Origin of the sequence: Faecalibacterium langellae, assembly GCF_002549775.1 — a bacterium.
Classification (GTDB): domain Bacteria; phylum Bacillota; class Clostridia; order Oscillospirales; family Ruminococcaceae; genus Faecalibacterium; species Faecalibacterium langellae.
The window spans coordinates 171,350-227,787 of the sequence record NZ_NMTR01000021.1 but is presented as its reverse complement, the minus strand read 5'-3'; the positions used below and the strand labels follow the sequence as shown (position 1 = coordinate 227,787).

Below are 56,438 nucleotides of genomic sequence, written 5' to 3'. Positions count from 1 at the left end.
TCCCCCATTCGTTTCAGAATGCTCTCAGCATACCGCAGGGGGACCAAAAATGCGCGCGAAAAAGCGCCGACCGCTTTGTTTTATTGATCCAGTTTCACGTCCTCGCTCAGCACCTGGCCGATGGGCTTTGCGATGCACAGGTCGGCTTCGGCGTCGGCACCGGTGGGCTGCATGTTGATGACCACCAGATGGTCGCCCCGGAAGTAGCGGATGAGCCCCGCCGCCGGGTACACCACCAGGCTGGTGCCGCCGATGATGAGGGTGTCCGCATGGCGGATGGCATTCACCGCGCCGGAGAGCACCTCCTCGTCCAGCCCTTCCTCATAGAGCACCACGTCGGGCTTCACGATGCCGCCGCACTCGGTGCAGCGGGGCACGCCGGTAGAATTCGCGATAAAATCGACATCATAAAACTTGCCGCAGCGGGTGCAGTAGTTGCGCAGGGTGCTGCCGTGCAGCTCGTACACGGTCTTGCTGCCTGCGGCCTGGTGCAGCCCGTCGATGTTCTGGGTGACCACCGCTTTCAGTTTGCCCTCGCGCTCCAGCTTTGCCAGCCGCAAATGTGCCGCGTTGGGCTTTGCGCCCTTCACGATGAGCTTATCGCGGTAAAAGCGGTAGAACTCCTCCGGGTGTTCCTCCCAGAAGGTGTGGCTCAGGATCGTTTCCGGGGGGTAGGCGTACTTCTGGTGGTAAAGCCCGTCCACACTGCGGAAGTCCGGGATGCCGCTCTCGGTGGAGACGCCTGCCCCGCCAAAGAACACGATGCTGCTGCTTTTTGCAAGGATATCTTCCAATGCCTGTACCATAAACAAAACCGCCCCTTTCGCTGTGCGTGTGTTTGTGTTAAGATAATTCCAGTATAGCACAAACCCACAGGAAAGGAAGCGGAAACTTTTGAACGTCTGGTATGTGAACAGCCTTCTGGGCACCTTCCGGCTGGAGGAGGACAACGATGCCATCTGCGGGCTGACCCTCTGCCCGGACGGCGTGCCGGAGCTGGAGCCTTTGCCCCGCAAGGTGTGTGAGACGCCCCTGCTGCAGGAGGCCGAGCAGCAGCTGAACGAATACTTTGCCGGTGCCCGGAAGGAGTTCGACCTGCCCCTTGCCCCGAAGGGCACGGCTTTCCAGCAGGCCGTCTGGGCCGAGATGAACAAGATCCCCTACGGGCAGACCCGCACCTACGGCCAGCTGGCCGCCGCCATCGGCCGACCCAAGGCGGCCCGCGCCGTGGGCGGGGCGTGCCACTGCAACCCCATCGCCATCATCCAGCCCTGCCACCGTGTAGTGGGCAGCAGCGGCAAGCTCACCGGCTACGCCTATGGCGTGGAGATGAAGGAGTATCTGCTGGAGCTGGAACAGCAGGACGACAGATCGTTTCTCCTTGCAACTCAGCCTTGACAATATGGCAGATATGCCATATAATAAAATCGAGAAATCAAAATGGATCAGTTTACCGTTGAATTTTATGAAACAGCAGCCGGTGAGCGGCCTGCCGAAGAATTTCTGGATTCACTGGACGTCAAAATGCGCGGAAAACTTGTCATGACCTTGAAAGTTCTGCAGGAGCAGGGCAACCGTCTGCGGGAGCCCTACAGCAAGCATCTGGAAGACGGCATCTTTGAGGTGCGCGGCAAGGTCGGCTCGGATATTTCCCGTGTGCTCTATTTCTTTTACTATGGCGGGCGCATTATCCTGACCAACGGCTTTATCAAAAAGACGCAGAAAACGCCCCGCAATGAGCTTGAAAAGGCAAAGCTCTGCCGCAAAGACTTTATGGAAAGGTTTGGTGAATGAGATGAAAACACTGGATATGTACCTGAACGAACAGCTGCAGGACGATGCTTTCCGTCAGGAATGGGAAGAAAATCAGCCTGAAATGGATATCATCCGCGCCATGGCCGACGCACGCATTGCGCAGAACCTGACCCAGAAAGAGCTTGCCGAGCGCACCGGCATCGATCAGGCCGACATCAGCAAGCTGGAAAACGGCACGCGCAACCCTTCCCTGAAGCTGCTGAAGCGTCTGGCCGACGGCATGGGAATGGACCTGAAGCTCGTCTTCACGCCCAAAAAGAACGGTCATCTTCCCACCGCACAATAATGAAAAACTACACAGAAAACGGCGGGTGCATCACTGCGATGCACCCGCCGTTCTTTTGCTCCTATTTTATTTACTGTGCGCTGTACGCACTGCCCATGGTCCAGGAGTTATCAGCGCTGTACTTTGCGTGGTTGCGCAAGTAGGTCACCCATGCGCCGTAACCGTTGCCGGCCGAGAGGTGCACACCATCCGGTGCGGCAAGCATCTCTTTCAGGTTTCCTTCGCCGTCGGCGAGAGCTTCCCACAGGTCGAGGTAGACGCAGCCCTTGCTGGCGGCCAGCTGGGCCAGCTGCTCGTTGACGCCGCGCAGCACATCGCTGGCAAGGCCCGGCTTTTTGGCAACTGCCGAGGGGCGCACCGGCGGGATGGACTGCACATAGATCACGCAGTCGTCGCCCAGCGCTTCCCGCAGCATGTCCAGCATCTGGCCATAGTAAGCCAGGAAGCGATCCGATGCGCCCAGCGTGGTGAGGGTGTTGGTGCCCAGCAGGATATACAGCTTTTTCGGCTGGGCGGCGGCCAGCACATCCAGCGCCACCTCCTGCCCGCGGGTGGGGCTCTTGACCGCACTGCGGTTCACGATGGCGTCCGGGCCCACGCCGGTGTAGCCGCAGATGAGCGCCCCGCCCAGGTTGATCTGATAATCCGAGAAGCCCACGGTCAGGCTGTCGCCCAGGAAGGCCGCATCCGAGAAGTAATTCAGGTCCACCTGGCCGCAGCTGGGCTGGCGGATGACGCTGGCGTCGTAGGCTTTGACGGTATAGGCCCCGGCGCTCTGCTTTGCCGGGCCAAAGGTCTCCAGCGTGGCGGCCTGCGCACCGGCAGTGCCGTCCGTGGCGGCGCTGTCGGAAGCCGCTTCGCCCTGCATGGGCAGCGGGGCCAGAATGTTGGCCGCAATGCCGCTGGCGTTGGTGGCCGGGGTCTCGTCGGCACCCGCCGCACCGTGTTCCAGAATGGCGGTGATGGCGTAGGCCAGCAGCAGAATGGCAATAAACGCGCCCAGCAGCCGCAGCTTTCCGCTGACGCTGCCATGCTTTGCCCGGCGCGGCGCGGAATGATATTCGTGTGAAATGCCCATGGTATTTCCAGCTTTCTCCATTTTTCTCGCACGGTAAAAGGGTTTTACAGGCCCGGTGCCGTGCGCCTTTTCATTTTATCATAATTTTTTTGCCTGCGCAACCAATTGGGTCTTGCATACAACAGGCAAAACGGGTACAATAAGGATGTGGCAATTTTGCACATTTTACAAAAAGCGTGTGCACATGCCGCAAACTTTTTTGTATCACTTGCAACGTCCGGTTTGTTTGCCGCCGGTCTGCGGGCAGTGCAGGGCCCAAAGATCTCTCTCCTACGCACAGCGGCGCAGAGGCCGGAGACGTGCAGCGATGTACAAATGATAAGAACTGAATTTGTAAAAGGAGGTACTCATGGCCAAGAACGTCATCATTGGTCAGAGCGGCGGCCCCACCGCCGTGATCAACTCCAGCCTGGCAGGCGTGTACAAAGCCGCCTGCAGTCTGGGTGCAGACAAGGTGTACGGCATGAAGTACGGCATCGAAGGTCTGCTGAAGGAAGAACTGCTGGAACTGAACGTCCTGCTGGACGACCGCATGAGCATCGAGCTGCTCAAGCGCACCCCGTCCAGCTACCTGGGCAGCTGCCGTTTCAAGCTGCCGGACCCGGACGTGGATTCCACGCCCTTCGTCAAGCTGTTCACCCTGTTTGACAAGTACGATATCTGCGCGGTGTTCTACATCGGCGGCAACGACTCCATGGACACCATCGCAAAACTTTCCCGCTACGGCACACAGGTGGGCAGCAGCGTGCGGTTCATCGGCGTGCCGAAGACCATCGACAACGACCTTTGCCTCACCGACCACACCCCCGGTTACGGCTCGGCAGCAAAGTACATCGCCACCATCCTGAAGGAAGTCATCCGCGATTCTTCCGTGTATGACATCCGCAGCGTGACCGTGGCCGAGATCATGGGCCGCCACGCAGGCTGGCTTGCCGGTGCGGCCTGCCTTGCCGGCGGCGACGACTGCGAGGGCCCGGACCTGATCCTGCTGCCCGAAGTGCCTTTTGACGAGGAAAAATTCCTGACGAAGGTGGACCAGCTGCAGCGGGTGAAGCCCAACGTCATCATCGCAGCCAGCGAGGGCGTCAAGACCGCCGACGGCACCTATCTGTGCGATCTGGTGTCCACCGCCGGGCAGCTGGACGCCTTCGGCCACAAGGCCGTGCTCAGCGGCACCAGCCGCTACCTCTCGGAGCTCATCCACGACAAGCTGAACTGCAAGAGCCGTGCCATCGAGTTCTCCACCCTGCAGCGCTGCGCCAGCCACTTGGCCAGCCGCACCGACGTGAACGAGGCCTACGCGGTGGGCGGTGCGGCCGCAGCCGCAGCCTTTGCAGGCGAGACCGGCCGCATGATCGCGCTGGAGCGCATCTCCAGCTATCCCTACCAGTGCATCGCAAAGTCGGTGGACGTGCAGCAGGTGGCAAACCTTGAGAAAAAGGTGCCGCTGGACTGGATCACCCCCGACGGCATGCAGGTGACGGCGGCCTTTGAGGAGTACGCCCGCCCGCTGATCCTGGACGAAGTGACCCCCGTGTACGTCAACGGCACCCCGCGCCACATCCGCCTGTAAGTCCCCTTCCCCGCGTCTGTTTTTGTGCACCTGCACATTTGATAAATGCCAAAACAGAAAAACAAAAAAGGAGAAATCATCATGGGTAAAAATGCAATCGTTGGTCAGTCTGGCGGTCCTACTTCCGTCATCAATGCGAGCCTTGCGGGCGTCTTTGAAAGCTGCAAGAGCCGCGGTGCCGACATCGTCTACGGCATGTGCAACGGCGTCGCCGGTCTGCTGGAGGAGCGTGTGGTGGACCTTTCCACCGTGCTGACCGACGACCTGGACATTGAGCTGCTCAAGCGCACGCCGTCCAGCTTCCTGGGCAGCTGCCGCTACAAGCTGCCCGACTGGCACGAGGACGAAGCCGTGTACAAAAAGCTGTTTGCCATTCTGGAAAAGCTGAACATCGGCTACTTCTTCTACATCGGCGGCAACGACTCCATGGACACCATCGGCAAGCTGGCCGACTACGGTGCCCGCATCGACAGCGACATCCGCTTCATGGGCGTACCCAAGACCATCGACAACGACCTGATGGTCACCGACCACACCCCCGGTTACGGCTCTGCGGCCAAGTACATCGGCGTGGTGATGAAGGAGATCATCCGTGACGCCACCGTGTACGGCACCAAGTACGTCACCGTGGTGGAGATCATGGGCCGCAACGCTGGCTGGCTGACCGCCGCTGCTGCTCTGGCCAAGAGCGACGACTGCGAGGGCGTGGACATGATCTGCCTGCCCGAAGTGCCCTTCAACGTGGATCACTTTGTGGAGAAGGTGCGCGTGATGCAGGAGAAGAAGCCCAGCATCGTCATCGCCGTGTCCGAGGGCGTCAAGCTGGAGGATGGCCGCTACGTCTGTGAGCTGGCCGATGACGTGCACGCTGTGGACGCTTTCGGCCACAAGGCCCTGACCGGTACGGCCCGCTTCCTGGCCAACGTGGTGGCCCGCAATCTGGACACCAAGACACGCTGCATCGAGCTTTCCACCCTGCAGCGCTGCGCCGGCCATCTGACCAGCCGCACCGACATCACCGAGGCCTATCAGGTGGGCGGTGCTGCCGCCAAGGCTGCCTTTGAGGGCGTGACCGGCCAGATGGTGGCCCTGAAGCGCATCTCCAACAGCCCGTACCAGTGCACCACTGAGCTGCACCCCATCAGCGAGGTGGCAAACCTTGAGAAGAAGGTGCCGCTGAGCTGGATGAACGAAAACCACACCCAGATGACCGAGGAGTTCCTGGAGTACGCCCGCCCGCTGATCCAGGCTGAGCTGACCCCGCTGTACATCGCCGGTCTGCCCCACCACATCTACCTGAAGAAGCAGAAGTGATGGTTTCCCCTTTTGAACTGTTCTAAGGCATAAAAACCGCCCGCCCGGATGCATTTCCGGGCGGGCGGTTTGTTTATCTTATGGTTATACGGTCGCACCGACCTTCGGGGCACCGCCTGCGATTTCCTCGGCGGTCAGGGGCTTTGCCTCGGCCGGGGCGTTCAGCCGCTCCTTGGCCACTGCCAGCATCAGCTTGATGCGGTTTTCCTGGTTGACCTTGGTGGCACTGGGGTCGTAGTCGATGGGGGTGATATTGGCGCTGGGGTACAGCGCACGGATCTTGTTCACCATGCCTTTGCCCACGATGTGGTTGGGCAGGCAGCCGAAGGGCTGGGCACACACGATGTTGCCGTAGCCGCCCTGCACCAGCTCGATCATCTCGGCGGTCAGCAGCCAGCCCTCGCCCATCTTGGCACCCAGCGAAATGATGCCCTTGGGCTTTTCCACCAGTTCCTTGAAGGGGCCGGGGGCGTAGAACCCGGCGTCGGCTTCGGCCTTGAGCATGGCGCGCTCGATGCTGTCCAGCCAGTTCAGGAACTGGTCGATGCCGATCTTCACGGCCAGCTTGCCGCCGTACAGGATGTGGTCCTCGCCCATGTTGAAGGCGCAGTACTGCACAAAGCCCATCAGCCCCGGGAAGTTCACCTCACAGTCCTGACTTTCGAGGAACTTCTGCAGGTCGTTGTTGCCCAGCGGGCTGTACTTGACGTAAATTTCGCCCACGACGCCCACCTTCACCTTGGGCACCCGGGTGATGGGGATGTTTGCAAAGTCCGCTGCAATGAGCGGGAAGGTATGCTTCATCTCCTTGGAAGTGTAGCCCTTGCCTGCCAGCAGCACACGGCCCAGACGGGTGACCCACAGGTCTACCATCTTGTCGGCGGCGCCCTTCTCATTTTCATACGGTGCCACCTGATTGCGCAGAGCGCACAGCATATCGCCGTAGAAGATGCAGGCCAGCGCGCGGCGGGCCAGCGGCAGGGTCATCTGGAAGCCGCTGTCTTTTTCCAGGCCCGAGAAGTTCAGGCTGGCGACAGGAATTTGCGGGTAACCGGCCTTCACCAGTGCTTTGCGCAGCAGGTGGATGTAGTTGGACGCACGGCAGCCGCCGCCGGTCTGGGTGATAAGCAGCGCAGTGTGGTCGAGATCATACTTGCCGCTGTTCAGTGCGTCCAGGAACTGGCCGATGACCAGCAGGGCCGGATAGCAGGTGTCGTTGTGGACATATTTCAGGCCCAGCTGTGCCACAGCACTGCCGCAGTTGCCCAGAATTTCGCACTTGTAGCCGTCGTAGCGCAGGGCGTACTCCAGCAGGCGGAACTGGGTAATGGCCATGTTGGGGATGAGGATGGTGTGGGTCTTCTTCATCTCCGGGGTAAATTTGGGGTAATTGTATTCCATAGGTTCCTCCTATGTTCTCAGGCTTCTGCCTTGGCGGCGGCCTTTTCCTCGGCCACCTCGTCGCGCTCATCCAGCGCGGCAAACAGACTGCGCAGGCGGATGTTCACCGCACCCAGGTTGGTGATCTCGTCGATCTTGAGCTGGGTGTACAGCTTGCCGCCTGCCTGCAGGATCTCGCGGGTCTCGTCGGTGGTAATGGCATCCACGCCGCAGCCGAAGGACACCAGCTGCACCAGATCCATATCCTTCTGGGTGGTGCAGTATTTGGCGGCGGCATACAGGCGGCTGTGGTAGGTCCACTGGTTCAGCACACTGGTGGGGAACTTCTGCACCCGATTGGAAATGCTGTCCTCGGTGACAACGGCGGCCCCGTGGCGGGTAATCAGGCGGTCGATGCCGTGGTTGACCTCCGGGTCCACATGGTACGGGCGGCCTGCCAGCACGATGATGCGCTTGCCCTGACGGCGTGCCTCGTCGATGATGGCGCTGCCCTTCACGCGGATCTTTGCCATGTGGGCTTCGTACTCGGCGTAGGCGGCGTCGGCTGCAGCCTGCACTTCCTTCTCGGAGATGCCGCCGAAGTACTTGGGCAGGATGTTCTTTGCCATCTTGTGCACAAAGTCCTTCGGACGGTGGATGCCCACATAGTCATAGATGAACTTGGTGCCTTCCAGCTCCGGGCAGTTGCCGGCCAGAACCTCGGGGTAATAGGCCACCACCGGGCAGTTATAGTGGTTGTCGCCCAGGCCCTCGTCCACATTGTAGGTCAGGCAGGGGTAGAAGATGGCGTCCAGCTGCATCTGGCTCAAGGCCTTGATGTGGCCGTGGCTCAGCTTTGCCGGGAAGCAGGCGGTGTCGCTGGGGATGGTGGCCTGACCAGCCAGATACAGCCCGCGGCTGGACACCGGGCTGGTGTGCACCGCAAAGCCCAGCTTCGTCCAGAATGCCCACCAGAAGGGCAGCAGTTCGTAGAAGCCCAGGCACAGCGGGATGCCGATGGAGCCGCGCTTACCGGCCACCGGCTTATACTCAGCCAGCAGCTGCTGCTTGTAGGCGTACAGGTTCAGGCTGTCGTCGGCGCTCTTGCCGGTGACGGGCTTATCGCAGCGGTTGCCGGAGATGTACTTGCGGCCATCCGCAAAGGTGTTGACGGTGAGCTGGCAGTGGTTGCCGCAACCGCCGCACTTGACGCTGACCACCTTCTGCTCGAACTTTTCCAGTTCTTCCTCGCTCATCATGGCCGAGGTGGTGCTGTGGGCCTTCTGGCTCTGGCGCAGGCCGAACAATGCCGCGCCGTAAGCGCCCATCAGACCGGCGATGTCCGGGCGGATGACCTCCACGCCCATCTCCTTTTCAAAGGCGCGGAGCACGGCTTCGTTGTAGAAGGTGCCGCCCTGCACCACGATCTTGCGGCCCAGTTCTTCGGGGCTGGACGCGCGGATGACCTTGTACAGTGCGTTCTTGACCACGCTGATGGACAGGCCGGCCGAGATGTTCTCGATGCTGGCACCGTCCTTCTGGGCCTGCTTCACCGAGCTGTTCATGAACACGGTGCAGCGGCTGCCCAGGTCCACCGGGCGGTCTGCGAACAGACCCAGCGCGGCAAACTCCTTGACGTCATAGCCCAGGGCCTGCGCAAAGGTCTGCAAAAAGCTGCCGCAGCCGGAGGAGCAGGCTTCGTTCAGGAAGATGTTGCTGATGGCACCATCCTCGATCTTGAAGCACTTCATATCCTGACCGCCGATGTCGATGATGAAGTCCACATCCGGCATGAAATATTTGGCTGCGGTAAAGTGAGCAACCGTTTCCACCAGACCGTAATCGCAGCGGAAGGCGTTCTTCACCAGTTCTTCGCCGTAGCCGGTGGTGGTCACGCTGGCCACCTGCAGGCCCGGGTGCTCTTTATAAATTTTCAGCAGCTGCTCCCGGATGAGGGGCAGCGGGTTGCCGAGGTTCGGCTGGTAGTTGGTGTAGAGGATCTGGCTCTTTTCGTCCACGACCACCAGCTTGACGGTGGTGGAACCGGAGTCGATGCCGATGTGTACCGGGCCGCACTGAGCGCTGAAGGGCACGCGGGGCACACTGTGGGACATGTGGCGTGCGTGGAAGGCCTCGTATTCTTCCTTGCTGGCGAACAGCGGCGGCTCGCTGGCATAGGTGGCGGTGGCGGCGTACTGGTCCAGCGCGTCGGCCACTTCGCTCAGCACGAAGGCCTTGTCGGCATAGAGGGCAGCGCCCAGCGCCACATACAGCAGGCTGTTTTCCGGGCAGGTGCCGGTGACGTTCAAAGCTTCGTCAAAGCTCTTGCGCAGCACGGTGCTGAAGGTGAGCGGACCACCCAGATACAGGATGTTGCCCTTGATGGGGCGGCCCTGTGCCAGGCCTGCAATGGTCTGGTTGACCACAGCCTTGTAGATGCTGGCAGCGATGTCCTCGGTGCGGGCACCCTGGTTGATCAGCGGCTGCACGTCACTTTTTGCGAACACGCCGCAGCGGGACGCGATGGTGTAGGTACGCTGGGCATTCTCAGCGGCCTTGTTCATCTCGTCGGCACTCATCTTCAGCAGAGTGGCCATCTGGTCGATGAAGGCACCGGTGCCGCCGGCACAGCTGCCGTTCATGCGCACTTCGGTGCCGTTGGTCAGGAACAGAATTTTGGCATCCTCGCCGCCCAGCTCAATGACGCAGTCGGTCTCCGGCACGAAGCGCTTGACCGCCACGCGGGTGGAGAACACCTCCTGCACAAAGGGCACGCCGCAGCTGTCGGCCAGGCCCATGCCGGCAGAGCCGGAGATGCTCAGCAGCGCCTTCTCGCCATGCAGCTGCTCGGCATCAATGCGGCGCAAAAGCTCCTGCGCCTTTTCCAGGATATGACTATAATGTCGTTCGTATGTAGAATACAGCAGTTCATCATGCTCGCCCAGCACCACACACTTGATGGTAGTGCTGCCGATGTCAAGACCTACTCTCACGTTGTTTTTCCTCCTAAGGACAAATGCCGGAGGCCAGGCCCCCGGTAAACGGCAAAAACTCTCTGCCAGAAATTGTTCGTTAGCGAATCATCTCGTCCGTTCGCATACAGGTGTATTATAATCCAATTTTGCGGCACAATCAATGTGCTGGTCTTATTTTACACGGAAAAAATAGTATTTTCCGCTCGAAAAGTTAAACATTTTGTGAACTTGCCTGCTTTTGGGGCACTGTTTTTCCGCGCAGCAAAGTTTCTTTGCCACATCGCGCAAAAAAGGGCCGCTGCACGGATGGGGTGTTCCCACCGCACAGCGGCCCTGCTGCTTTTCTTCTTATAATGTGTCAGAGATCGTCGGGGTCGCCGCGCTCCGGCATGGTGCGCAGCTCCTTCACCAGCATGGTGCGCAGCTGATACCGCTTTTGCATCTGCGTGAACCCGCTGTCCGCGTGCAGCTCCACCGTCTGCCCAACACTGCGGTCGCTGCTGAGCGGGATGGTCACCACTGCCTGCGTGCCGCATTCCGGCGCTTTTTCCACCCGCAGGCCCCAGCCCATGCGGCGGCAGCACTCGCGGCAGAGCAGCAGGCCCAGCCTTGCCCCGCCCAAAAAGCACTGCCGGTTCCTCAGCCAGGCGTCCTCCCCGCTGTCCGGCAGGCCGCAGCCGTTGTCCAGCAGCGTCAGCTGCCAGAAGCTCTCGCTGCGCCGCAGCACGATCTGCACTTTGCCGCCCTCGCTGCAGGCGCGCAGCGCATTGGACAGCAGATGCAGCAAAAGCAGCTCGGCATCGCTGCGCTCGGCCAGCACATGGCAGGTGGTCCAGCCGCCGTAGTCCAGCGTCAGCTCCACCTTGAGCTGCTCCTGGATCATATCCGCCTGTGCCGCGATCTGCTGCAGAAGATCGCACAGGTCCATGGGGTAAAGACGGGGCAGTTCTTCTGCGCGAAGATACTCCAGCAGAGTCATCACCTCGTTCACGGTGCGGTCCAGCTGGGCGCTTGCCGCGCTGATGTCCGTCACCGCCTGCCGGGACTCCTGGTCGGCCCCGGTGCGGGCAAGGTGCTGGTCCAGGTATTCGCAGTTGCGGCTGATGAGGGTCAGCGCATGAAAGCACGCCTGCTCCACAGCCTTCTGCGGCACGGCCTGGACCGACAGCTCGGTGGGTTCATTCTGCAGCATCTGCTCCATTCTGTTGCTCCTCTCAGGCTGCCGGTCACGGCTCTTTCTGCCGCCGCAGCTGGTTCTTGACCGCGTAGATCAGCTTGCCCGTGGTCAGTTTATCCCCGGCAAAGCCGTTTTCCTGTTTGAAGGTGCTCCACGCCTCGTTGGGGGCGGCTTCCAGCTGGTCGATCATCCGCCGGATGCCGCTGTCCACCGCCGAGACCGAGACATTGTACTGCTGGCCCACGGCCTGCAAAATCTCCTTGCGGATGGCCATCTTCTGCGAGTTGCCGAACACCACGCCCACCGCGCAGGTCAGGTAGCCGCAGTTCACATCCGGCTGCTGCAGGCCCCAGCTGTCGTAAAGCGCGTGGCACTGGCGCTCCAGTTTCTGGCCCTGCTGGCCCGGCATCCGGTACAGCTCCCGCAGCAGGCTTTTCAGGTCTGCCTGCTCGACGCAGAAGATCCCTTCCTCCGTTTCCATGCACAGGGCCGATTCGTTGTTGCGCCGGGCCTCGTTGAACAGCAGCAGCACCGGCCGCTGCTCCAGCGCACGGATGTGCTCCATGAACTCCAGCCCGGTCATATCCTCCATCTCGTTGCACAGGATAGCCACGTCGAACGAGTGGTCCTGCTGCAAGCACCGGAACAGGCGTTCCCCGCTCAGAAAGCAGGTGCAGCTGATGGGAGCCCCTTCCTCCTCCAGATAATGCTTCTGGACACGCAGCTCTTTGCGGTCGTAGCTTGCAAGGGCGATCTTCAGTGGTTTGAACATGCGGTCATTGTCCACGCAGCGCCCCGCCTTTCTGCTCAAGCCGATCTGCCGTGGTCAGTTCCTCCATCACATCCTGCCAGATCTCCGGCTGCACGCCATTTTCACACAGATATTGCAGGATGCGGTAGCAGGATTCCGGCGCGGCAGCCAGATACAGGCTCTCCATGCGCGGCCCGCTGCCGGTGCGGCAAAGTGTCAGCCGACAGCCGTTTTCATCTTCGGCATCCAGTGAATATACCAGCGTATACGCCTTCTGCAGACCGTCGATCGCAGAAAACTGACGAATCATGGGTGAAAATGTACGTTCCATATGAGTTCCTCCTTGCTACAAGGCTTTCCAACGCTTTTCGGCGCCCCTTGTTTTTTCTTTTTCTATTTTAAAGAGCAAAGCGGGAACCGTACAATCCTTAAAAAGTGTCTAAAAACGTCATTTTCATTTTTGCGCTGTTTTTGTGTCGTTTTTCCGTTTTCTGCGACGAATCAGCGCGCGATCATACGTTTTATCGTGTTTTATTTGTGTCGTTTTTCCGACACATTTTTGGCCTCGGCGTGCCGTTTCAGCCCCGGCACGCATCACCTCTTTTAAAATAGCACGAATCCGGCGCAAATTCAACCGTCTGGGAATTCTTTCCCGCTTTTTTACCGGGAAAAGTCTGTTTTCTGCCCAAAATCATCGCAGGTGCAAATTTTCTCAGTGTATTATACATAGTTTCTTCACATTCTTCTGATAGAATAAAATGGTTTATTGTCAAACTGCGAGAAAAGTCTGTTTTATAATAGGTACAACGAACGGCGCTTTTGCGGAAAAGCAGCCGGAAAGGCACGGCACATGCTTCAACTCAACCACATCCGAAAAGAATACCGCACGGGCGACCTTGTCCAGAAAGCGCTGGACGATGTCAGCCTGAACCTGCGCGACAACGAATTTGTCGCCATCCTCGGCCCGAGCGGCTCCGGCAAGACGACGCTGCTGAACATCATCGGCGGCCTGGACCGCTACGACAGCGGCGACCTTGTCATCAACGGCGTCTCCACCCGGAAGTACACCGACCGCGACTGGGACTCCTACCGCAACCACACCATCGGCTTTGTGTTCCAGAGCTACAACCTCATCCCGCACCAGACGGTGCTGGCCAATGTGGAGCTGGCCCTGACCATCTCCGGCATCTCCAAGGCCGAGCGCCGCCGCCGGGCGGCCAAAGCGCTGGAAGATGTGGGCCTGGGCAGCCAGCTGCACAAGCACCCCAGCGAGATGTCCGGCGGCCAGATGCAGCGCGTGGCCATCGCCCGCGCCCTGGTGAACAACCCCGACATCCTGCTGGCGGACGAGCCCACCGGTGCGCTGGACAGCGAGACCAGCATCCAGGTGATGGAACTGCTGAAGGACGTGGCCCGGGACCGGCTGGTGGTCATGGTCACCCACAACCCCGAGCTGGCCGAGCAGTACGCCACCCGCATCGTCCGGCTGAAGGACGGCGTCATCCGTGCGGATTCCGACCCCTTTACGCCGGACACCGCCGCGCTGACGCCGCCGGTGCACAAAAACCTGGGCCATTCGTCCATGTCCCCCCTCACGGCCCTCTCGCTGAGCTTCAACAACCTGCTCACCAAAAAGGCCCGCACCCTGCTCACCGCCTTTGCAGGCTCCATCGGCATCATCGGCATCGCGCTGATCCTTTCGCTCTCCAACGGCGTCAGCAACTATATCAGCGATATGGAGCGCTCCACCCTTTCGGAATATCCCATCCAGATCACCTCCAACGGGGTGGACCTGGCCTCCCTGCTGGACCCGGAAAGCTATGCTTCCGCCGTCAGCGGCGAGACTTCGGCCAGCTCCGACTCCTCGCTGGAAGGCATGGTCACCGTGCGCCGCCTGCTCTCGCAGCTGACCGAGAACACCACCAACGTCAACGACCTGAGCGCCCTGCGGGACTATCTGGAAAGTGACGCTTCTTCCGTAAAGGAGAACGCGGCCTCGGTGGAATACGCCTACGGCGTTGCGCCCCAGCTCTACCGCCAGAATGCGGATGGCACCGTGCGCCGGGTCTTCCCGGACAACACCCTCTCGAGCCTGAACAACACCACCACGGCGGCCGGCATCGTCTCCTCCATGAGCAACCAGAACGTGTTCTGCGAAATGGCCGAGGAGCCCTCCCTTTACGAGGACCAGTACGACGTGAAGGCAGGCCGCTGGCCGGACCGCTACGACGAAGCCGTGCTGGTGCTGAACGCCGACGGCAGCGTTTCGGACTACGCGCTCTACCTGCTGGGCCTGCTGGACGACGCCGAGCTGGACAACTTCATCCGCGAATATACCAAGAACCACAACATCGACCTGCCCGAGGACTACGGCACCTACAACTACGAAGACTTCCTCGGCCTTTCCTATAAGATCATCACCACGTCCGACCTGTATGCCTACGACGAGGACCTCGGATTCTGGCGCAGCCACGCCGACGACGAGGATTATCTGGAGCAGCTGGCCGCCGAGAGCCCGGCTTTGACCATCGTGGGCGTGGTACAGCCCAAAGCCGACGCCTCCTCCACCATCCTGCCCACCGGTGTGGCCTACACCCACGCGCTGACCTACTACACGATGGACCACGCGGCGGAAAGCGAGATCGTCAAGCAGCAGCTGGAAAACCCGGATGTGAACGTGCTGACCGGTGAGCCCTTTGAGGCCGACGAAGATTCCGACGGCTTCGACATCACCTCGCTGTTCTCGGTGGACACCGACGCGCTGCAGAGCGCCTTCCAGTTCGACTCCAGCAAGCTGCAGTTCGACCTGAGCGGTGCCTTTACACTGAACGGCAGCTCGGTCGATCTTTCCAGCCTGCTGGACCCCGCGGATTTCTCGCTGGACCTGGACCTGAGCGACATCGACATGAGCGATGTGGAGCTGCCCACCATGGAGGATATGGACCTGAGCAGCCTGTTCGAGGACATGGACCTGTCCGTCTCGCAGGATGCGCTGCAGCAGCTGATGAAAGACATCATGAACGGCTACAAGCGCTATATCATCGGCAACGGCATCCTGAACCTGGACAAGATCGGCTTCTCCTCCTATATGGAGAGCGACCTGTTCAAGCAGATCCTGTCTGACTCCATGGGCGATCTGCTGGACACCTCTGGCCTGCAGGAGCAGTTTGCCGCTTCCCTGCAGCAGAACCTGCAGACCGTGATGACCAGCTATCTGGAATGTTACTCCGAACAGCTGGGCCAGAAGCTGGGCGAAGCGCTGCAGGCGAAGCTCACCGCCGCCATCCAGACCCAGATGAGCACGGTGATGCAGCAGCTGATGAGCCAGCTGGCCGGCCAGTTCAGCCAGCAGATCCAGACCGCCATCCAGACGAACATCGCCGCACTGGGCAGCCAGATGGAAGACGCCCTGCAGATCGACGCAGAGACCTTCCAGAGCGCCATCCAGCTCAACATGTCCAACGACGAGCTGGTGAACCTGGTGAAAAACACCCTGCAGTCCACCTCCACCACCAGCACCAGCGTGCTGGCTTCGCTGGGCTACGTGGATTACTCCACGCCGGGCTCCATCTGGATCTACCCAAAGAGCTTTGAGTCCAAGAACCAGATCGTGGACGAGCTGAACGCCTACAACGACGCCATGCGCGCCCAGGGCGAAGACGACAAGGTGATCGTGTTCTCGGATACGGTGGGCACCCTGATGAGCGCCGTGACCAAGATCGTGGATATGGTCAGCAATGTGCTGGTGGCCTTTGTGGCCATCTCGCTGGTGGTGTCCTCCATCATGATCGGCGTCATCACCTATATCAGCGTGCTGGAGCGCCGCAAGGAGATCGGCATCCTGCGTGCCATCGGTGCTTCCAAGCGCAACGTCTCGGAGGTGTTCAACGCCGAGACCTTCATCATCGGCCTGTGCTCCGGCGTCATGGGCGTGGGCCTGAGCCTGCTGCTGCTCATCCCGGGCAACATGCTCATCCACTCCATCTCCGGTTCCAGTGATGTGACCGCCTCGCTGCCGCTCTCTGCGGCGCTGATCCTCATTGCGCTGGCCACCCTGCTGACCATCCTGGGCGGCCTGATCCCCGCCCGCAGTGCGGCCAAGAGCAACCCGGTCATCGCCCTGCGCTCGGAGTAAGCGCTCCCTCAAATACCCGCATAAAACAGAACACCGCCGCGGCTTCTCCCCTGCTTTTTGCAGGAAGAACGCCCACGGCGGTGTTTTTTGTTTGTTATGGGGATCGGCGGCCAGTTACAGGTAAGCCACGGTCTCGCTCAGCGGCTTGCGCGAATCGTGGTTCGGCAGCGGCTTCACGCCTTCGGCAGCGTAGCCGAGGTCCAGGAGCATCAAGATTTCCTCGTTCTCCGGCAGGCCCAGGGCTTTTGCCAGCTGGTCCGGGTCGAAGAAGTTGACCCAGCAGCTATCCACGCCCTCGTTGGCGGCGGCCAGGATCATGTGAGTGGCCACGATGGTGGCATCCTCCACGCCGGAGGTGCGCTTGCCACCGGGGTAAGTGAACATGTTGTTGCGGTCGAACGCCGCCACTACGCAGGTGGGTGCGCTGTAGCGGCAGGGCGTAGCCTGGTCGATCTTCGCCAGCCCCTCTGCCGACTGGACGACATAGATGCGCTGCTCCTGGAAGTTTTTCGCCGTCGGTGCCAGCCGCCCGGCCTCCAGGATCGCGCGGAGCTTCGCGTCTTCCACCTTGCGCTGCCCGAAGTTCTTGCAGGAATAGCGTTTTTCAATGACCTGAGTAAATTCCATTTTGTTTCCCTCCTGTCGTTTGGAACGGTCCTTCTTTGTGTATTGTACCACGCCCTGCCAGAAAATTCCACTGCTGTCTTGTGCAGCGACGCGGCTGTGTGCAGGAGGGCGCAAAGCTGGCCCGTGAAAACCATGTAGACCTGATCCTTGCCGTGGGCGGCGGTTCCGTGTCCGACTGCTGCAAGGTGGTGTCGGCGCAGGCAAAGGCGGACTTTGCCTTCCTCGACCCGACCTATTCCCTGTCGGTTCCGTTCAAGCAGGTTATTTCCGGCGCATTCGATACCCTGAGCCACGCCATGGAAACCTACTTCGGCATCCCGGCAGACACCGACCTCAAGGCTGTGGCCGATTCCACCGTGCTCACCGGCGGCTGCTGCAAGAAGCTGAGCCGCGAAGAACTGCTGGACATCCTCAACGAGTGCAGGTAATATACAGGCCCTTGAGAGAGATGGCTCACATGGGAGTTCAAAGGAGGCCAGATCATGAGCATTAAGTACACTACTCCTGCCCAACACAAAAGCGACCTCCGCAATGTGTGCGGCACCTTCGCCATTGAAGGCATGACCATCAGCAAAGATACGCGCAGCAACCTTGACCGTCTTTTGTGAAGGTGATGAGTTACGGGATGGAGCACAGCTTTCTCCGCAATGATCTCGATTGAAAATCACTGCACATATAAAGCAAAAAAGGAAGATTCCTACTTGTCAATCTGCTGTAGAAAATCACCTAATTTTGAGTAAAATTGACAAAGTGAAAAAGAAATCCGTTTTCATCTTGACACTCCACAAAGAATATGGTATTGTAATTAAGTATAAAATAAATTGTTCTTCAAGTGCTTAATTTGTTCGTGCCTTACAAAAAAGAAAATTGTATGTGAGCAGCGTCGTTGGATTGTTACCGTTTGGCGGGCTAGACCAACTCTGCATAGCACAAGCCGAAAGCGTGTTTCAGCCTTCGGTATGTTTGCTGTGTCGAGGATGGTCTTTTTTTATTGCCTTTTTCAACTTGAGGAGGAGAAACAATGCAATATACCGTCAAAAAGCCGATCAACAACAACATTCTGCGCGTGGTGGACCCCACGGGCTGTGAGCTGATCGTCACCGGGCGCGGCCTGGGCTTTGGTGTTAAGCCGGGCTATAAAATCGAGGCTGAAACCGTGGAGCACAGCTACCGCATGACCAGCCCTGCCGTGCAGCAGAAGTTGGTGGAACTTCTGGAACAGATCCCGTATGAGCATCTGCTGCTCACCGACGAGCTGGTGGCAATGATCCGCAGCCGGGTGAACTACCCGCTGAACGAAAGCCTGCTCATCACGCTGGCAGACCACATCAGTTTTGCCATCCAGCGCAGCGAGCAGGGGATTCGCTTTTCCAACCCGCTGATGGCTCCTATTCGGGAATTCTACCCGGAAGAGTATCGCCTTGGCATGGAGTGCCTTGCCGCCATCCGCCAGCGCTGCCATGCAGACCTTTCGGACGACGAGGGCGGCTTCATTGCGCTGCACATCGTCAACGCAGAGCTCAACACCACCATGAGCGTGGTGAACGATGTCACCCGCTTTGTGGATGGCTGCGTGCAGGTAGTGGAATGCTTTTACAACTGCCACTTTGACCGGGATGCGCTGAATTTCAGCCGCTTTACAGTACATTTACGCTTTTTTGCGCAGCGCGTATTTCAAGGAAAACAGGAGCAGGAAAACGATACCCACGACGAAGTGTTCCGCGCCCTGATTGCCCGCAATTGCAGCGAACACTACAAATGCGCCTGCTGCATTGCGGAGTATGTCCGCAACACCTGGCACAAGGAGCTTTCGGACGAGGAACTGGTGTTCCTTACGATCCATCTGAAACGGATTCGGATGGGGAAGTAAGCTTTCTTGATTCACCTTCGATTCTCCACAGGGTCTTTCCTGTGTGGATATATATGCTGGATACGAACTTGAGAAAAGGAGAACTGAAGATGAAAGACAAGATCTTTGGCGTGCTGCAGCGCGTGGGACGCAGCTTTATGCTGCCCATTGCACTGCTGCCTGTGGCGGGCCTGCTGCTGGGTATCGGCAGCTCGTTCACCAACGAAACCATGCTGGCGGCCTATGGCCTGAACAGCGTCATCCACCCCGGTACCTTGATCTACACCATTCTGGACGTGATGAGCCAGACCGGCAGCGCTGTGTTCAACAATCTGGCACTGCTGTTCGCCATGGGCGTGGCCATCGGCATGGCCCGCAAGGAAAAAGAGGTGGCGGCACTGTCCGGCGCGGTGGCCTATATCATTATGAATACAGCCATTCAGGCCATGATCAATGCGGCAGGCGGCGTGGACGCAATGCCTGCCAATTCCACCACCACCATGCTGGGCATCACAACCCTGCAGATGGGTGTGTTCGGCGGCATCGTGGTCGGTCTGGGCGTGGCGGCGCTGCACAACAAGTTCTATAAGATCGAGCTGCCGCAGGTGCTGGCCTTCTTTGGCGGTACACGCTTTGTGCCCATCGTCAGTTCGATTGTGTATCTGGTGGTCGGCATTGCCATGTTCTATATCTGGCCGGTGGTGCAGAGTGGTATTGCTGCACTGGGCGCACTGGTGCTGGCTTCCGGCTACGCAGGCACCTTTATTTACGGCCTGCTGGAGCGTGCGCTGATCCCCTTTGGACTGCATCATGTGTTCTATATGCCGTTCTGGCAGACCGCTGTGGGCGGCACCGCCATCATTGACGGCGTCACCGTGACCGGCGCACAGAACATCTTCTTTGCTGAGCTGGCTTCCAAGTCCACCACGGTGTTCTCGGTCAGCGCTACCCGCTTCATGGCCGGTAAGTTCCCCTTTATGATGTTCGGTCTGCCCGGCGCGGCGTTGGCGATGTACCAGTGCGCCAAGCCGGAAAAGAAAAAGGCGGCAGGCGGCCTGCTGCTGTCTGCGGCGTTGACGGCATTCCTCACCGGCATCACTGAGCCGCTGGAATTTACCTTTATCTTTGTGGCACTGCCCATGTACGCGGTGCACTGCGTGCTGGCGGGCCTGTCCTTCATGCTGATGCATATCCTGAATGTGGACGTGGGCATGACCTTCTCCGGCGGTCTCATCGACCTGGTGCTGTTCGGTGTGATGCAGGGCAACGCCAAGACCCACTGGGTATGGGTGATCGTAGTCGGTGCGGTGTACTTTGTACTGTACTACATCATTTTCCGCTTTATGATCTCCAAGTTTGACTACAAGACCCCGGGCCGCGATGATGCCGAGGAAGTCAAGCTGTACACCCGTGCGGACGTGAACGCCCGCAGCGCCGCTTCCGGCAGCACCGCCCCCGCAGGGGATGATCCGGTCAGCGCCCTGATCGTAGAAGGTCTGGGCGGTGCTGCTAATCTGTCCGACGTGGACTGCTGCGCAACCCGCCTGCGCTGCACTGTCAAGGACGCGGCGCTGGTCCGGCAGGATGTGCTCAAAGCCTCCGGTGCCTCTGGCGTGATCTGCAAGGGCAACGGCGTGCAGGTGGTGTACGGTCCCAAGGTGGCGGTCATCAAGGCAAAGCTGGAAGATTATCTGGAAAATGCACCCAAGACCTCGGCGGCGACCGCAGCACCCGCCCCGGCAACGGCTCCCGCAGCCCCGGCAGCAGCCGCAAAGGATACCGTGCTGTCTGCCTGCCTGAACGGCACCGTCGTCCCGCTGGCCGAGGTGAAGGACGAAGCCTTTGCCAGCGGTGCGCTGGGCGACGGCATTGCCATTGAACCCATCGACGGTGAACTGGTGGCACCTGCTGACGGTGAGATCTCCTCCACCTTTGAGACCCACCATGCCGTGGGCATGACCACGGCTGACGGTGCCGAACTACTGATGCACATCGGCATCGATACGGTCAAGCTGGGTGGCAAGCACTTTACCTACCTCGTCAACGAGGGTGACAAGGTGAAGAAAGGCCAGCCGTTGATCCGCTTTGAACTGGAAGCCATTAAGGCCGAAGGATATCCTGTGACCACGCCGCTCATTGTCTGCAATACCGATGACTATGCTGCCGTCGCGGCTAAAGCCAGTGGCGCCGTAAAGCAAGGCGATGCGCTTCTGGAACTGAAGCACTAAGCGTTTCTCCCAAACTGTAAGGCAGGGTTGTTATAAAGGGGGCTGTTGCAAAATAGCCCCAACGAAAAAAATGAGATAGACTTCCCCGAAAGGGGTTGCCTATCTCATTTTTTGTTGTAAGCTGAAACTGCAATGAACCAACTACAACATGAACAGTATCGCAGAGTTAATCAATCGGAATATCCTTGTTCCGACCATCCGAAAATACCTTTGATGCGGACAGAAAGCTGTGCAGAAGGACGCTCGCTAAACGAATACCTCCGAGGAATCTCGATCACCCTGAACGCCAGCTTTGACCAAGTGGAGCAGCTCAAGGCGGTATCAACCTACGATGGTGCGGAAATTTTTGAAGAAATTTCCGAAAGAGGGGCATAAAAGCGATGCGCTTGCCCGCAACACCATGCAAAACATCGAGAAAGAAGCGTGAAAGCGATGAATTTTCAAAAAGTACATGGATGACCCCGCCCGGTTCGCATCCGACTTCAGGGTTCGGAGCCCGGCACGGTCTGCCAAGGTTTTTTGAACATAAAAAACGCCGCATCGTACAAAACGATGCGGCAAATTGGTGGACCTAGAGGGATTCGAACCCTTGACCTCTCGGATGCGAACCGAACGCTCTCCCAGCTGAGCTATAGGCCCATATTTAGGGGCGTGACTCGGTTGGGCGACCAACCGACATACTCCCCATTTAAATGCCCACAACTCTGTGGGGCACAAAAGCGATACGCTTGCACTCCCAACTGAGCTACAGGCCCATGTGATGACCCTGTAAGTGTAACTCTGTCGGGGCGATTTGTCAAGCAGTTTCTCGCACAAATGCGCAGCCGTTTGTCCACCGCTCAGCGGTTGCCCAGCTGCCAGAAGGCCACCGCGCTGGCGGCCGCCACATTCAGGGAATCCACGCCGTGGGACATGGGAATTTTGACGGTGTAATCGCAGGCAGCGATGGTGCTGTGGGCCAGGCCGTCGCCCTCGGTGCCCAGCACGACGGCCAGCTTCGGCTCGGCGGCAAGGGCGGCATCGTCGATGCTCACCGAGCGGTCGCTCAGAGCCATAGCGGCGGTCTTGAAGCCCAGTTCGTGCAGCTGGGCGATGCCCTTTTCCGGCCAGTCGGCCGGGCAGCCGCCGATCTGCGCCCAGGGCACCTGGAACACCGTGCCCATGCTCACCCGCACTGCCCGGCGGCACAGCGGGTCGCAGCAGGAGGGTGTGATGAGCACTGCGTCCATGTTCAGGGCCGCCGCGCTGCGGAAAATGGCACCCACGTTGGTGGAGTCCACGATGCCTTCCAGCACGGCCACCCGGCGGGCACTGCGGCAAAGTTCCTCCACGCTGCGCGGGGCCGGGCGGCGGAACGCGCACAGCACGCCCCGGGTCAGCTCGAAGCCGGTCAGACCGGCCAGGGTCTCCCGGTCGGCCGTGTACACCGGCGCATCCCCACAGCGGGCCAGAATGTCTGCCGCAGGGCCGGTGATCTGTTTGCGCTCCATCAGCAGCGAAAGCGGCTGGTACCCGGCGTCCAGCGCCCGGGCGATCACCTTCGGGCTCTCGGCGATGAAGATGCCCTTTTCCGGCTCCAGCCGATTGCGCAGCTGCGCCTGGGTCAGCCGGGCGTAAACGTCCAGCTCCGGGGCGGAAATGTCTGTGATCTCAATGATATTCGGCATCAGGGGGTTCTCCTTTGGCAATGCATTTTCTCTATTCTAGCACATCCCCGCCGGGAATGCAAAAAGGTTGTTTTGTCTGCGCACAAAGCGGCAATTGCTCACGCTCCGGGGTCGGCATCTTCCCCGCTGATCTCCTCGATCTCCCGGCCCCGCAGCGGCGCAAAGGGCGAGAAGATCTTTGCCCGGCTCTGCAGGCTCATGCGGGGGTGTTTGCGGCGGGACTCCGGGCTGTCCGGGCGGCTTTTGTCCAGGATGTCCGCATACTTGCGGGCAGTCTCGCGGCCCAGCGCACTTTCTTGATATTCCTTCATGCCTTGTGCCCTCCGATCTGGCCGTTGCGCTGGCGCATGGTGGCCCCTTCCTCATAACTGCTGGCCTTGAGCAGCGCGTTCTTGCCGAACCGGTTCCGGATGTCCAGCATGGTCTGCTGCAGGCGCTTTTCCTTTTCCTGCTTCTGGGTGTCGTGGAACAAGTCCACCTGCTCGACGCCTGCATCTTCCTGCACCCGGTTGGCCGTCAGGTTGATGCGCCGCACCGTGAGGGCCGGGTCGGTGATGCGGCGGAACAGCTTCACACTCTGCTCCACGATCTGGCTTCCCAGGTTCGTGGGCGTTTCCAGCCGCACGGTGCCGTGGGCCGCCTTCGGCAGGGTGCGGCCATAGCGGTCGGTCTGGGTGGTGCCGCGGTAGCCGCCGCTATCCACATTCTCCCGGTCGTAGCCCACTTCCAGCGTCAGCGAGTCGGTGACGAGCTTTTTCTCGGTCAGGCGGAACATGAGCAGCTCCGCCATCTCCCGCACGATGAGCGCCGCCTTTTCATTGGTGTAGGGGCAGCCCAGCACCTGCCCTTCGCTGATGCTGTTGGTGCTGGCCTTATAACTCTTGATCTGGGCCATGCCGCAGGGCTCATACCCCCAGGCGTGGTCGATGAGGATCTCTGCGTCCACGCCAAAGGTATCGTAGAGCCAGTCCTCGTTCTGCAGGGACAGCCGCGCCAGCTCCCCCATGGTGTGGATGCCGTGGGCTTCCAGCTTTTTCACGGTGCCGGGGCCGGTCATCCAGAAATCCGTCATGGGGCGGTGGTCCCACAACAGATAGCGGAAGCTCTCCTCGTCGAGCTGGGCAATGCGCACGCCGTCCGCATCCGGCGGGATGTGCTTTGCCACGATGTCCATGGCCAGCTTTGCGAGATACAGGTTCGTGCCGATGCCCGCCGTGGCGGTGATGCCGGTCTCGGCCAGCACTTCGCGCACCAGCTTCATGGCCAGCTCGTGGGCCGTCAGCTTGTAAAGCGGCAGGTAGCTCGTCACATCCATGAAGACCTCGTCAATGGAATAGGGGTGGATGTCCTCAGGGGCCACATAGCGCAGATAGATTTTGTTGATCTGCTCCGACACCTGCAGATACCGGGCCATCCGGGGCGGCGCAACGATGTAATCCAGCCGGAGGGAGGGGTCCGCATTCAGGCGGGCGGCATCCGACGACGACGCCAGAAAGTCGTAACTGCCATTTTCCCGGCGCACGGCCCGGCGCTGGCGGATGGCCGCCTGCAGCCGCTGGGCGTTTACCTCTTTTGTGCGCTGGACCACCTCGAACAGCCGGGCGCGGCCCGGGATGCGGTAGGCCTTGAGGGAGGGCGAGACCGCCAGGCAGATGGTCTTTTCGGTGCGGGAGGCGTCGGCCACCACAAGGTTCGTGGAAAGCGGGTCCAGCCCGCGGTCCACACACTCCACCGAGGCATAAAAGCTTTTCAGATCAATGGCCAGATACACCCGCTGCTGTTCCATCCTGCGCCCCTCCTTAAAACAACTCTTTGTTTTAGTTTATCATAATTATTTGTTGTTTTCAAGAGGTTTCTGCGCAAAAAAGACCGGCGGTCCTTCACGGGCTGCCGGTCTTCCGAAACCGCTTTTTACAGGTTATTGTAGCGGTTGTATGCGTTGCAGATCTTGTTGGAGTTGTTGATGAGGATGTTCGTGCCCACGAAGGTGCCCACAAAGCACAGCAGTGCACCGAACAGACGCCACATCAGCACGGTGGTGCCGTTCTCCTGGAAGGTCATGCCGTAGCGCGGGGCGTTGGCAGCCAGACGGTTGCCCAGCTTGTACTCCCAATACAGCGAGTAGAGGCCGCAGGTCACGATGGACAGCAGGATATACTGCAGCAGGCCGCCGGTCTCCTGGCCGTCGCCGCTGCAGGCAATGTTGACGTCATGGGCCATCTTGTAGACGAAATAATAGGAATAGATGCCGCAGGTGATGATGCTCAGCAGAATGTAGGAGATCAGGCCGCGGTTATCGGTCAGGCGCTCCCCGGCATAGACCGTGTCGCCCTTCTGGATGGTGTCGCGCACCTCGTTGACGGCGCTGGTCAGCTCGCCCTCGGCAGACTGGAACACCTTGTTGGCCGATTCCGTCACCTGGGTCTGGGCCGAAACGTCTGCGCCGCAAGCCGGGCAGAACTTGGTGCCCGGCTGGATCTCTTTGCCGCAATGTGAACAGAACATTTTCAATTTCCTCCTTGTAAATACGAGATCACCCGGAAGGCCAGGCCGCTGCGCGGGTCAAACGCCACAACATTCCCGTCCCCCCGGAACATTCTATATACATACACGATGAGGAAAGCACCGATCATCGCGTACATACATCCCTTCAAAAATTTTCGGGGCAGCTTTTTCCGGCACAGCCAGAGCGCCGCGCCCACCGGCGGAAGCAAAAACAGCGGGTGATAATAAAACGCCTGCCGCAGGTCCAGCCGCAGAACGCTCAGCCAGGCGCGGGTCATGCCGCAGCCTGCGCAGGAAACGCCGGTCACCAGACGGATGGGGCAGCCGAACAGGCGGTTGAGCACCGCCAGCAGTGCGGCACTGGCCGCAAGGTCCAGCACACTGCGCAGTTCCCGTTTCTTTGTCGTCTCCATCTGTTTTATCAATTCCGCCTTTTTGATGAAATCCACCCTCAGTTTACCGCGTCATGCCGGTTTCGTCAATAAAAAACACGGATTTTACTCAAACGTTTCCGGCCTTCCATGTGTGGTACACATCCCCTTCCAGCGTCTTCCACTGGAACAGTCCATCCTCCAGCGTCATATAGCTGTGGGCGCTGCCTTCTTTGGGGATGCTCAGGGAACCGGGGTTCAGGTAGAGGTTCCCATCGCCGAACTCGGTCCACGCCGGGATGTGGGTGTGGCCGTGCAGCAGGATATCCCCCGCAGCCAGCGGCGGCAGGTTTTTCAGGTTGTGCACATGGCCGTGGGTGGCGTAGATCAGCTTCTCGCCCACCGGCAGCACGGCGTAATCGGCCAGAATGGGGAAATCCAGCACCATCTGGTCCACCTCGGCATCGCAGTTGCCCCGCACGCAGAGCAGCTTCTGCTTCAGGCTGTTCAGCAGCGGGATGACCTCTTTCGGTGCGTAGCCTTCCGGCAGGTCGTTGCGGGGGCCGTGGTACAACAAATCACCCAGCAAAAGCAGGCGGTCGGCCCCCTCCCGCTCAAAGGCTTCGATCATCTTTTTGCAGTAAAACGCAGACCCGTGCAGGTCGGACGCGATCATCCATTTCATGGCAGCTTCTCCTTATTATAAAGTATCCATTTTTATTGTAGCGTCCCGGCGAAAAATGGTCAAGTCTATAAAAGTCATACTTTTATATGCAAGAATCTTGACAAGCTGCCGGAGATGTGGTATCTTTAAGCCAATAAAAATCGTGTGGATTTTTACAGCAGTATGCTACTTTTCGCCACACAATGGTTCCTGTTGGAGCCATTGTGTGGCTTTTTTGCGTTTTAAACTTAGGAGTTATGTTATGAACGAAACCTTTATGAAAGAAAAACCGGTGCTGCCGCTGCTGGTGTCCATGGCGCTGCCCAACGTCATCTCCATGCTGGTGAACAGCCTGTACAACATCGTGGACAGCCTGTTCGTGGCCCGCATCAGCGAGGACGCCATGACGGCCCTTTCGCTGGTGTTCCCCATCCAGAACTTTGCCAACGCCATTGCCATCGGCTTTGGCATCGGCATCAATGCCATGATCGCGCTGTACCTCGGCGCGGGCGACCGCCAGAAAGCCGAGACTGCCGCCACCCACGGCATGGCGCTCAGTCTGGTGCACGGCATCCTCATCACCCTTGTCAGCATTGCCATCATGCCGGGCTTTCTGCGCCGGTTCACCAGCGATGAAAGCCTGATCGCATCCGGCATCACCTACTCCACCATCGTCTTCCTGTTTGCCACCATCAACATGGCGGCGCTGGCCTTTGAGAAGATGTTTCAGGCCGTGGGCCGCATGAAGGTGACTATGGTGGCGCTGATCTTCGGCTGCGTGTGCAACATCATCCTGGACCCCATCCTCATCTTCGGCCTGGGCCCGGTGCCTGCCATGGGCATCGCGGGCGCAGCCCTTGCCACCGGCATCGGCCAGCTGCTGAGTTTGTGCGTCTACCTCGTCGTCTACGCCCGCACCGAGCTGCCCATCCGCCTGCGCCGCAGCTGCCTGCGGCCGGACGCCGCACTGGACGGCAAACTCTATGCTATCGGCGTGCCCGCCATCCTGAACCTGGCCCTGCCTTCCCTGCTGGTCACCTTCCTCAACGGCCTGCTGGCAGCCTTCTCTCAGAGCTATGTGGTGGTGCTGGGCATTTACTACAAGCTGCAGACCTTTTTGTACCTGCCCGCCAACGGCATCGTGCAGGGTATGCGCCCGCTTATCGGCTACAACTACGGTGCCAAAGAGCACGCCCGCGTGAAAAAGCTCTACGAACTCACCCTCATCATGAGCGCGGCCATCATGGCGGCAGGCACGGTCATCTGCCTGTTCGCTTCCCGCCCGCTGATGCAGATGTTTACTTCGAACCCCGAGACCATCGCCTACGGCGAAACTGCCCTGCGCATCATCTGTCTGGGCTTTATCGTGTCGGCGGTGTCCACCACCTCCTCCGGCGCGCTGGAGGGCTTGGGCAAGGGTGCGGAATCGCTGGTCATCTCGCTGTGCCGCTATGTCATCTTCATCATGCCGCTGGCGGCCGTGCTGTGCCGTTTCCTGGGTGCAAACGGCGTGTGGCACGCCTTCTGGGTCACCGAGGTGCTGTCGGCGCTGGTGGCCTACCCGGTGTACCGCAAGGCAGTGGCAAAACGATAAAGCTATCCTGATTTTACTATTTGCGAGCCGGAAAAATCTGCAGATTTTTCCGGCTCACTTTTTCACAGAAAGGGGCCGCCGCCGTTCACGGCATCTTTCACTACGAGCTTTTTCCTGCACAATCTCCTAGTAATACAGTCGGATATCTTTGGCTATTCTGCCGAAGTGTATGAACACTTTATGGCCTCCTCTTGCAATTCCTATCAAAAAGATATAGAATGCAGGCAGAGAGTTATCCTAGCGCAACACTCTGATATGCGTGTTCGCTGGTTCTACGTTATTTGGAGGTGCATTTTATGAGCAGTCCGCTGCTGGAAGTCAAAGATCTACAGGTCACCGTCGGCGAGGAGCAGAAAGTCCTGCTGAACGGGTTAAACCTGACCATCAACGCCGGTGAGACCCATGTTCTCATGGGCCACAACGGTGCCGGCAAGTCCACCCTGATGAGCGCCCTGATGGGCGACCCGCGCTATACTGTCACCCGCGGACAGATCATCTTTAACGGGCAGGATGTGACCCACGAACCCGCCGATGTACGTGCCCGGGCGGGCATGTTCCTTTCGTTCCAGACGCCGGAAGAAATTCCCGGCATCACGCTGGAAAACTTCCTGCGCACCGCGCAGAACGCCATCACCGGCAAGCCGGTCAAGGTGTTTGCCTTCCGCAAGGAGCTGGCCCAGCAGATGGAAGCACTGGGCATGGACCCGGCCTACGCCGACCGCTACCTGAACGTGGGTTTCTCCGGCGGCGAGAAGAAAAAGAGTGAAATTCTGCAGCTGCTCATGCTCAAGCCGAAGCTGGCCCTGCTGGACGAGACCGATTCCGGTCTGGACGTGGACGCCGTGAAGACCGTGGCACAGGGCGTGAAGGCCTACCACAACGAGACCAATGCCCTCATCATCATCACCCATAACGCCAAGATTTTGGAAGGCCTGAAGGTGGATTACGTCCATGTGCTGGACGATGCCCACATCGTGCGCACCGGCGGCGACGAGCTGGTGAACGAGATCATCGAGGAGGGCTTCCATGCGGTGAAGGAGGACGAAGCAAAATGAGAGCCTTTGAAACCGAAAAGACCGATGTCGCCGAGGTAGACCGCAGCATTTACGACATCAAGGACGGCGAGAATGCCGCCTTTGAGGTGAACTCCGGCCTGACCCGCGACATCGTGGAGCAGATTTCCACCGAGAAGCATGACCCCGAGTGGATGCGCGAGTTCCGCCTGAAGGCACTGGATACCTACAACAAGATGCCGGTGCAGAACTGGGGCCCTTCCATCGAAGGGCTGGACATGAACAACATCGTCACCTATGTGCGCCCCAACACCGAGATGCGCGGCAAGTGGGACGATGTGCCCGAGGACATCAAGAACACCTTCGAGCGTCTGGGCATCCCCAAGGCCGAGCGTGCTTCGCTGGCCGGTGTGGGCGCTCAGTACGACTCTGAGGTGGTGTACCACAACGTCAAGTCTGAGGTAGCCGAGCAGGGTGTCGTCTACACCGATATGGAAAGCGCCCTCACCGGCCCCTACGCCGAGATGGTGCGCACCCATTTCATGAAGCTGGTGCCGCCCACCGACCACAAATTCGCGGCCCTGCACGGTGCCGTGTGGAGCGGCGGCTCCTTTGTGTATGTGCCCGCCGGGGTACATGTGGAAATTCCGCTGCAGTCCTACTTCCGCCTGAACGCCAAGGGCGCAGGCCAGTTCGAGCACACCCTGATCATCGTGGACAAGGGCGCTTACCTGCACTTCATCGAGGGCTGCTCCGCGCCCAAATACAATGTGGCCAATCTGCACGCAGGCTGCGTGGAAATTTATGTGGGCGAGAATGCCCGCGTGCGCTACTCCACCATTGAGAACTGGTCCAAGAACATGTACAACCTGAACACCAAGCGTGCCAAGGTGGAAAAGGGCGGCACCATCGAGTGGGTGTCCGGCTCCTTTGGTTCTCACACCTCCTGCCTGTACCCCATGAGCATTCTGGCCGGTGAAGGTGCCCGCATGGAGTTCACCGGCATCACCTTTGCCGGTGCCGGACAGGATCTGGACACCGGTGCCAAGGTGGTGCACGCTGCCCCGGGCACCAGTTCCCACATCACCACCAAGTCCATTGCCCGGGACGGCGGCATCTCCAACTTCCGCAGTTCCGTCACGGTGCTGCCGAACGCGAAAAACAGCAAATCCGCCGTTTCCTGCGAGAGCCTGATGCTGGACGACCGCTCCCGCTCCGATACCATCCCCGAGATGGACATCCGCTGCGACGCCGTGGATGTGGGCCACGAAGCAAAAATTGGCCGCATCAGCGAGGAAGCCGTGTTCTACCTCATGAGCCGCGGCCTTTCCGAGGAGGACGCCCGGGCGCTGATCGTGGGCGGCTTTGCCGAGCCCATTGCCAAGGAGCTGCCCGTGGAGTACGCCGTGGAAATGAACAACCTGATCCATCTGGAAATGAAAGGCAGCATTGGCTGAGAAGGGGGCGTTTTTGATGAATGATACAAACATGAACCGCCTGCCGGTGCCCACCTGGAACCAGTGCGGCGTGAATACGGCCCCTGCGGCCGCCGCCCTGCCGGAACCTGCCGGGGACTGGGGCGAAGCAAACTTTGCCGTCACCCTGCCCGCCGGGGTCGGCGAGAGCGAAGAAGAATTTACCGCCTTTGCCGAGAGCGGCATGGGCGCAGAGACGGATGCCTTTGTTCTGGAAAACGCCACCGTGCGCCATGCGCTCACCGTGGCTGAGGGCGTGACGGTGGCCGAACCTGCCGTGTTTGAGTTCACGCTGGATGCCGCCCACCCGAACGCTGTGAGCGTGCTGGACGTGGACGTGAAGGCAAACGCCAGCGTTACCCTTGTGCAGGTGCTGCGCGGCGACGCCGAAAACGGCGTGGCGGCAAACCTTGTGCGCATCCGCGCCGCCGAGGGGGCCCACGTCAAACTGGTGCAGGTGCAGCTGCTGGGCAGCCGTGCCCGCCGCTGGGACGCCGTGGCTGTAGAAGAAAGCACCTCTGCCCGCGTGGAGCAGGTGCGCGTGGAACTGGGCGGCAGCGTTTCTGCCTGCGGCACCCGCGCGCTGCTGGACCACGCCAAGGCCGAGTATGACCTCGATGCCGTCTACTTTGGCGGTGCCGAAGCCGTGCTGGACTACAACGATGTCTCGGTGCACACTGCCAAGGACACCCTGTGCGAGATGCACACCGCCGGTGTGCTGACCGGCCATGCCAGCAAGATTTTGCGCGGCACCATCGACTTCCGCCGGGGCGCCAAGCGGGGCGTGGGCCACGAGAGCGAGGACGTGCTGCTGTTCAGCCCCAACGCCCGCAACCGTACCGCCCCGCTGATCTTATGCGGTGAGGAAGAAGTGGAGGGCCAGCACGCGGCTTCCATTGGCCGCCTGGACGAGGAAAAGCTCTACTATCTGCGCTCCCGGGGCCTTTCCGAAGCGCAGGCCCGCCGCCTGATGGTGGATGCCCGCTTCGCGCCCGCACTGGATAAGATTCCGCTGGAAGCTCTGCGCACCGAAGTGCAGGAAGAAGCAGCAAGGAGGCTGGATGACCATGCAGAATAACCCCTGGGTCAAGGATTTCCCCATCCTTGCCGCCGATGAAAACGGCAACCGTCTGGTGTATCTGGACAGCGCCGCCACCACCCAGCACCCCACCCAGGTGCTGGACGCCGTAACGAACTACTACAAACACGACAACGCCAACCCCCACCGGGGCGTCTACGAACTGGCCATGCGTGCCACCGACGCCCACGAAGGGGCCCGCCACCGTGTGGCGCAGTTCTTTCACGCGCAGGACGATGAAATCGTGTTCACCCAGAACACCACCGAATCCCTGAATCTGGTGGCCTACAGCTACGGCATGCACTTCCTGCACGAGGGCGACGAGATCGTCATCTCGGTGGCAGAGCACCACTCCAATCTGGTGCCGTGGCAGCGCGTGGCCGAGGCTACCGGTGCAAAGCTGGTCTATCTGTACCCCAATGCTGCCGGATACCTGACCGAAGAAGAACTGGACAGGAAAATTACCGCTAAGACCAGGCTGGTGGCCGTGGGCATGGTGTCCAATGTGCTGGGCCTGCGTGCCCCCGTGGAAGCCATCGTGGCTCGCGCCCATGCCGTGGGCGCCGTGGTGGTGCTGGACTGCGCCCAGAGTGCCCCCCATATGCCGGTGGACGTGAAGAAGCTGGACGTGGACTTTGCCGCCTGCTCGGCCCACAAGCTGTATGCCCCCATGGGCATGGGGGCCCTGTACGCCCGTGCTGAACTGTTGGACAAGATGCCGCCCTTCCTCAGCGGCGGTGACATGATCGGTGCGGTGCATGAGCACAGCGCCACCTGGGCCGAGGGCCCCCGCAAGTTTGAGGCGGGCACCCGCAACGTGGGCGGCGAAGTGGGCTTTGCCGCTGCGCTGGACTATATGGACGCCATCGGCTGGGACGCCATGATGGCCCACGAGCACACCCTGCTGGACCGGATGCTCAAGGGCATGGCGCAGATGCCGTGGCTCACCGTCTACGGCGACCCCACCGCTGCCAATCGCTTCGGCGTGGTGTCCTTCAACGTGAACGACGTGCACCCCCACGACGTGGCCACCATTCTGGACGCCGGCGGCGTGGCCGTGCGTGCCGGTCATCACTGCGCACAGCCGCTGATGGACTTTCTCGGCATCGGCTCCTGCTGCCGCGCCAGCGTGGCTGTCTACAACACCGAAGCGGACGTGGACGCCCTGCTGGAGAATCTTGAAAATGTACGAAAGGTGATGGGCTTATGAACCTGAATGAACTGTATACGCAGGTGATCACCGAGAACAGCCGCAGCAAGGAGAACCGCCACCCGGTGGAGGGCGCTACCCACAGCCTGGAGGGCGTCAACCCCAGCTGCGGCGACGACATCACCCTGCAGCTGCGGGTGAAGGACGGTGTCATTGAGGATGCCGGTTTCATCGGCAGCGGCTGTGCCATCTCGCAGGCATCGGCTTCGCTGATGATCGACCTTGTCAAGGGCCGCCCTGTGGAGGAAGCCCGCCGCCTGATCGGGCTGTATTTTGACATGATCAAGGGCAAGATCACCCCGGAACAGCTGGATGATCTGGAGGATGTGGCCGCCTTGCAGGGCATCGCCCATGTGCCCGCCCGCGTCAAGTGCGCGGTGCTGGCATGGCACACGCTGGAAGAAGCGCTGGACGGCGAAGGCAAAGTGAAATAAACTTTTTCAAGCAGTCGAGGGAGAGTTTGCCAAAAACTCTCCCTCTTTTTTGTGCATTTTATTTGACATCTCGTTAAAAAAGCGGTAGAATGAATTGTTTGTTTTCCGGCATTGCGGCTGGAAAAAGGCGTATTTTAACAGAGGATGTGGGAAAATCATGATCGAAACGATCACGGCCGTCAATCAGGCGGTCAACAGCTTTATCTGGGGCATCCCCGCCATGGTGTGCATCATCGGTGTGGGATTGCTGCTCAGCGTGCGCACGGGCTTTTTGCAGATCCGCAAATTCCCCTACGCCATCAAAACCACCATCGGGCGCATGTTCCGCAAAAAGGACGCTTCCGACGGTGCCATGACCCCGTTTCAGGCGGTCTGCACGGCACTGGCCGGCACCGTGGGCACCGGCAACATCGCGGGTGTGGCGGGTGCCATTGCCATCGGCGGCCCGGGTGCCGTGTTCTGGATGTGGTGTTCGGCGCTGCTGGGCATGTGCACCAAGTTTGCCGAAGTGACGCTGGCCGTGCACTACCGCGAGCGCAGCGAGACCGGCGAGTGGGTGGGCGGCCCCATGTACTACATTAAAAACGGCCTGAGCAAAAACTGGCAGTTCCTGGCCGTGCTCTACTCGCTGTTCGGCGTGCTGACCGTGTTCGGCACCGGCAACGCCACCCAGGTGAACACCATCGTGGCCGCCATCGACACCGCCCTGCTGGAATACGGCGTGGTGGGCGGCGGTGCCCTTTCCACCCTGAACCTTGTGGTGGGCATCCTGGTGGCCATGCTGGTGGCCATGGTGCTGCTGGGCGGCATCAAGCGCATCGGCAGCGTCAGCGAGAAGCTGGTGCCCTTCATGGCGCTGTTCTACATCGTGCTGGCCCTGGGCGTCATGGTGCTGAACGTTGAGCGCCTGCCCTATGTGTTCGAGTCCATCATTGCGGGCGCGTTCAACCCGGCCGCCTTCACCGGCGGCACCATCGGCAGCCTGTTCGTCAGTATGCAGAAGGGCGTCTCCCGCGGCATCTTCTCCAACGAAGCAGGCCTCGGCACCGGTTCCATCGCCCACGCCTGCGCCGACACCAAAAAGCCGGCCAAGCAGGGCATGTTCGGCATCTTTGAAGTGTTCGCCGATACCATCGTCATCTGCACCCTGACCGCCATGGTCATCCTGTGCAGCGGCACCACCGTGAACTACGGCACCGCTGCCGGTGCCGAGCTGACCATCAGCGGCTTCACCACCACTTACGGCGGCTGGGCCTCCATCTTCACCGCTGTTGCTCTGTGCTGCTTTGCCTTCTCCACCATCATCGGCTGGGGCCTGTACGGCTCCCGGTTCCTGGTGTTCCTGTGCCGCAGCGACAAGGTGGCAAAGCCCTTTTTCGTGGTCTACTCCTTCGTGTCCATTCTGGGTGCGACGGTAGACCTGGGCCTTTTGTGGAGCATCGCCGACACCTTCAACGGCCTGATGAGCATCCCGAACCTCATCGCGCTGCTGCTGCTTTCCGGCACGGTGGTCAAGCTGACCAAAGAATTTTTTGCATCGGAAGGGTAAGCTTTCCCAATTTATTCCAATAAAAAACGAGCGCACTGTGTTTCATGCGTGATCCACAGTGCGCTCGTTTTTTCTGTTTATTTGTTATTTGCACAGCGCACGGACGGCATGTGCAAATTCCGCTTCATCCTTCACAAAATGATACGGCGCATATTCGCCGTATGCATTCGGTCGACTGATCGTTACCAGCTGCACCCCTTTTGGCACAGCTTCTTTATTCAGCCCGCGCTTCAATTCCACAAGGGCCTTGCCGTGCGCCGTTTTCAATGCATAGCACCCATGTCCGTTTTTATTTTTGGCGATCAGATAGCACATCTTCAAGCGCCTCCTTAAATGCTTCCAAATTTGTGATCTGCCCCTGTTCGTACAGCTGCCGCATTTTTTCGCCCACCTCTGCCGGATGCGCCTTTTTGTAAACGTAGTCGTGCAGCCAATCGTTCAGCTGTCGGTCCAGAAACGTGTTGATCTGTATCTCAATGGGATAATGGAAGTTATCCTTCCGGTAATACAGATGAACCCCTCGGTATCCATCGTCCTTTGCTTTTCCGTGTGACATATCGATCACTTTGATCTGCGGCACGCACAATGCCAAAGCTTCCTCATAAGAAGCGCAAAGGGAACGGAAGCCAAGAAGGTCATTAAACACCTTCAGCACCGGGCGATCCGGGTAGTACCTTTCGTACTTTGAACAAATCGACTCCTCGGATTTGACCCGGTAATCTATCGCGACCTCTCCGAGCGCCTTGCTGGCATCAAACCATTCCGCCGCAGCAAATGCATCCTGCAGCAGGGATTCTTTTTCAAATGCGTTGAGGTTATTTTTCAGAGATTTCTTCAGCTGGCTCTGATAATATTTCCAGCGACAACCCATTTATTTCCAGCAGTCCCATCCCATCTTCTCCTGTTCTGCCGTTCTTGATCTTATTGTAAGAGATACGCTGATTCCACATCCGTGTCAAGCCATAGAAACAAATGGGAAATCGTCAAATATTTTACTCCGCCATCTTCACCGGCACCCGCAGCACATTGTGCACCTGCTTTGTGCCGCCTTTTTCGGTGTAGCAGAACACCCGGCGGAACATCACCGGCTCCGGCACGAGGTTCAGCGCCCGGGCGCGCTCCATACAGTATTGGTATAAGCCCTTCTCGGAGCCATGCTCTGCCGGGATCTCCCAGGAGCAATAAATTTCCAGCACACGGCCCAGATGCAGCAGCTGGGCCGGTTCCTGCGGCGCAAAGCCCAGCTGTGCGGCTTCCGCCTGCTCCAGCCCCAGGCCCCACTCCATGCGCTCGGCATGGGCGTCATTGCCCCGCGCGATCTGTGCCGAGGTGACCACCGGCATCCAGTCCAGCCACTGGGGCAGCTGGTCGTAGATGCGGCTGTCCTGCACGAACTCCTTGCCAATGGTGTGGGGCAGGTACCACACGTCCGGCACGGTGCGCACGCTCCACTCGCCCTGCTCGCACAACCTGAGGGCTACCCGCAGGTTCTGCAGGCCCTGCAGGTGCATCTGCTGCTCGTGGAGCTGGCTTTGGAGCACGTTTTCCCGCTGCTGCAGCATTTCGGCCACTTCCTGCTCGGTGCAGTCGTTGATGCCTTTTTCGATCTGCCGCACCGAAAGGCCCATGTTCTTCATGCGGAAGCACTCCAGCACAAGGCTGGCGTCCCGGATATCATAGTAGCGGTAGCCGTTCTCCTGCACCCGGGGGTGAAGGATGCCCTTTTCCTCATAAAACTTGAGAAAATGCGTTGATACACCGGCCTTTTTCGCGAAATCGCCGATGGCATAATTCTGGGCGGCCGGGTCTCGGAAGCGTGCACACATGGCAGGAATGCTCCTTTCGTTTTGTGGGATACAACATCGTTTGACAAATATTTTACGTTTTTCCTCTTGACCTGTGTCTTTGCCGCAGGTGTAAACTAAAATATGGCAAAGTTAAACTTTTCACGAAGGAAGTTTGACGACTTGTTTGAAGTACCAAGAAGAAAAAGGAGAACAACATGGAAAAACTCTCTCGTAAGGGCTTTCTGAAAGTCGCTGCGGCGGCTGCCATGTCCGGCGTGACGGCTGCCGGTCTGGCTGCCTGCAACAACGGAAAGGCAGACAGCACCCCTGCTGCCTCCGGCAACGCGGGCATCTATACCCCGGGCACCTACACCGCTACCGAGACCGGTACCGGTGCCGTGACCGTCACCATGACCTTCAGCGACAGTGCCATCACCGAAGTGAAGGTGGACACCTCCAAGGAGACCATCGCACTGGCGGTGGATTCCGCTGCGGACTTCCAGGAAGCACTGATGGCCGCCCAGAGCTCTGAGATCGACAGCATTTCCGGTGCCACCATCACCAGCAAGGCCGTGAAGAAGGCAGCCGCAAGCTGCATTGAGCAGGCCATGGGTCTGGCCACCACCGACGAGCCCACCGAGACCGTGGACGACGGCACCCCGAAGTGGCTGGGCACCGCTCCCGTCATCGCTGACAGCGACATCGTGGACACCTTCGAGACCGAAGTTCTGGTGGTCGGCGGCGGCACGGGCGGCCTGTTTGCAGCCTGCAGCGCTGCCGAGAACGGCGCAAAGACCCTGGTCATCGACAAGGTGACCAGCGGCGGCATCCGCGACGACCTGGGCGCCATCGACAGCCGTTACCAGAAGGAATGGGGCACCAAGATCGACAAGTTCGATTACATCACCGAGATGACCAAGATCGCAGCCGGTCACATCGACCAGCGCCTGGTGCGCCTGTTCTGCGAGGAGTCCGCTGAGACCATCGACTGGTACGGCGATCGTCTGGCTGACCGCGGCGTGGAGCTGTGGCACGAGGCCGGCGGCGACGACGACGGCGACCGCTACATTCACTTTGCTACCGGCCACTCTCCCCGCTGGACCGGTTCCGACGACGGCACCGGCGAGACCCTGAACGGTGCAAAGGTCCTGACCGATTATGCCACGGGTCTCGGCGTCGAGTTCATGTACAACACCCCCATGGTGGAGCTGGTGAAGGAGAACGACCGCGTGGTCGGCGTCATCGCTGAGAACGAGGACGGCAAGTACATCCGCATCAACGCTTCCAAGGGCGTTATCATCTGCACCGGCGGCTACTCCCTGAACTATGACATGATGGAAGCCCTGCAGCCGGAGAATCTGGCCATCGTGGGCCGCAACGGTTCTATCCCCGGTGCTACCGGTGACGGCATCAAGGCCTGCATCTGGGTGGGCGCAAAGTTTGATGACACCCACAGCATGATGATGTTCGACCGCGCCGCCCTGAAGCCCGACGCAGTGCCCGGCCGCGAGCAGACCGAGAACGGCGAGAGCGGCTTCTTCTGGATGGGCAGCCAGCCGTTCCTGAAGGTCAACTCCAAGGGCGAGCGTTTCTTCAACGAGTCCGGCACCTACGAGGGCATCCTGCACGCCGACGAGTTCAACAAGGATCACTGCCATTATACCATTTTTGACTCCGATTGGACAACCTATATTCAGGAGTTCAAGACCCATGGCTGCAGCCGCATGTTCCCGTTCCCGAACAATGCGGACCCCAACATTCCCTATCAGGCTGTTGAGAGCGGCATGCTGCCGGGTCTGGTGGAGAACGGCTTCGTGTTCAAGTGCGACACCATTGCTGAGCTGGCTGAGAAGCTGGGCCTGCCCGCTGACACGCTGGAAGCAACCGTCGAGCGCTACAACGAGCTGTACGACAAGGGCGTGGACGAGGACTTCGGCAAGGAAGCCCACCGCATGAGCGCCATCCGCACTGCTCCCTTCTACGGCGCAAAGAACACCGGCTACATCCTGTGCACCATGGACGGCATTCAGATTGACCTGAACATGAACGCCGTGGATACCAACAACGACCCCATCCCGGGCCTGTATGTTGTGGGCAACGACTCCGGCGGATACTTCTCCGGCACCTACCCCAACCTGTCCACCGGCGCAGCCTGCGGCCGTACCGTTACCTTCGGCCGCCGCGCAGGCCGCATTGCAGCCACCGAGGGCATCTGAGCTCTTGACCGGCTGACTCTCTAAAGCTTTTTTCTTTTTTCTTTCTTCTTTTTTCTTTTTTCTCATAGAAGGCACGGCAGCTTTCTCCGCAAGGGAGGGCTGCCGTGCCTTCATTTTTGCATTTTTCGTGGAATTTCGGCATTTTTCTCTTGAAGCGGGCCTGCGTTCGTGCTATTGTATACAAGCAAAGATTCTTAGTATCTGTTCAGTTTTGCTTTGGGGAGGAATGGATATGCCTGAATTTCCGCGCTCGGATTTCCGCCTGCATGTGGGCTGGCGCAATATCAAGACCTCGGTCACGGCCATGCTGGTGGCCATGGTCTACTGCCTGATCGGCCGCAACCCGGCCTTTGCCTGCATCGGCGTCATCTTCGGCATGGGCACCGACATGCCGGATTCCATCAAGAACGGCGGCAACCGCCTGTTCGGCACCCTGATCGGCGGCCTGCTGTCCATTGCCGTGTTCTGGGTGTACCTGCACTTTTATCCGCAGGGCGGGCACAGCATGCTGCTGGCCGTGCTGCTGGGCATCGCCACCGTCATTCTGATTTTGCTGTGCCAGTATTTCTGGCCGGGCGGCGTGCAGCCAGGCGGGGTGGTGCTGTGCATCGTGCTCTACTCCACCCCGGTGGAGACCTACGTCAGCTACGCACTGAACCGCATTCTGGACACCACCATCGGCGTCATCGTCGCGCTGCTGGTGAACTATTTCCTGCCCCGGGAGCGGGTGGTCGCCCTGTGGGAGGGCTTTAAAAAGCGCATCGGCGCGGCAAAATAAGCAAAAAGATGGGCTCTGCCAGAAAACGGCGGAGCCCATCTTTTGTTATCGCTTTTTTTTCGAAAGGAAACTTATCAGATACCTGCGGCGGCGTTCTGACCGGCAAAGCGGCCAAAGGTGGCACTGCGGCCTGCAGCGGCACCGGCCATCAGGCAGGGGTAGCTGCCGGAGAAGTAGTTGCCGCTCATGTCACCGATGACGTACAGGCCCGGGATGGCCTTGAAGTCGTGGTCGATGGCGTGCATGTTGTCGTCGATCTGGATGCCGTCTATGGTGCAGATGAGGTAGCCGCCGGCCTGACGCACACCGTAGAAGGGTGCTTCGCTCAGGGTGGACAGGCGGTAATCCTCCTTGCCGAAGTCCTCATCCTCGCCCTTGGCGGCCAGCTCGTTGTAGCGGTCCACAGTGGCAGTGAAGGTGTCCACCGGCAGGCCCAGCTTTTCAGCCAGTTCCTCAATGGTGTCGGCTTCCACGATGTAGCCCTGCTCCTGCAGGTCGGCGTTCAGCATCTGGATGTAACCCATCGGGAACACCGGGTCGGTGCCGTTCACATGGGGATACAGGCGGCTGCAGCCATGGGTGGCAAAGCGCTCGCAGTCCTCGGCATACTTGCTGTCCCACACAGTGCAGTAGGTGTGGTATGGCTGGCTGGCGGCGGCATGCAGCACCAGATCGTAGGGCATATACTCGTTCATAAAGCGCTCACCGTTCAGGTTCACCTTCAGGAACGGCTGGCTGCCCATCCAGAACAGGGCACCGTCGCTGGCCTTGCCGTACTCGCCGGTCTGGTCGGGCTTGATGGCACCGCGGTCAAAGATCATGGAGGTGTGGGTGGTGTCCATGATGGCACCGGCCCACAGGCAGGCCTTGATGCCGTCGCCCTTGGCACCGGGCTTGGAGTAGTTGATGCAGGTCTGCTCCACGCTCTGGGGCTGCAGGGCGTTCATCATCGTGTCGTTGCCGCTGTAGCCGCCGCAGGCCAGGATGACGCCCTTGGAAGCGTTGTAGCGCACATACTCGCCATCCGCATTCTTGGCGATCAGGCCGGTGACGCGGTCGCCATCCTTTTCCAGCTTGACCATGGTGATCTCGTACTGCACTTCCAGACCGTCGGCCTCAGCGTGCTTGAGCACGGCATCCATGGTCAGATGCTCATCATAATCCTGATACTGGGTGCTGTGGCCCACGTCCAGTGCCTTGTAGTTATCGTTGTCACGCTTTTCATCGATCTCATGACGGAAGCTGACACCACTCTCGGCCAGCACATCGGTGAACCAGTCGACGGTCTCACCGCTGCGGTCTGCCCACACCTGGGCCAGACTGCGGCGGGTGTAGCCCTGGCTCCAGTCGCACAGGTAGCGCACGGCGTCCTTCTTGGCAACGTCATCGCCGTCCTCCTGCTGCTGCTTGGAGCCGCAGGCTGCCAGCGTGTCGCGGATGCCGCTGGCCATGTCGTGGCCAAACTTCTCGATCAGAATGGTCTTGGCACCGGCCTCGGCAGCGGCGGCAGCGGCAAAGCAGCCGGAAGAACCGGCACCCACCACCAGCACCTCGCAGTCCACGGTGCTCTTGATATCGCTCTCGGCCACTTCGGGCTCCTCGCCCAGCCAGTCGGCGGTGGCAGAAGCTTCCTCGGTGGGCTGCTGGGCCGGGTTGATGACGCCGCCGCTGGCCTGCTGGATGCAGTCGGCCACGGCGTTTTGCACGGCCTTGCTGGTGACAGTGGCACCGGTCACGCCGTCGATCTGGCTGGTCTGGGCGTTCAGCACCTGCTCGATCAGCTTATCCTTGGCGGCCTGGCCGATGCTGTCGGTCTCGCCGGAGAGGTCCAGCTCCACCTTGGTGATGCTGGTGGCGTCGAAGGTGACGGTGGCGGTGATCTCGCTCATGCCCTTGGCGGTGGCGGTGTAGGTGCCGGGGGTGTAGATGCCAGCGGCACCGGACGAAGCAGCGGTGGAGCTGCCGGCAGCGTTGCAGGCGGCCAGACCGGCTGCGGTGACACCGCTCATGGCGGCTGCGGCGGCGATCTTCAGAAAGCCTTTGCGGGAGATCTTTTCCATGGTGTGTGATTCCTTCCTTTTCTTCTTTTGTGCGTATGAGCAAAATTTCTTTGCCTTTCTTGTTAAATTTATCACATTTACAAGCAAAGGAAAAGAAGATATAATATCCTTATAGGTATCAAGTAAAACTTGCGTTTTGAGAGGGACCGCCATGACCATCCAGCAGCTGCGCTATTTTCTCGCCCTGTGCGAAGATCTGAACTACACCCACGCCGCCGGGCGGCTGTATCTGTCCCGGCAGGCTTTGCGGCTGAGCATCGCCGCGCTGGAAGAAGAACTGTGCGGCCCGCTGTTCACAAACCGCCGCAACCGCCTTGCTCTCACCGCAAAAGGCGAGCGCTTCCGGGCGCAGGCCGCGCCGGTGGTGGAGCAGTTTGACCGCATGTGTACGCAGGCCTATCAGGACATTCAGGCCCCGCCGCTGCGGCTGGGCATCAGCGTGGCGCTGGTGCCGGACTACCTGCCCCCGCTGGGCGACGCCCTGGAAGCCTTCCGGCAGCGGTACCCGGGCATCCCGCTGGAAGTTTCTTCCCTTGCCAACGACGAAGTCCCGGCCCAGCTGCAAAGTGGCGCGCTGGACGCAGGCCTTGTGATGGACCTGGGCAGCTGTGCCGCCGTGCTGGCCCGCACCGCACTGACGAAGCACACGGCGGCCCTGCTGGTCTCCCGCCGCAGCCGGTTCTGGCAGCGGCAGGCCATCTCGCCTGCCGAGCTGGACGGCGAGACCCTTTTTGTGCCGGGCTTTGACCCGGACGCTCTGCGCCCGCTGTGGCAGGCATTTCTGGACGCTGACGCCCACCCCAAACTCGAGATCGGCGAAAAATTCTATCAGGTGCTGTACCAGACCCAGGAGCAGAACTGCCTTGCGCTGAACCGCTTTGAGAGCAGTTCCACACGGGAGACGGACAACGCCAAAGATGTGGTGCTGGAAGGGATGCCGCCGATCTGTTCGGCCTTTCTCTGCCCGGCACAGGCGCGCCACCCCTGTGCCGACCTGCTGTGCGGCTTTTTGAAGGACGCACTGAAGGCCGTGTGACCCCCGGCAGCGCACAGCTCTTTTCATGCCGGGCAGTTCGTGCTACAATAATCTTATCAAAACCGACGGAAATCAGGTGATCTTTTTGGAATTTTACGGTACCATCGGCCCGGCCTGCGCCCAGCCGGAGACCCTGCGGCAGATGGTGGAAGCCGGCATGACCGGCATCCGCATGAACCTTTCCCACGGGTCGCTGGCCGAGCACGCCGACTGGCTGTCCCTCATCCGGGCGGCAGGCATCCGGGAGTTGCTCATCGACCTGCAGGGGCCGGAGCTGCGCACGGGTCGGCTGGCGCAGCCTTTGACCCTGCCGGAGGGCGGCCCCCTGCGGCTGGGCCGCGGCGGCGTGGGGTGCCCGCCCGCGCTGGCCGCTGCCTGCAGACCCGGACAGCAGCTTCTGCTGGATGACGGCAGACTGCTGGTGCAGGTGACCGACGCCGCACCGGACGCCCTGACCTGCACGGTGCTGCGGGGCGGCGTGCTGCAAAGCCGCAAGAGCATCGCAGCCCCGGGGCTGACGGTGCCCTCCCCCACCCTGACCGAAGAAGACCTGCAGAACCTGAAAATCGCAAAGCAGTGCGGCGTCACCGGGGTGATGCTGCCCTTCGTGCGGGGCGCGGAGGATATCCGCACTCTACGCCGGGCCTTGCAGGACGCTGGGGCTGACGGCATCCGCATCTTTGCAAAGATCGAGAACCTCACCGGCGTGCAGGCCCTGCCGGAACTTCTGCCCCTCGTGGATGAGGTAGTCATCGCCCGGGGCGACCTGGGCAACGCCATGCCGCTGTGGGAGCTGCCCCGCTGCCAGAAGCAGCTCTCCGCCGCCTGCCGCGCCGCCGGGGTGCCCTTCATGGTGGTCACCCAGATGCTGGACAGCATGTGCAGCCGGGCCGTGCCCACCCGGGCCGAGGTGAGCGACATTTACAACGCTGTGCTGGACGGTGCAGCCAGCGTGATGCTCACCGGCGAGACCGCCGCCGGACAGTACCCCGTGCAGGCCATGGAATATCTGGTGCGCACGGCACGCACCGCTTTGAGCTGAGCGCAGGGAACATACCCTGCAAAAAAACATCCGCTGCCTTTCTGTGCCTGAGCAGCCTCAGAAACGGCAGCGGATGCTTCTTTGTTTTTGCGTTTTGCCCCGCCTTTTACAGCAGGATGCACAGCCCGGCAAGCATCAGTGCGCCCGCAATGTTCAGCGTGCCCACGATGCGGAACGGGGCCATCACTGCAAACAGCACCAGCAGGTTCAGCAGGCAGGCCCAGCGCGGCAGGGCGGTCAGGCCCATGGCCACCATCACCAGCAGCACCACCGAGAACACCAGAAAACCTACGAAGCAGGCCAGCATGGTGGACATGGTCTTTTTGAAGAATTCCAGGATCACCTGGCGGGCTTCCTCGGTGCGGCCAAGGCGGATGTAGAACCATTCCACCGTGCCGCAGAACACATGGTGCACCACGCCGGGCACGAACATGACCACCGTGCACACCAGCATGATCCTGGCCGCCACGGGCGAGAACTGCTGCATCCAGCTGCACAGCGCCAGGTAGCCCAGGAGTTCCACCGTCATGCTGGCGACCCCCAGCAGGATGGACACCAGCGGATTTTTCAGCGGGGCGTTCTCAAACAGCGCCGCCATCTTCGTGTTGTCCTGCAGCATCCCGAAATCGAACCGGCCGCCCGGCGTGTAGGTGATGATGCAGTCGCAGTGGCGGCACAGCACATGGCCGATGGCCCCCAGCAGCAGGCAGATCTTGATCGCAGTCAATGACATGGTCGTTCCTCCTCAGTGGTTATATGCAGCTAACTTTTTTCTATCAGGATACTACGAAACGCCCCGCCGCGCAAGGGGTTTCGGATATTTTCGGGAAAAGGGATGGATTCTGTCGGCAATATCCTGTATAATAACGGTAAATTATTGAAGCAGGAAGGTCGTTTTTATGGGAATCGTTGTACTTGGAGCCGTTTTTGTGGATATCAAGGGCTACCCCCTTTCCACCTACATCCCGGGCGGGCGCAATGCCGGCCGCATCGAGCAGGTGCACGGCGGCGTGAGCCGCAATGTGGTGGAGGACATTGCCAACGTGGAGCTGCGGCCCACCTTCGTCAGCCTGGTGGACGACACCGGCATGGGCCAGGACGTCATCGACAAGTTGGAGAACCACAAGGTGAACACCCAGTACATCCAGCGCGTGCCGGACGGCATGGGCACCTGGCTGGCCATCTTTGACAACGACGGCGATGTGCACGCCGCCATCTCCAAGCGGCCGGACACCACCCCGCTGACCGGCCTGCTGAAGGAAAAGGGCGACGAAATTTTTGCCGACTGCGACGCTATCGCCCTAGAGCTGGACCTGGAAAAAGAGACGGTCAAGCAGGTGCTGTACTACGCGAAGAAGTACCACAAAAAGGTCTTTGCCGCCATCTCCAACATGAGCATCGCCATGGAGCGCCGGGATTTCCTGCAGCAGATCGACTGCTTTGTGTGCAACCAGCAGGAAGCCGGGCTGCTGTTCTCGGATGATTACGGCCATCTCTCCCCGGACGAGATGTGCAAGGTGCTGGCCTCCAACGTGCACAGTGCCAACATCCCCAGCATGGTGGTGACCATGGGCGGCCAGGGTGCCGTTTACGCCTGTGCAGGCGGTGCGTGCGGCATCGTGCCCGCCAAGAAGGTGGACGTCATCGACACCACCGGCGCGGGCGACGCTTTCTTCGCCGGCACGACCATCGGCCTGACCTACGGCAAGACCCTGGCCGAAGCCTGCGAGATCGGAAGCCGCCTGGCTGCTTCGGTGATCTGCATCACCGAGAACGTCTGCCCGCGGTTCCGCCCGCTGGAGTTCGGCCTGGATATCCCCGTGGTGGACTGAGTTTCGTCTCATATAGAAAAAGACAGAGGAAGTTTTCTGCGCTTCCTCTGTCTTTTTTCTCGTGTATTGTTTATTTGATCCCGGCGTCTGCGCACCACTGGTCCATGTCTGCCTCCGAGACGGTGACGACCTTCTGGCCATACACGGTGCACTCTGTGAGCTGCACTTCGTCCGGCATGGCGGCTTCCAGCTTCTGCCGTCGGCCGGGCGTCAGCTTTTTCCGCCGCTCTTTGAAGTAGCGGTCAATGCGCACCCTTCCCCGGCCCTCTCCAGTCTCGTATGAGAGCCAGTATTCGGAAGGGGTATACTCCTTCGCGTTCCCGAAGCCCAGCGGCTCCACGAATGTGCCGTCCTTTTTGCGGTGACGGCGCTCCCCGCTTTTGTGTTTCTGGGTGACCCCGCGAATTCCATCAATATAAAGGAGCGAGATTGGCTTTACCTTTGCCATAGACGTATCCTCCTGATTTTGTTTTTTCAAGGCGGCCGCCTTCTGACCCATAGTATAGCACCCTTTCCCGCCACTGGGAATTGGGTAAAATCTTCTCCACTTTTTTACCCCTGCCGTTCCTCCCTGCAGCACTCCAGTGCCCGCTTCAAAAGCTCTGCCGAGGGCATCCCCCGCTTTTCCGGTGTGCTGGGCAGCTGCGCTCCCATCTGTGCGGCCATCTGCGCCCGCGCCTTCCGCTCTGCCTGCCGGTAGAGTTCCACCTGTTTTTCGCGGTTTTTGCGCAGGGCCTTTGCATCGCCTTTTTTCAGCTTCTTTTCGGCAGCAGTGCCCGCATTTGTTGCAAGGGCATCTTCCTGTGCCAGCAGTTCTCTGGCTTCGGGCAATGCACAGAAAATTTCCCATGTGCGGTTAGAAATTTCTTCCTCTGCCCAGAGCGCTTCCTGCCCTTCGCCCGACAGTGCTTCTTCCTCGCCCAGCGCCTGCAGTTCGTCTCCGCGCAGCTCCCGCATCTGCCGGTAAAGCTGCGCGTACTCTCCGACCCGCTCCTGCAGGTCGTTTTCCACATACCGAAGCCATTCTAGCTCGTCGTTCAGCGAGCCGGGCAGCTCCCAGTGGGGCTCCACCAGAAAGCGCCGCACCCGTTCCAGCGCCTGCTGGAGCGCATCGATGCGGGCGTTGAGCCGCCGCACCGGATACCGCAGCTTCACGCACAGCACGGCCAGCGCATCCTGCAGCGCTTCGCCCGCAAAGCCCCGCCGCCGCAGCATGGCCGCCACCGTTTCATAGAGCGCTATGGCGTCCCGGTCGGTCATGTCCCGGCAGCGCTGCTCCCGGACGCATTTGCACCACGCTTCCTTCGACGCAAGAACGGCCTTGACCCACGGCGTTTCTTCCTCGTAGAACCAGAAGATGTTTTTGCCCTGTTTCTCGCGTTTGAACGCTTCCAGCACATCGCCCAGCCCCAGCGCGCACAGGAACGCTTTCACGTCCTTCTGCTTGTTCTTTTTGAAGTCCTTCGCAAGGCTCTGCTTGTTTTTCTCCCGATGGTATTCCCCGATCAGGTCCGTGAGAAATGCGCCTTTTTCGTTTTCCGGCATCTGCATCCCACCTCCATTTTCAGCGTACCACAGGTTCCCTGCTTTTACAAGCAAAAAACTCCGAAGTGCCGCCCTTCCCTATGGGAAAGTGCACTTCGGAGTTTTGCATTCGGAATGGTTCGCGCTTACTTCAGCTCATCCGGGATGTACCACAGGCCGTTGTTGTTTTCGTCCATGTACTTCTTGAACTCGTCGGAGTGGTAAGCGGCGACGATGGCCTTGGCCCAGTCGGTGTCGGCGTTGTCCTTCTTCACCACCACCTGCAGGATCAGCTGCGGCAGCACGTCCTCGGTGAGCAGGGCGGTGGAAGCGTCGATGCCGGCGTTGTAGACGATGCTGCCGGTGATGACCGCATAGTCAAAGTCCTGCAGGGCGCTGGGGATGTTCAGGCTGGCCATCTCGGTGAACTCGATGTTGTGGGGGTTCTCCACGATGTCGTCCTGGGTGACCACGGCCAGATCCACGCTGCTGTCCAGCGTGATCCAACCGGCCTTCTGCAGCAGGACATAGGCACGGGCGGTGTTGGAAGCATCGTTGGGCACGGCCACCTTGGCACCGTCGGCGATCTCGTCCAGGCTGGTGTGAGTGTCCGAGAAGATGCCCGCCGGGACGGTGGGAATGGGGCTGATGGGGGTCAGATCGCCGTTGTAGCTGGCGTTGAAGTTCTCAGCATAGGCGGTGTGCTGCTCCACGTTCACATCCACTTCGCCGTCGTTCAAGGCGATGTCGGCGGTCAGCAGTTCGGAGAAGTCGGTGCCCTCCACGGTGTAGCCCTCTTTTTCCAGAATGGGCACGATGGCAGCTTCAAACAGCTCGGTGTAGGGGCCCTGCGACTTGCCGTAACGGATGGTGCCCGCAGAACCGGCGGCTGCACTGTCGGCAGCGGTGCTGGAAGCCGCAGCAGAGGATGCGGTGCTGGTGGAAGCGCTGCTGCCACCGCAGGCCGCCAGAGCGGCAGCTGCGAGGCCCGCAGCGGTAAGCTTCAGGAAGGAGTTGCGGCTGATCTTACGAGTATTCATAGTAAATTCCCCTCTAATTTTTTCTCAATTTTTAAGTCCGCCTGTTCCCAATGACAGGCCGGACGCAAAGCTTAGTTGTGTTCGCGCAGGCAGCGGGAGAGTCCGTTGCCCAGTGCCTGCAGCAGCTGCACCACGATGATGAGGATGACGACCGTAAAAATCATCAGCGGCGTGTTGAACTTCTGGTAGCCATAGGTCAAAGCCAGGTCGCCGATGCCGCCGCCGCCCACGTAACCGGCCATGGCGGATGCGCCCAGCAGGCCGATGGTGCCGGTGGTCAGCGCCAGAACAATGGAGCCCAGCGCTTCCGGCAGAAGGAAGTTCCACACGGTCTGGAAGGTGGTGGCACCCATGGCGCGGGCGGCTTCAATGATGCCGTCGCTCACTTCGAGCAGACTGTTCTCCACCAGACGGGCCATGTAGGGGCTGATGTAGAAGATCAGCGGCACCAGCGCCGCCGTGCTGCCGATGGTGGTGCCCATGATGGCACGGGTCAGCGGCATGATGGTGACGATGAGGATGACGAAGGGCACGCTGCGCACGATGTTGACAAAGGTGCTCACGATGCCGTAGACGATGCGGTTTTCTTTCAGGCCGCCCTTGCGGCACAGCACCAGCACCAGCGCCAGCAGGATGCCGAGGATGGCACCGAAGAACAGCGACAGCCCCACCATGTAGATGGTCTGGCCGAAGCTGGCGGTCAGCTTTGCCACGGTAACGCCAAAGATTTTCTGTTTCATTTCAGCACGACCTCCTCCCGCAGAACGCCGGTCTTATCAATAAAGGCTTCGGCGGCGGCAATGGCGCTTTCCTCGCCCAGCAGCCGCAGCAGGAACACGCACATCACGCTGTCCTGCATCTCCTGCACGCTGGCGCAGAGGATGTTCACCTCCACACCGCTCTGCTGGCAGATCTCGGCGATGACCGGCTCATTGACCGTGTTGCCCACGAACTTGAGCTTTTCGATCTTGCCGCCCTTGCCGTCGGCCTTGACGATCTTCTGGATGCTCTGGGGCACCTCATCCTGAATGATGGCCCGCACAAAGCTGCGGGTGATCTCCTGTTTGGGGCTGCCGAACACGTCCAGCACGGTGCCCTGCTCCACGATGCGGCCGTTTTCCATGACGGCCACCTTGTTGCAGATGCGCTGCACCACCTGCATCTGGTGGGTGATGAGCAGGATGGTGACCCCCAGCTCCCGGTTGATCTTTTTCAGCAGGGCGAGGATGGACTCGGTGGTCTGAGGGTCCAGAGCGCTGGTGGCTTCGTCGCACAGCAGGATGGAAGGCGAGAGGGCCAGTGCACGGGCGATGCCCACGCGCTGCTTCTGACCGCCGGAAAGACGGCTGACGTAGGTGTTGGCCTTGTCGCTCAGCTCTACAAACTGCAGCAGTTCTTTTACCCGGGCGGCGCGCTGTTCCGATGCGATGCCCGCCAGCTTCATGGGAATTTCAATGTTCTGGGCCACGGTGCGGGATTCCAGCAGGTTGAACTGCTGGAACACCATGCCGATCTTGCGGCGCACCGGGATGAGCTGGGCTTCGGTCTGACCGGTGAGCTCCACCCCGTCCACCTTGATGCTGCCGCTGTCGGGCCGTTCCAGCAGGTTCGCCATGCGGATGAGGGTGGATTTGCCCGCGCCGGAAAATCCGATGACACCGTAGATATCACCATTCTCCACAGTCAGGCTCACGTCCTTCAGGGCTTCCACCTTTCCGGCACGGCTGACGAAGGTCTTGTTCAGATGCGAAAATTCGATCATGCCTGCTCTGCTCCTTCCTGCAGCCACCACAGGGCCACCTGTGCATACAGGGCCGTGCCGTAGGGCAGGGCCTTTTCGCCAAGGTCAAAGCCGTCGTTGTGGTGGGCCAGGGCGGTGTTGGGGTTCTCCGGGTCGCGGGTGCCGAGGTAGGCATAGACGCCGGGCACCTTCTGCTGGTATTCGGCAAAGTTGTCGCCGCCCAGTGAGACGGGGCGGTTGGTGATGACGTTCACGCCTTCCAGCTTGCGGGCCTGCGCCTGCACGTCGGCGCTGAAGTCGGCCGGGTTGATGAGGGCGGGAGTGATGTCGGTCCACTCCACGTCGGCGGTCGCGCCGTAGAGGGCGGCAGTCTGTTTTGCCAGCGCGTCGATCTGCTCCCGCACAGCGGCGCGAGTCTCCGGGGTCAGGGTGCGGGTGGTGCCTTCCAGCTCGGCGTGACCGGCCACGATGTTATAGGCCGTACCGGCGTTCAGGGTGCCGATGCCGATGACCATAGGTTCGGTGGGCACATGGCGGCGGGTGGTCAGAGCCTGTGCCGCCACCACGATCTGGCTGGCCACATACAGGGCATCTGCGCCCAGCTGCGGGGTGGAGACGTGGGCATTGACGCCGTGGACGATGATCTTGAAGCCGTCCACCGCGGCGTTGTTGGAGCCTGCCGTCACACCGATGGTACCCACCGGCAGGTCGGAGGCTGCGTGCAGGCCGAACACCCGCTGCACGCCGTCCAGATGACCGTCCCGGATGAACTCCTTCGCGCCCTTGCCGATCTCCTCAGCGGGCTGGAAGAACAGCCGGACCGTGCCGCCGAAGTTTGCCTTCTCGGCGGCCAGCAGCTTCGCCGCGCCCAGCAGGGCAGCGGCGTGAGAGTCGTGGCCGCAGGCGTGCATCACGCCGGGCGTCTGGGATTTATAGGGCACCTCGTGGGTCTCGGTAATGGCCAGCGCGTCGATGTCGGCCCGCAGGGCAATGATGCCGGTGCCGGGCCGCTCCCCCTTGATCTCAGCGTAGACGCCGGTCTCGCCGCTGCGCTGGTGGGGGATGCCGAGCTTGTCCAGTTCTTCCTCAATGCGCTGTGCGGTGCGGTATTCCTTCAGGCTGATCTCCGGGTGTGCGTGGAAATCGCGCCGGAGCGAAATGATGTAATCCTGTTCGGCCAGAGCCTTCTGTGTGATGGACATCTTCAAAACCTCTCTTTTCCTGATACAAAAATACCCGGGAGCCGAATGTTCAGCTTCCGGGCAGATACGATACAAAGGCGGTTGTTCACCCATAGAGCCCTCCGGCCCCTTTCTGCGCGCACAGTCTGTTTTCCCCGTATGCATTCCATGCCCGGCGACCCGACATTCGACAGCAACACATTCCGTATTCCATCATCATGGTGCGCGCTCCTTTCTCCATCAATCTTGTAGGTTTGTAGGTGATGGCTGTATTATATCCCCACTTTCCTATTTCGTCAATAGGTTTTTACCATTTTTCCAACTTTCCCACTCATTTTGTCACTTTCGACGGTCGGTCCCCATCTCCGTGGACTCTTTTTGCAAAGTCAGACTCATTTTGTCCTCTTTTCCGCTTTTCCGGGCGCAAAAAAGCTGCTGCAACAGCGTTCTTGCCATTGCAGCAGCTTTTGATCTTATTATGTATTCGCCCGTTCCCGGTCAGGTGCCCATCATCTGGTCGAACCAGTTCATCAGCTCTGCGGCACGATGTTCCAGTTCGGTCTTCGGCTGCCATTCCGGTTCGGCAGGCGGCTGGGCCGCAGCCTGCGGTTCCGGCTGGACGTCTTCCGCCTGCACCGGCTCCGGCTGAGCTGCCGGTGTCTCCGGTGCGGAAAGTACCTCCGGCGGCGCGGGCTGGGGCGCTTCCTGCTCGGCAGCCTGCAACTGCTGCAAAAGCGCCTGCTCGCGGGCGGCGGTCTGCTCTGCTTCGGTGCGGGCCTGCTCCCCGGCCGCTTCCAGTTCCGCATTTTCCCGCCGCAGAGCGATCATCTGCCGCTCACAGGCAAAAAGACGGGTCTGATAGCGCCGGATCTCGGCCTGGGCCGCTTCCAGCCTGCGGGCCATCTGCTCCAGCTGTTCGCAGGCCACCCGGGTGTTCACCGCCTGGGCCGTCGGCATCAGGGTCGGCTGGGCATAGCGCGACCGCAAAGCACTGTTCTGCTGCCATATCTGCGCCATGATGCCCCTCCGTTCCATGCGATGTGCCGCAGGGCAAGCGGACTTTCCCGCACTGCTCCTTCACAGGCGTCTACCGAGGTCGTGACTGCCGTGCTCTCAGCGGCGCTTGTTCAGCATCGCCATGAGCTGGTCGTAATAACCGTTGTCGCTGTTATCTTCCTCCACGGGCTTTGCAGCAGCCGATGCAGCCGCGTCGGTCTGTGCAGCGGGGGCCGGGCTTGCGGTCTCACTGCTGAAGACAGCCGACGGGGTGGACTGTGCGCCGCCCATGGCGTTGTTGATGCTGTTGCGCAGGTCGCTGGCGCTCTTGTTGTCGAAGCCGGTGGCCACGACGGTGACGCGCATCTCGTCCGAGAGGTTCTCATCGAACGCAGTACCCCAGATGATGTTCGCATCGGGATGTGCGCTCTGGGTGATGAGGCCGGCTGCGGTCTCCACATCCTCCAGACCGATGTCCGGGCTGGAAGTGATGTTGATGATGACGCCGTGTGCACCGGCAATGCTGGTCTCCAGCAGCGGAGAGGAAATGGCAGCCTTGGCGGCGTTCTCCGCCTTGCCGGCACCCTTTGCGCTGCCCACGCCCATGTGTGCGTAGCCCGCATCCTTCATGATAGAGCGCACGTCGGCGAAGTCCAGGTTGATGAAGGCAGGCACATTGATCAGGGCAGAGATGGACTCAACGCCCTGACGCAGCACGTTATCGGCAGCCTGGAAGGCGTTCATCAGGGTGATCTTCTCCTGGCTGATCATCTTCAGGCGCTCGTTGGGGATAACGATCAGACTGTCCACGTGCATCAGCAGGTTTGCGATGCCCTGCTCGGCCAGGCCCATCTTGCGCTTGCCCTCAAAGGAGAAGGGCTTGGTGACGATGCCGACGGTCAGGATGCCCAGGTCGTGGGCCACCTCGGCCACCACAGGAGCCGCACCGGTGCCGGTGCCGCCGCCCATACCGGCGGTGATGAAGACCATCTGCGAACCCTTGAGGGCATTTGCGATCTCGTCCTTGCTTTCTTCCGCGGCGCGCTGGCCGATCTCGGGGTCTGCACCTGCACCGCGGCCCTTGGTCAGCTTGGAGCCCAGCTGCACCTTGGTGGCAGCATGGTTCTTGGCCAGAGCCTGCTGGTCGGTGTTCATTGCGATGAATTCGACGCCCTGCAGGCCGTCACTCACCATGCGGTTGACGGCGTTGCCGCCGCCGCCGCCCACGCCGATCACCTTGATCGTCGTAACGTTTTCGTCCATTTCTTCGTCGAGCATCAGTGCCATAACTTTGTCCTCCATCGGATTTTATCGCAGAACTGCGCAGTGCGCAGAGTTTCTCTTACTACACTTATATAACTGTATCGTATCATCTTTTGGCCCTGATTGCAAGTCAAAATTGGTTTTTTGAAGGTGTTTTTTTCGTTTCTCACGCCCCGGGCCGCATTTCCCGTGTTATTTGAGCGCCCAGCTGCCCCAGCTTGCGCGCAAAATCGGCATAGCCCCGGTCAATGAAACCGGTTTCGCGCACCCGGCTCGTGCCCTCTGCCACCAGCGCCGCGATCACAAGCGCTGCCCCGCCCCGCAGGTCCGGCGCGCGCACCTCGGCGGCCGAAAGGCGCCGTGCCGGGGCGATGTGCAGGGTGCGCCCGGCCGTTTCCACCCGCCCGCCAAAGGCCGCAAAGCCCTCGGCGCAGGCGAACCGCCGCTCAAAGATCACGTCTTCGATGCTGCTTTCACTCCTTGCCGTCAGCATTGCCGCTGCCAGCAGCGGGGCCGCATCGGTGGCCAGTGCCGGGTACACCCCGGTGAATACTTTTCCCACGCCGTGCAGCGCCCCAAAGCGGGAAATGACTGCAGTTTCCGGCCCGCATTCCACACTGCACCCCATTTGTGCCAGAATTTCCAGCAGCGGCGCATAGGTGGCGGGTGCACAGCCGGTCAGTTCCACCCGCCCGCCTGCCGCCGCGCAGGCGCAGGCGTAGGTAGACGCCACGATGCGGTCCGCCATGGGTGCAAAGGTGCAGCCTGCAAGGGTACGCCGCCCTTCCACCCGGATGGTGCTGGTGCCCGCGCCCCGGATGCTGGCCCCGCAGCGGCAGAGAAACGCTGCCAGGTCGGCGATCTCCGGCTCCCGCGCGGCCCCGCGCAGGGTGGTGCTGCCCTGGGCCGTGGCCGCCGCCAGCAGCAGCGTCTCGGTCGCGCCCACGCTGGGGAAGCGCAGGGTGATGTCCGCTCCCCGCAGGCCGGAGGGCGCGGTAAGGATCAGCCGTTCGCCCTCCTCCCGGCACTGCGCGCCCAACGCTTTCAGCCCGGAAAGGTGCAGGTCCACCGGCCTTGCCCCAATACGGCAGCCGCCTGGCAGCACCGTCTCGGCCCGGCCCAGCCGCGCCAGCAGCGGCGCACAGAACAAAATGGAGGCCCGCATCTGCGCCGCAGCCTTCGCGTCCAACCTGCAGGTTGTGGGCGCGCGCTCCACCAGCACATCCCCGCCCTGCCGGCAGGCCGCGCCGCCTGCCCCGCGCAGCAGCCGCAGACTGGTGTCCACATCGGCCAGCGGCGGCACGTTCCGCAGCCGCACCGGTCCGCTGCACAAAATGGTGGCTGCCAGCAGCGGCAGCACGCTGTTTTTCGCCGCCGGGATGCGCACCGTGCCGCTCAGCGGCCGCCCGCCCGTGATGATGAAGTCTCCTGCCATGCAAATGCCCCCGTTCCGCAAAAGATACCTCATGCTATGCGGAGCGGGGGCGTTTTGTCCGTCGGGCGGGCAGAATGCGCGTTTTTATTTGTCCGATCATTTGTCCTGTTTTTCTCCCGTTTTCCCGCCGTTTCGGTGGAAAGGAGTGGGTTTTTATGTCTCCCCGCGGGAGACGGAAAGCACGATGCCCATTTCTCCCAGCAGCATCATCAGGCTGGTGCCGCCGGAGGAGAAAAACGGCAGGCTGATGCCGGTGTTCGGGATGGTGTTCGTCACCACAGCCATGTTCAGCACGGCCTGCAGCGCCACCTGCACCACAAAGCCCACCACCAGCAGGGCCCCGAAGCGGTCCGGCGCGTGGGCTGCCAGCGTGATGCCCCGCCACAGCAGCAGGGCAAACAATACGATCACCGCACAGGCCCCGACGAAGCCCAGTTCCTCGCACAAAATGGAAAAGATGAAGTCGTTCTGCGGCTCGGGCACAAACAGGTGCTTCTGGCGGCTGTTGCCAAGGCCCAGCCCTGCCGCGCCGCCGCTGCCAATGGCGTACAGGCTCTGAATGGTCTGGTGGCCGTCGCCCAGCGGGTCGGCGAATGGGTCCAGCCAGGAGCTGAGGCGGCTGGCCGCGTAGGGCACAAGGTCCGGCATGATGACAATGGCCGCCCCGATGGCAGCGGCCCCGCCCACGCCCGCCAGCACGAACCACCGCAGCCCGGTGCCGCCCACGAACATGAGTACCGCGCCGATGCCTAAAATGAGCAGCGTGCCGGAAAGGTGGGGCTCCAGCAGCATCAGCACCGCCACCACCCCCAGCACCAGCACAAAGGGCACCACCCCCACCGCAAAGCTGCCCATGCGGTCATGGTTCAGCGAGATGATGTGAGAAAACACCAGCACCACCGCAAATTTTGCGATCTCGCTGGGCTGCAGGGTGCCAAGGCCCGGCAGCACCAGCCAGCGCTTGCAGCCGTTATACTCCGGCATGAACAGCACGATCACCAGCAGCACCAGCGAAAGGGCCAGCAGCGGCCAGGCCAGTTTATGGTACACATGGTAGTCCACCCGGCTGGCCACCCACATAGCAAAAATGCCCAGCGCCGCATACAGCACCTGCGGCCGGGCGTAGGCAAAGGCATCGCCGCGCCGGTACAGTGCCACCGCACTGCTGGCGCTGCACAGCATCACCAGCCCAAAGCCCACCAGCGTGAGCACCAGCACCAGAAAGGGCAGGTCCATGGCGGGCAGCACACGTAGCGGCAGGCGGCGCTTCGGGCGAGTGGGCAGCGCGTGGGCAGCCCGTTGCAGTTCCATCCCCATCACCTCCGTTCCTTTATTGTACGCAGGCGGCGGGATGGTTAGTCATACGCCCGGCGCACCGGCGCATACACTGTCCGTGATATCATAAGGAGGTGCCGCCCATGCCGAAGCCGGAACCAACGCCCCGTCCCCTGCGCACCCTGCCGGAGCGGGCCTTCCGCGCCCGGGCACGGCTGGTGGCCGTACTGATGTGCTGTATCTGCTTTGCGGGGCTGGCCGCACGGCTTTTGTATCTGCAGCTGTTTTCCGGCGGCTGGTACACCGACCGCGCCCTCGGCCAGCAGTTGCGGGACACCGTGGTCCCCGCCGACCGGGGCCGCATCTACAGTGCCGACGGCGTGCTGCTGGCGGCCAACAGCAGCTGCTGGACCCTGCGGGCCTCGCCCCGCGAGATGCCCGCCGACAAGCTGGAGCTGGCGGCGAGGGGTCTTGCTAAGATTTT

52 protein-coding genes, 1 tRNA gene and 1 pseudogene (1 of these 54 cut by a window edge) are annotated in these 56,438 nt (G+C 60.4%); 24 read left to right on the top strand and 30 right to left on the bottom strand.

Annotation, left to right across the window (positions count from 1 at the left end; all coding sequences use genetic code 11):
- Positions 1-80: 80 nt before the first annotated feature.
- Entirely contained in the window at positions 81-806 is a 726-nt protein-coding gene (locus tag CGS49_RS09640) for an NAD-dependent protein deacylase (protein ID WP_097801627.1), read from the bottom strand.
- 88 nt (positions 807-894) lie between these two features.
- Here CGS49_RS09640 and CGS49_RS09635 point away from each other — a divergent pair, with 88 nt between their 5' ends.
- Genes CGS49_RS09635 through CGS49_RS09625 form a run of 3 tightly spaced genes read left to right on the top strand, consistent with a single transcriptional unit; the run spans position 895 to position 2,101 of the window.
- A complete protein-coding gene (locus CGS49_RS09635; RefSeq protein ID WP_097801626.1) occupies positions 895-1,398 on the top strand; it encodes a methylated-DNA--[protein]-cysteine S-methyltransferase in 504 nt (167 codons plus the stop codon).
- Between the two features lie 42 nt (positions 1,399-1,440).
- Positions 1,441-1,794, top strand: a complete 354-nt coding sequence (locus CGS49_RS09630; protein WP_097801625.1) for a type II toxin-antitoxin system RelE/ParE family toxin — start codon at positions 1,441-1,443, stop codon at positions 1,792-1,794.
- Between the two features lies 1 nt (position 1,795).
- Positions 1,796-2,101 (top strand): helix-turn-helix domain-containing protein, encoded by a 306-nt coding sequence (locus tag CGS49_RS09625; RefSeq protein WP_179859060.1) that lies wholly within the window; start codon positions 1,796-1,798, stop codon positions 2,099-2,101.
- Positions 2,102-2,171: 70 nt separating this feature from the next.
- Here CGS49_RS09625 and CGS49_RS09620 read toward each other — a convergent pair whose 3' ends face one another.
- The gene (locus tag CGS49_RS09620; protein ID WP_097801623.1) at positions 2,172-3,179 is read right to left on the bottom strand and encodes a GDSL-type esterase/lipase family protein; all 1,008 of its coding nucleotides are present in this window, start codon (positions 3,177-3,179) and stop codon (positions 2,172-2,174) included.
- A 349-nt stretch (positions 3,180-3,528) separates the two neighbouring features.
- Here CGS49_RS09620 and CGS49_RS09615 point away from each other — a divergent pair, with 349 nt between their 5' ends.
- Together CGS49_RS09615 and CGS49_RS09610 are read left to right on the top strand one after the other, a co-directional pair.
- Positions 3,529-4,752 (top strand): 6-phosphofructokinase, encoded by a 1,224-nt coding sequence (locus CGS49_RS09615; RefSeq protein ID WP_097801622.1) that lies wholly within the window; start codon positions 3,529-3,531, stop codon positions 4,750-4,752.
- Between the two features lie 81 nt (positions 4,753-4,833).
- Positions 4,834-6,066 (top strand): 6-phosphofructokinase, encoded by a 1,233-nt coding sequence (locus CGS49_RS09610; RefSeq protein WP_097801621.1) that lies wholly within the window; start codon positions 4,834-4,836, stop codon positions 6,064-6,066.
- Between the two features lie 84 nt (positions 6,067-6,150).
- On the opposite strand, the gene CGS49_RS09605 is transcribed toward CGS49_RS09610, so the two are convergent.
- From CGS49_RS09605 to CGS49_RS09585, 5 genes are all read right to left on the bottom strand, one after another.
- On the bottom strand, positions 6,151-7,467 hold the full coding sequence (locus CGS49_RS09605) for a 2-hydroxyacyl-CoA dehydratase (protein WP_097801620.1): 1,317 nt from the start codon (positions 7,465-7,467) through the stop codon (positions 6,151-6,153).
- 17 nt (positions 7,468-7,484) lie between these two features.
- Entirely contained in the window at positions 7,485-10,439 is a 2,955-nt protein-coding gene (locus CGS49_RS09600; RefSeq protein WP_097801619.1) for an acyl-CoA dehydratase activase, read from the bottom strand.
- Between the two features lie 340 nt (positions 10,440-10,779).
- Positions 10,780-11,622: a sensor histidine kinase gene (locus CGS49_RS09595; protein WP_097801618.1), complete on the bottom strand. Its 843-nt coding sequence runs from the start codon at positions 11,620-11,622 to the stop codon at positions 10,780-10,782.
- Between the two features lie 25 nt (positions 11,623-11,647).
- Positions 11,648-12,385: a response regulator gene (locus CGS49_RS09590; protein ID WP_097801617.1), complete on the bottom strand. Its 738-nt coding sequence runs from the start codon at positions 12,383-12,385 to the stop codon at positions 11,648-11,650.
- Entirely contained in the window at positions 12,375-12,680 is a 306-nt protein-coding gene (locus CGS49_RS09585; RefSeq protein WP_242975431.1) for a hypothetical protein, read from the bottom strand. The genes CGS49_RS09590 and CGS49_RS09585 overlap by 11 nt, the downstream gene beginning before the upstream one ends.
- 519 nt (positions 12,681-13,199) lie before the next feature.
- Between CGS49_RS09585 and CGS49_RS09580 the strand changes: the two genes are divergently transcribed.
- Complete coding sequence (locus CGS49_RS09580) at positions 13,200-16,484, top strand: ABC transporter ATP-binding protein/permease (RefSeq protein ID WP_097801615.1); 3,285 nt, start codon at positions 13,200-13,202, stop codon at positions 16,482-16,484.
- A 114-nt stretch (positions 16,485-16,598) separates the two neighbouring features.
- On the opposite strand, the gene CGS49_RS09575 is transcribed toward CGS49_RS09580, so the two are convergent.
- Positions 16,599-17,111: a nitroreductase family protein gene (locus CGS49_RS09575; protein WP_097801614.1), complete on the bottom strand. Its 513-nt coding sequence runs from the start codon at positions 17,109-17,111 to the stop codon at positions 16,599-16,601.
- A 98-nt stretch (positions 17,112-17,209) separates the two neighbouring features.
- On the opposite strand from CGS49_RS09575, the pseudogene CGS49_RS09570 reads away from it, so the two are divergent.
- The 5 genes and pseudogenes from CGS49_RS09570 to CGS49_RS14035 form a co-directional block, all read left to right on the top strand.
- Positions 17,210-17,446, top strand: a pseudogene (locus CGS49_RS09570) (iron-containing alcohol dehydrogenase); the annotation flags it as partial.
- Positions 17,447-17,593: 147 nt separating this feature from the next.
- A complete protein-coding gene (locus CGS49_RS14555; protein WP_275542720.1) occupies positions 17,594-17,719 on the top strand; it encodes a hypothetical protein in 126 nt (41 codons plus the stop codon).
- A gap of 413 nt (positions 17,720-18,132) precedes the next feature.
- Positions 18,133-18,981 (top strand): PRD domain-containing protein, encoded by an 849-nt coding sequence (locus CGS49_RS09565; protein WP_097801613.1) that lies wholly within the window; start codon positions 18,133-18,135, stop codon positions 18,979-18,981.
- An 89-nt stretch (positions 18,982-19,070) separates the two neighbouring features.
- Entirely contained in the window at positions 19,071-21,188 is a 2,118-nt protein-coding gene (locus CGS49_RS09560; protein WP_097801612.1) for a PTS sugar transporter subunit IIABC, read from the top strand.
- Between the two features lie 132 nt (positions 21,189-21,320).
- A complete protein-coding gene (locus tag CGS49_RS14035; RefSeq protein WP_143405849.1) occupies positions 21,321-21,563 on the top strand; it encodes a hypothetical protein in 243 nt (80 codons plus the stop codon).
- Between the two features lie 188 nt (positions 21,564-21,751).
- Here CGS49_RS14035 and CGS49_RS09555 read toward each other — a convergent pair.
- From CGS49_RS09555 to yfcE, 7 genes are all read right to left on the bottom strand, one after another.
- Positions 21,752-21,827, bottom strand: a tRNA-Ala gene (locus tag CGS49_RS09555).
- 200 nt (positions 21,828-22,027) lie between these two features.
- Positions 22,028-22,855 carry a TrmH family RNA methyltransferase gene (locus tag CGS49_RS09550; RefSeq protein WP_097801611.1) on the bottom strand — a complete coding sequence of 276 codons (828 nt, stop codon included), beginning with the start codon at positions 22,853-22,855 and terminating at the stop codon, positions 22,028-22,030.
- 98 nt (positions 22,856-22,953) lie between these two features.
- On the bottom strand, positions 22,954-23,166 hold the full coding sequence (locus CGS49_RS09545; RefSeq protein ID WP_097801610.1) for a hypothetical protein: 213 nt from the start codon (positions 23,164-23,166) through the stop codon (positions 22,954-22,956).
- Positions 23,163-24,641: a Y-family DNA polymerase gene (locus tag CGS49_RS09540; protein WP_097801609.1), complete on the bottom strand. Its 1,479-nt coding sequence runs from the start codon at positions 24,639-24,641 to the stop codon at positions 23,163-23,165. Before CGS49_RS09540 ends, CGS49_RS09545 begins: the two co-directional genes overlap by 4 nt.
- 125 nt (positions 24,642-24,766) lie before the next feature.
- Positions 24,767-25,360, bottom strand: a complete 594-nt coding sequence (locus CGS49_RS09535; protein ID WP_097801608.1) for a DUF4234 domain-containing protein — start codon at positions 25,358-25,360, stop codon at positions 24,767-24,769.
- Between the two features lie 2 nt (positions 25,361-25,362).
- Positions 25,363-25,773, bottom strand: a complete 411-nt coding sequence (locus CGS49_RS09530) for a DUF2752 domain-containing protein (RefSeq protein WP_097801607.1) — start codon at positions 25,771-25,773, stop codon at positions 25,363-25,365.
- A gap of 88 nt (positions 25,774-25,861) precedes the next feature.
- A complete protein-coding gene (gene yfcE / locus CGS49_RS09525) occupies positions 25,862-26,416 on the bottom strand; it encodes a phosphodiesterase (protein WP_097801606.1) in 555 nt (184 codons plus the stop codon).
- 241 nt (positions 26,417-26,657) lie between these two features.
- On the opposite strand from yfcE, the gene CGS49_RS09520 reads away from it, so the two are divergent.
- From CGS49_RS09520 to CGS49_RS09490, 7 genes are all read left to right on the top strand, one after another.
- Positions 26,658-27,989, top strand: coding sequence for an MATE family efflux transporter (locus tag CGS49_RS09520; protein WP_097801605.1), 1,332 nt, complete (start codon positions 26,658-26,660; stop codon positions 27,987-27,989).
- A gap of 296 nt (positions 27,990-28,285) precedes the next feature.
- Positions 28,286-29,044 (top strand): Fe-S cluster assembly ATPase SufC, encoded by a 759-nt coding sequence (gene sufC / locus CGS49_RS09515; RefSeq protein WP_097801604.1) that lies wholly within the window; start codon positions 28,286-28,288, stop codon positions 29,042-29,044.
- On the top strand, positions 29,041-30,459 hold the full coding sequence (gene sufB / locus CGS49_RS09510) for a Fe-S cluster assembly protein SufB (RefSeq protein ID WP_097801603.1): 1,419 nt from the start codon (positions 29,041-29,043) through the stop codon (positions 30,457-30,459). The genes sufC and sufB overlap by 4 nt, the downstream gene beginning before the upstream one ends.
- 16 nt (positions 30,460-30,475) lie before the next feature.
- Positions 30,476-31,555 carry a SufB/SufD family protein gene (locus CGS49_RS09505; RefSeq protein WP_097801602.1) on the top strand — a complete coding sequence of 360 codons (1,080 nt, stop codon included), beginning with the start codon at positions 30,476-30,478 and terminating at the stop codon, positions 31,553-31,555.
- Positions 31,545-32,765 carry an aminotransferase class V-fold PLP-dependent enzyme gene (locus tag CGS49_RS09500; RefSeq protein ID WP_097802243.1) on the top strand — a complete coding sequence of 407 codons (1,221 nt, stop codon included), beginning with the start codon at positions 31,545-31,547 and terminating at the stop codon, positions 32,763-32,765. Before CGS49_RS09505 ends, CGS49_RS09500 begins: the two co-directional genes overlap by 11 nt.
- Complete coding sequence (gene sufU / locus CGS49_RS09495; protein WP_097801601.1) at positions 32,762-33,199, top strand: Fe-S cluster assembly sulfur transfer protein SufU; 438 nt, start codon at positions 32,762-32,764, stop codon at positions 33,197-33,199. Before CGS49_RS09500 ends, sufU begins: the two co-directional genes overlap by 4 nt.
- A 157-nt stretch (positions 33,200-33,356) precedes the next feature.
- Complete coding sequence (locus tag CGS49_RS09490) at positions 33,357-34,748, top strand: alanine/glycine:cation symporter family protein (RefSeq protein WP_097801600.1); 1,392 nt, start codon at positions 33,357-33,359, stop codon at positions 34,746-34,748.
- A gap of 84 nt (positions 34,749-34,832) precedes the next feature.
- Here the strand turns inward: CGS49_RS09490 and CGS49_RS09485 are convergent, their stop codons facing one another.
- The 3 genes from CGS49_RS09485 to CGS49_RS09475 form a co-directional block, all read right to left on the bottom strand.
- Positions 34,833-35,063, bottom strand: coding sequence for a DUF6718 family protein (locus tag CGS49_RS09485; protein WP_097801599.1), 231 nt, complete (start codon positions 35,061-35,063; stop codon positions 34,833-34,835).
- A complete protein-coding gene (locus tag CGS49_RS09480; RefSeq protein ID WP_143405848.1) occupies positions 35,038-35,619 on the bottom strand; it encodes a RelA/SpoT domain-containing protein in 582 nt (193 codons plus the stop codon). Before CGS49_RS09480 ends, CGS49_RS09485 begins: the two co-directional genes overlap by 26 nt.
- Positions 35,620-35,740: 121 nt before the next feature.
- Positions 35,741-36,574: a MerR family transcriptional regulator gene (locus tag CGS49_RS09475; RefSeq protein ID WP_097801598.1), complete on the bottom strand. Its 834-nt coding sequence runs from the start codon at positions 36,572-36,574 to the stop codon at positions 35,741-35,743.
- A 176-nt stretch (positions 36,575-36,750) separates the two neighbouring features.
- On the opposite strand from CGS49_RS09475, the gene CGS49_RS09470 reads away from it, so the two are divergent.
- On the top strand, positions 36,751-38,751 hold the full coding sequence (locus CGS49_RS09470) for an FAD-dependent oxidoreductase (RefSeq protein ID WP_097801597.1): 2,001 nt from the start codon (positions 36,751-36,753) through the stop codon (positions 38,749-38,751).
- Between the two features lie 232 nt (positions 38,752-38,983).
- Positions 38,984-39,529 carry an FUSC family protein gene (locus CGS49_RS09465; RefSeq protein ID WP_097801596.1) on the top strand — a complete coding sequence of 182 codons (546 nt, stop codon included), beginning with the start codon at positions 38,984-38,986 and terminating at the stop codon, positions 39,527-39,529.
- A gap of 74 nt (positions 39,530-39,603) precedes the next feature.
- Here the strand turns inward: CGS49_RS09465 and CGS49_RS09460 are convergent, their stop codons facing one another.
- A complete protein-coding gene (locus tag CGS49_RS09460; RefSeq protein ID WP_097801595.1) occupies positions 39,604-41,589 on the bottom strand; it encodes an FAD-dependent oxidoreductase in 1,986 nt (661 codons plus the stop codon).
- 151 nt (positions 41,590-41,740) lie between these two features.
- On the opposite strand from CGS49_RS09460, the gene CGS49_RS09455 reads away from it, so the two are divergent.
- Together CGS49_RS09455 and CGS49_RS09450 are read left to right on the top strand one after the other, a co-directional pair.
- Positions 41,741-42,625, top strand: a complete 885-nt coding sequence (locus CGS49_RS09455) for a LysR family transcriptional regulator (RefSeq protein WP_097801594.1) — start codon at positions 41,741-41,743, stop codon at positions 42,623-42,625.
- A gap of 85 nt (positions 42,626-42,710) precedes the next feature.
- On the top strand, positions 42,711-43,667 hold the full coding sequence (locus CGS49_RS09450; RefSeq protein WP_097802242.1) for a pyruvate kinase: 957 nt from the start codon (positions 42,711-42,713) through the stop codon (positions 43,665-43,667).
- Between the two features lie 106 nt (positions 43,668-43,773).
- Here the strand turns inward: CGS49_RS09450 and CGS49_RS09445 are convergent, their stop codons facing one another.
- Positions 43,774-44,400, bottom strand: coding sequence for a DUF6796 family protein (locus CGS49_RS09445; RefSeq protein ID WP_143405847.1), 627 nt, complete (start codon positions 44,398-44,400; stop codon positions 43,774-43,776).
- A 166-nt stretch (positions 44,401-44,566) separates the two neighbouring features.
- Here CGS49_RS09445 and CGS49_RS09440 point away from each other — a divergent pair, with 166 nt between their 5' ends.
- Complete coding sequence (locus CGS49_RS09440) at positions 44,567-45,499, top strand: carbohydrate kinase family protein (RefSeq protein ID WP_097801592.1); 933 nt, start codon at positions 44,567-44,569, stop codon at positions 45,497-45,499.
- A 70-nt stretch (positions 45,500-45,569) separates the two neighbouring features.
- Here CGS49_RS09440 and CGS49_RS09435 read toward each other — a convergent pair whose 3' ends face one another.
- The 10 genes from CGS49_RS09435 to CGS49_RS09390 form a co-directional block, all read right to left on the bottom strand.
- Complete coding sequence (locus tag CGS49_RS09435; protein WP_143405846.1) at positions 45,570-45,947, bottom strand: hypothetical protein; 378 nt, start codon at positions 45,945-45,947, stop codon at positions 45,570-45,572.
- 104 nt (positions 45,948-46,051) lie between these two features.
- Positions 46,052-47,044, bottom strand: coding sequence for a hypothetical protein (locus tag CGS49_RS09430; RefSeq protein WP_143405845.1), 993 nt, complete (start codon positions 47,042-47,044; stop codon positions 46,052-46,054).
- Between the two features lie 125 nt (positions 47,045-47,169).
- Complete coding sequence (locus CGS49_RS09425; protein WP_097801589.1) at positions 47,170-48,063, bottom strand: MetQ/NlpA family ABC transporter substrate-binding protein; 894 nt, start codon at positions 48,061-48,063, stop codon at positions 47,170-47,172.
- Between the two features lie 71 nt (positions 48,064-48,134).
- Positions 48,135-48,803: a methionine ABC transporter permease gene (locus tag CGS49_RS09420; RefSeq protein WP_097801588.1), complete on the bottom strand. Its 669-nt coding sequence runs from the start codon at positions 48,801-48,803 to the stop codon at positions 48,135-48,137.
- The gene (locus tag CGS49_RS09415) at positions 48,800-49,825 is read right to left on the bottom strand and encodes a methionine ABC transporter ATP-binding protein (protein ID WP_097801587.1); all 1,026 of its coding nucleotides are present in this window, start codon (positions 49,823-49,825) and stop codon (positions 48,800-48,802) included. Before CGS49_RS09415 ends, CGS49_RS09420 begins: the two co-directional genes overlap by 4 nt.
- Positions 49,822-51,006 (bottom strand): M20 metallopeptidase family protein, encoded by a 1,185-nt coding sequence (locus tag CGS49_RS09410; RefSeq protein WP_097801586.1) that lies wholly within the window; start codon positions 51,004-51,006, stop codon positions 49,822-49,824. Before CGS49_RS09410 ends, CGS49_RS09415 begins: the two co-directional genes overlap by 4 nt.
- A 477-nt stretch (positions 51,007-51,483) precedes the next feature.
- Positions 51,484-52,002, bottom strand: a complete 519-nt coding sequence (locus CGS49_RS09405; RefSeq protein ID WP_097801585.1) for a hypothetical protein — start codon at positions 52,000-52,002, stop codon at positions 51,484-51,486.
- A 96-nt stretch (positions 52,003-52,098) separates the two neighbouring features.
- Positions 52,099-53,268, bottom strand: coding sequence for a cell division protein FtsZ (ftsZ, locus tag CGS49_RS09400; RefSeq protein ID WP_097801584.1), 1,170 nt, complete (start codon positions 53,266-53,268; stop codon positions 52,099-52,101).
- A 142-nt stretch (positions 53,269-53,410) separates the two neighbouring features.
- Entirely contained in the window at positions 53,411-54,679 is a 1,269-nt protein-coding gene (gene murA / locus CGS49_RS09395) for a UDP-N-acetylglucosamine 1-carboxyvinyltransferase (RefSeq protein WP_097801583.1), read from the bottom strand.
- 153 nt (positions 54,680-54,832) lie between these two features.
- Positions 54,833-55,915 (bottom strand): FtsW/RodA/SpoVE family cell cycle protein, encoded by a 1,083-nt coding sequence (locus CGS49_RS09390; RefSeq protein WP_097802241.1) that lies wholly within the window; start codon positions 55,913-55,915, stop codon positions 54,833-54,835.
- 182 nt (positions 55,916-56,097) lie between these two features.
- Between CGS49_RS09390 and CGS49_RS09385 the strand changes: the two genes are divergently transcribed.
- Positions 56,098-56,438, top strand: partial view of a peptidoglycan D,D-transpeptidase FtsI family protein gene (locus CGS49_RS09385; RefSeq protein ID WP_097801582.1) — the 5' end (the start) only. Its footprint extends 1,552 nt past the window's final position; 341 of the gene's 1,893 nt are visible here — the first part of the coding sequence; its start codon is at positions 56,098-56,100; its stop codon lies off the right edge, out of view.

Bases quoted from the DNA above. Each gene is read 5' to 3' on its own strand.
- CGS49_RS09640 (WP_097801627.1), bottom strand. From the start codon at position 806: ATGGTACAGGCATTGGAAGATATCCTTGCAAAAAGCAGCAGCATCGTG.
- CGS49_RS09630 (WP_097801625.1), top strand. From the start codon at position 1,441: ATGGATCAGTTTACCGTTGAATTTTATGAAACAGCAGCCGGTGAGCGG.
- CGS49_RS09625 (WP_179859060.1), top strand. From the start codon at position 1,796: ATGAAAACACTGGATATGTACCTGAACGAACAGCTGCAGGACGATGCT.
- CGS49_RS09620 (WP_097801623.1), bottom strand. From the start codon at position 3,179: ATGGGCATTTCACACGAATATCATTCCGCGCCGCGCCGGGCAAAGCAT.
- CGS49_RS09615 (WP_097801622.1), top strand. From the start codon at position 3,529: ATGGCCAAGAACGTCATCATTGGTCAGAGCGGCGGCCCCACCGCCGTG.
- CGS49_RS09610 (WP_097801621.1), top strand. From the start codon at position 4,834: ATGGGTAAAAATGCAATCGTTGGTCAGTCTGGCGGTCCTACTTCCGTC.
- CGS49_RS09605 (WP_097801620.1), bottom strand. From the start codon at position 7,467: ATGGAATACAATTACCCCAAATTTACCCCGGAGATGAAGAAGACCCAC.
- CGS49_RS09595 (WP_097801618.1), bottom strand. From the start codon at position 11,622: ATGGAGCAGATGCTGCAGAATGAACCCACCGAGCTGTCGGTCCAGGCC.
- CGS49_RS09585 (WP_242975431.1), bottom strand. From the start codon at position 12,680: ATGGAACGTACATTTTCACCCATGATTCGTCAGTTTTCTGCGATCGAC.
- CGS49_RS09580 (WP_097801615.1), top strand. From the start codon at position 13,200: ATGCTTCAACTCAACCACATCCGAAAAGAATACCGCACGGGCGACCTT.
- CGS49_RS09575 (WP_097801614.1), bottom strand. From the start codon at position 17,111: ATGGAATTTACTCAGGTCATTGAAAAACGCTATTCCTGCAAGAACTTC.
- CGS49_RS14555 (WP_275542720.1), top strand. From the start codon at position 17,594: ATGAGCATTAAGTACACTACTCCTGCCCAACACAAAAGCGACCTCCGC.
- CGS49_RS09565 (WP_097801613.1), top strand. From the start codon at position 18,133: ATGCAATATACCGTCAAAAAGCCGATCAACAACAACATTCTGCGCGTG.
- CGS49_RS09560 (WP_097801612.1), top strand. From the start codon at position 19,071: ATGAAAGACAAGATCTTTGGCGTGCTGCAGCGCGTGGGACGCAGCTTT.
- CGS49_RS14035 (WP_143405849.1), top strand. From the start codon at position 21,321: ATGAACCAACTACAACATGAACAGTATCGCAGAGTTAATCAATCGGAA.
- CGS49_RS09550 (WP_097801611.1), bottom strand. From the start codon at position 22,855: ATGCCGAATATCATTGAGATCACAGACATTTCCGCCCCGGAGCTGGAC.
- CGS49_RS09545 (WP_097801610.1), bottom strand. From the start codon at position 23,166: ATGAAGGAATATCAAGAAAGTGCGCTGGGCCGCGAGACTGCCCGCAAG.
- CGS49_RS09540 (WP_097801609.1), bottom strand. From the start codon at position 24,641: ATGGAACAGCAGCGGGTGTATCTGGCCATTGATCTGAAAAGCTTTTAT.
- CGS49_RS09535 (WP_097801608.1), bottom strand. From the start codon at position 25,360: ATGTTCTGTTCACATTGCGGCAAAGAGATCCAGCCGGGCACCAAGTTC.
- CGS49_RS09530 (WP_097801607.1), bottom strand. From the start codon at position 25,773: ATGGAGACGACAAAGAAACGGGAACTGCGCAGTGTGCTGGACCTTGCG.
- yfcE (WP_097801606.1), bottom strand. From the start codon at position 26,416: ATGAAATGGATGATCGCGTCCGACCTGCACGGGTCTGCGTTTTACTGC.
- CGS49_RS09520 (WP_097801605.1), top strand. From the start codon at position 26,658: ATGAACGAAACCTTTATGAAAGAAAAACCGGTGCTGCCGCTGCTGGTG.
- sufC (WP_097801604.1), top strand. From the start codon at position 28,286: ATGAGCAGTCCGCTGCTGGAAGTCAAAGATCTACAGGTCACCGTCGGC.
- sufB (WP_097801603.1), top strand. From the start codon at position 29,041: ATGAGAGCCTTTGAAACCGAAAAGACCGATGTCGCCGAGGTAGACCGC.
- CGS49_RS09505 (WP_097801602.1), top strand. From the start codon at position 30,476: ATGAATGATACAAACATGAACCGCCTGCCGGTGCCCACCTGGAACCAG.
- CGS49_RS09500 (WP_097802243.1), top strand. From the start codon at position 31,545: ATGCAGAATAACCCCTGGGTCAAGGATTTCCCCATCCTTGCCGCCGAT.
- sufU (WP_097801601.1), top strand. From the start codon at position 32,762: ATGAACCTGAATGAACTGTATACGCAGGTGATCACCGAGAACAGCCGC.
- CGS49_RS09490 (WP_097801600.1), top strand. From the start codon at position 33,357: ATGATCGAAACGATCACGGCCGTCAATCAGGCGGTCAACAGCTTTATC.
- CGS49_RS09485 (WP_097801599.1), bottom strand. From the start codon at position 35,063: ATGTGCTATCTGATCGCCAAAAATAAAAACGGACATGGGTGCTATGCA.
- CGS49_RS09480 (WP_143405848.1), bottom strand. From the start codon at position 35,619: ATGGGTTGTCGCTGGAAATATTATCAGAGCCAGCTGAAGAAATCTCTG.
- CGS49_RS09475 (WP_097801598.1), bottom strand. From the start codon at position 36,574: ATGTGTGCACGCTTCCGAGACCCGGCCGCCCAGAATTATGCCATCGGC.
- CGS49_RS09470 (WP_097801597.1), top strand. From the start codon at position 36,751: ATGGAAAAACTCTCTCGTAAGGGCTTTCTGAAAGTCGCTGCGGCGGCT.
- CGS49_RS09465 (WP_097801596.1), top strand. From the start codon at position 38,984: ATGCCTGAATTTCCGCGCTCGGATTTCCGCCTGCATGTGGGCTGGCGC.
- CGS49_RS09460 (WP_097801595.1), bottom strand. From the start codon at position 41,589: ATGGAAAAGATCTCCCGCAAAGGCTTTCTGAAGATCGCCGCCGCAGCC.
- CGS49_RS09455 (WP_097801594.1), top strand. From the start codon at position 41,741: ATGACCATCCAGCAGCTGCGCTATTTTCTCGCCCTGTGCGAAGATCTG.
- CGS49_RS09445 (WP_143405847.1), bottom strand. From the start codon at position 44,400: ATGTCATTGACTGCGATCAAGATCTGCCTGCTGCTGGGGGCCATCGGC.
- CGS49_RS09440 (WP_097801592.1), top strand. From the start codon at position 44,567: ATGGGAATCGTTGTACTTGGAGCCGTTTTTGTGGATATCAAGGGCTAC.
- CGS49_RS09435 (WP_143405846.1), bottom strand. From the start codon at position 45,947: ATGGCAAAGGTAAAGCCAATCTCGCTCCTTTATATTGATGGAATTCGC.
- CGS49_RS09430 (WP_143405845.1), bottom strand. From the start codon at position 47,044: ATGCCGGAAAACGAAAAAGGCGCATTTCTCACGGACCTGATCGGGGAA.
- CGS49_RS09425 (WP_097801589.1), bottom strand. From the start codon at position 48,063: ATGAATACTCGTAAGATCAGCCGCAACTCCTTCCTGAAGCTTACCGCT.
- CGS49_RS09420 (WP_097801588.1), bottom strand. From the start codon at position 48,803: ATGAAACAGAAAATCTTTGGCGTTACCGTGGCAAAGCTGACCGCCAGC.
- CGS49_RS09415 (WP_097801587.1), bottom strand. From the start codon at position 49,825: ATGATCGAATTTTCGCATCTGAACAAGACCTTCGTCAGCCGTGCCGGA.
- CGS49_RS09410 (WP_097801586.1), bottom strand. From the start codon at position 51,006: ATGTCCATCACACAGAAGGCTCTGGCCGAACAGGATTACATCATTTCG.
- CGS49_RS09405 (WP_097801585.1), bottom strand. From the start codon at position 52,002: ATGGCGCAGATATGGCAGCAGAACAGTGCTTTGCGGTCGCGCTATGCC.
- ftsZ (WP_097801584.1), bottom strand. From the start codon at position 53,268: ATGGCACTGATGCTCGACGAAGAAATGGACGAAAACGTTACGACGATC.
- murA (WP_097801583.1), bottom strand. From the start codon at position 54,679: ATGGCAGGAGACTTCATCATCACGGGCGGGCGGCCGCTGAGCGGCACG.
- CGS49_RS09390 (WP_097802241.1), bottom strand. From the start codon at position 55,915: ATGGACCTGCCCTTTCTGGTGCTGGTGCTCACGCTGGTGGGCTTTGGG.